48 protein-coding genes (2 of these 48 running past the window's edge) are annotated in these 57,671 nt (G+C 62.7%); 19 read left to right on the plus strand and 29 right to left on the minus strand.

Annotation, left to right across the window (positions count from 1 at the left end; genetic code table 11):
* A protein-coding gene (gene rlmB, locus C1717_RS01200; protein WP_102371433.1) for a 23S rRNA (guanosine(2251)-2'-O)-methyltransferase RlmB crosses the window boundary here: on the minus strand, positions 1-676 show its 5' portion. 263 nt of this gene lie to the left of the window's left edge; the window shows 676 of its 939 coding nt (coding positions 1-676); the start codon lies at positions 674-676; the stop codon falls past the left edge of the window.
* A gap of 156 nt (positions 677-832) precedes the next feature.
* Here rlmB and C1717_RS01205 point away from each other — a divergent pair, with 156 nt between their 5' ends.
* A complete protein-coding gene (locus C1717_RS01205) occupies positions 833-1,375 on the plus strand; it encodes a flavodoxin domain-containing protein (RefSeq protein WP_102371434.1) in 543 nt (180 codons plus the stop codon).
* A 122-nt stretch (positions 1,376-1,497) separates the two neighbouring features.
* On the opposite strand, the gene cysS is transcribed toward C1717_RS01205, so the two are convergent.
* Both cysS and ispF read right to left on the minus strand, forming a co-directional pair.
* Positions 1,498-2,964 carry a cysteine--tRNA ligase gene (gene cysS, locus C1717_RS01210; protein ID WP_102371435.1) on the minus strand — a complete coding sequence of 489 codons (1,467 nt, stop codon included), beginning with the start codon at positions 2,962-2,964 and terminating at the stop codon, positions 1,498-1,500.
* A gap of 273 nt (positions 2,965-3,237) precedes the next feature.
* Positions 3,238-3,714: a 2-C-methyl-D-erythritol 2,4-cyclodiphosphate synthase gene (ispF, locus tag C1717_RS01215; RefSeq protein WP_102371436.1), complete on the minus strand. Its 477-nt coding sequence runs from the start codon at positions 3,712-3,714 to the stop codon at positions 3,238-3,240.
* A gap of 1,058 nt (positions 3,715-4,772) precedes the next feature.
* Here ispF and C1717_RS01225 point away from each other — a divergent pair.
* Complete coding sequence (locus tag C1717_RS01225) at positions 4,773-8,528, plus strand: phosphoribosylformylglycinamidine synthase (protein WP_102371438.1); 3,756 nt, start codon at positions 4,773-4,775, stop codon at positions 8,526-8,528.
* Positions 8,529-8,804: 276 nt separating this feature from the next.
* On the plus strand, positions 8,805-9,785 hold the full coding sequence (locus C1717_RS10775) for an HD domain-containing protein (protein ID WP_245859341.1): 981 nt from the start codon (positions 8,805-8,807) through the stop codon (positions 9,783-9,785).
* A 128-nt stretch (positions 9,786-9,913) separates the two neighbouring features.
* Here the strand turns inward: C1717_RS10775 and C1717_RS01235 are convergent, their stop codons facing one another.
* Both C1717_RS01235 and C1717_RS01240 read right to left on the minus strand, forming a co-directional pair.
* Positions 9,914-11,518 carry a 4Fe-4S dicluster domain-containing protein gene (locus C1717_RS01235; RefSeq protein ID WP_102371439.1) on the minus strand — a complete coding sequence of 535 codons (1,605 nt, stop codon included), beginning with the start codon at positions 11,516-11,518 and terminating at the stop codon, positions 9,914-9,916.
* A gap of 425 nt (positions 11,519-11,943) precedes the next feature.
* Positions 11,944-12,348, minus strand: a complete 405-nt coding sequence (locus tag C1717_RS01240; RefSeq protein WP_102371440.1) for a carbohydrate kinase family protein — start codon at positions 12,346-12,348, stop codon at positions 11,944-11,946.
* Between the two features lie 298 nt (positions 12,349-12,646).
* On the opposite strand from C1717_RS01240, the gene C1717_RS01245 reads away from it, so the two are divergent.
* From C1717_RS01245 to C1717_RS01255, 3 genes are all read left to right on the plus strand, one after another.
* Entirely contained in the window at positions 12,647-13,399 is a 753-nt protein-coding gene (locus tag C1717_RS01245; RefSeq protein ID WP_102371441.1) for a cyclase family protein, read from the plus strand.
* Between the two features lie 132 nt (positions 13,400-13,531).
* Entirely contained in the window at positions 13,532-14,344 is an 813-nt protein-coding gene (locus C1717_RS01250; protein ID WP_102371442.1) for an AzlC family ABC transporter permease, read from the plus strand.
* On the plus strand, positions 14,341-14,670 hold the full coding sequence (locus C1717_RS01255) for a branched-chain amino acid transporter permease (protein ID WP_180965788.1): 330 nt from the start codon (positions 14,341-14,343) through the stop codon (positions 14,668-14,670). The genes C1717_RS01250 and C1717_RS01255 overlap by 4 nt, the downstream gene beginning before the upstream one ends.
* 159 nt (positions 14,671-14,829) lie before the next feature.
* Here C1717_RS01255 and C1717_RS01260 read toward each other — a convergent pair whose 3' ends face one another.
* Genes C1717_RS01260 through C1717_RS01270 form a run of 3 tightly spaced genes read right to left on the minus strand, consistent with a single transcriptional unit; the run spans position 14,830 to position 18,742 of the window.
* A complete protein-coding gene (locus tag C1717_RS01260) occupies positions 14,830-16,233 on the minus strand; it encodes an electron transfer flavoprotein subunit alpha (RefSeq protein WP_102371443.1) in 1,404 nt (467 codons plus the stop codon).
* Positions 16,230-17,039 carry an electron transfer flavoprotein subunit beta/FixA family protein gene (locus C1717_RS01265; protein WP_102371444.1) on the minus strand — a complete coding sequence of 270 codons (810 nt, stop codon included), beginning with the start codon at positions 17,037-17,039 and terminating at the stop codon, positions 16,230-16,232. The genes C1717_RS01260 and C1717_RS01265 overlap by 4 nt, the downstream gene beginning before the upstream one ends.
* Positions 17,036-18,742 (minus strand): FAD-binding oxidoreductase, encoded by a 1,707-nt coding sequence (locus tag C1717_RS01270; RefSeq protein ID WP_102371445.1) that lies wholly within the window; start codon positions 18,740-18,742, stop codon positions 17,036-17,038. The genes C1717_RS01265 and C1717_RS01270 overlap by 4 nt, the downstream gene beginning before the upstream one ends.
* A gap of 379 nt (positions 18,743-19,121) precedes the next feature.
* Here C1717_RS01270 and C1717_RS01275 point away from each other — a divergent pair, with 379 nt between their 5' ends.
* From C1717_RS01275 to C1717_RS01300, 6 genes are all read left to right on the plus strand, one after another.
* The gene (locus C1717_RS01275; protein ID WP_102371446.1) at positions 19,122-19,463 is read left to right on the plus strand and encodes a hypothetical protein; all 342 of its coding nucleotides are present in this window, start codon (positions 19,122-19,124) and stop codon (positions 19,461-19,463) included.
* Between the two features lie 189 nt (positions 19,464-19,652).
* Positions 19,653-20,366 (plus strand): DUF554 domain-containing protein, encoded by a 714-nt coding sequence (locus C1717_RS01280; protein WP_180965789.1) that lies wholly within the window; start codon positions 19,653-19,655, stop codon positions 20,364-20,366.
* A 314-nt stretch (positions 20,367-20,680) separates the two neighbouring features.
* Complete coding sequence (locus tag C1717_RS10780) at positions 20,681-22,768, plus strand: TerB N-terminal domain-containing protein (RefSeq protein ID WP_102371448.1); 2,088 nt, start codon at positions 20,681-20,683, stop codon at positions 22,766-22,768.
* Complete coding sequence (locus C1717_RS01290; protein WP_425430934.1) at positions 22,765-24,309, plus strand: ATP-binding protein; 1,545 nt, start codon at positions 22,765-22,767, stop codon at positions 24,307-24,309. Before C1717_RS10780 ends, C1717_RS01290 begins: the two co-directional genes overlap by 4 nt.
* A 75-nt stretch (positions 24,310-24,384) precedes the next feature.
* Positions 24,385-26,880 (plus strand): DEAD/DEAH box helicase, encoded by a 2,496-nt coding sequence (locus C1717_RS01295; RefSeq protein ID WP_102371449.1) that lies wholly within the window; start codon positions 24,385-24,387, stop codon positions 26,878-26,880.
* 162 nt (positions 26,881-27,042) lie between these two features.
* Complete coding sequence (locus tag C1717_RS01300) at positions 27,043-27,312, plus strand: hypothetical protein (RefSeq protein WP_102371450.1); 270 nt, start codon at positions 27,043-27,045, stop codon at positions 27,310-27,312.
* A 24-nt stretch (positions 27,313-27,336) separates the two neighbouring features.
* Here C1717_RS01300 and C1717_RS01305 read toward each other — a convergent pair whose 3' ends face one another.
* The 9 genes from C1717_RS01305 to C1717_RS01345 form a co-directional block, all read right to left on the minus strand.
* On the minus strand, positions 27,337-27,663 hold the full coding sequence (locus C1717_RS01305; RefSeq protein WP_146003639.1) for a hypothetical protein: 327 nt from the start codon (positions 27,661-27,663) through the stop codon (positions 27,337-27,339).
* Between the two features lie 358 nt (positions 27,664-28,021).
* A complete protein-coding gene (locus tag C1717_RS01310) occupies positions 28,022-30,118 on the minus strand; it encodes a TonB-dependent receptor (RefSeq protein WP_180965790.1) in 2,097 nt (698 codons plus the stop codon).
* Positions 30,119-30,123: 5 nt separating this feature from the next.
* A complete protein-coding gene (locus tag C1717_RS01315) occupies positions 30,124-32,628 on the minus strand; it encodes an Hsp70 family protein (RefSeq protein ID WP_102371453.1) in 2,505 nt (834 codons plus the stop codon).
* 2 nt (positions 32,629-32,630) lie between these two features.
* A complete protein-coding gene (locus C1717_RS01320) occupies positions 32,631-33,497 on the minus strand; it encodes a LysM peptidoglycan-binding domain-containing protein (protein WP_102371454.1) in 867 nt (288 codons plus the stop codon).
* A gap of 144 nt (positions 33,498-33,641) precedes the next feature.
* Positions 33,642-34,235, minus strand: coding sequence for a hypothetical protein (locus C1717_RS01325; protein ID WP_102371455.1), 594 nt, complete (start codon positions 34,233-34,235; stop codon positions 33,642-33,644).
* Between the two features lie 170 nt (positions 34,236-34,405).
* A complete protein-coding gene (locus tag C1717_RS01330) occupies positions 34,406-35,116 on the minus strand; it encodes a hypothetical protein (protein ID WP_102371456.1) in 711 nt (236 codons plus the stop codon).
* Between the two features lie 67 nt (positions 35,117-35,183).
* Entirely contained in the window at positions 35,184-36,176 is a 993-nt protein-coding gene (locus tag C1717_RS01335) for an IS30 family transposase (protein ID WP_102371457.1), read from the minus strand.
* 94 nt (positions 36,177-36,270) lie between these two features.
* The gene (locus C1717_RS01340; protein ID WP_102371458.1) at positions 36,271-36,561 is read right to left on the minus strand and encodes a hypothetical protein; all 291 of its coding nucleotides are present in this window, start codon (positions 36,559-36,561) and stop codon (positions 36,271-36,273) included.
* A gap of 11 nt (positions 36,562-36,572) precedes the next feature.
* Positions 36,573-37,334 (minus strand): hypothetical protein, encoded by a 762-nt coding sequence (locus C1717_RS01345; protein ID WP_102371459.1) that lies wholly within the window; start codon positions 37,332-37,334, stop codon positions 36,573-36,575.
* Positions 37,335-37,606: 272 nt separating this feature from the next.
* Between C1717_RS01345 and C1717_RS01350 the strand changes: the two genes are divergently transcribed.
* Complete coding sequence (locus C1717_RS01350; protein ID WP_102371460.1) at positions 37,607-37,804, plus strand: hypothetical protein; 198 nt, start codon at positions 37,607-37,609, stop codon at positions 37,802-37,804.
* An 84-nt stretch (positions 37,805-37,888) separates the two neighbouring features.
* Complete coding sequence (locus C1717_RS01355; RefSeq protein WP_102371461.1) at positions 37,889-38,458, plus strand: leucine-rich repeat domain-containing protein; 570 nt, start codon at positions 37,889-37,891, stop codon at positions 38,456-38,458.
* 51 nt (positions 38,459-38,509) lie between these two features.
* Here C1717_RS01355 and C1717_RS01360 read toward each other — a convergent pair whose 3' ends face one another.
* The 8 genes from C1717_RS01360 to C1717_RS01390 form a co-directional block, all read right to left on the minus strand.
* Positions 38,510-38,743 carry a hypothetical protein gene (locus C1717_RS01360; RefSeq protein ID WP_102371462.1) on the minus strand — a complete coding sequence of 78 codons (234 nt, stop codon included), beginning with the start codon at positions 38,741-38,743 and terminating at the stop codon, positions 38,510-38,512.
* 50 nt (positions 38,744-38,793) lie between these two features.
* The gene (locus C1717_RS10785) at positions 38,794-39,075 is read right to left on the minus strand and encodes a HigA family addiction module antitoxin (RefSeq protein ID WP_245859343.1); all 282 of its coding nucleotides are present in this window, start codon (positions 39,073-39,075) and stop codon (positions 38,794-38,796) included.
* The gene (locus C1717_RS10790) at positions 39,062-39,340 is read right to left on the minus strand and encodes a type II toxin-antitoxin system RelE/ParE family toxin (RefSeq protein WP_245859344.1); all 279 of its coding nucleotides are present in this window, start codon (positions 39,338-39,340) and stop codon (positions 39,062-39,064) included. The genes C1717_RS10785 and C1717_RS10790 overlap by 14 nt, the downstream gene beginning before the upstream one ends.
* 115 nt (positions 39,341-39,455) lie before the next feature.
* On the minus strand, positions 39,456-39,920 hold the full coding sequence (locus C1717_RS01370) for a hypothetical protein (protein WP_102371464.1): 465 nt from the start codon (positions 39,918-39,920) through the stop codon (positions 39,456-39,458).
* A 63-nt stretch (positions 39,921-39,983) separates the two neighbouring features.
* Positions 39,984-40,883: a zinc ribbon domain-containing protein gene (locus C1717_RS01375; protein ID WP_102371465.1), complete on the minus strand. Its 900-nt coding sequence runs from the start codon at positions 40,881-40,883 to the stop codon at positions 39,984-39,986.
* Between the two features lie 5 nt (positions 40,884-40,888).
* The gene (locus C1717_RS01380; RefSeq protein WP_102371466.1) at positions 40,889-41,776 is read right to left on the minus strand and encodes a hypothetical protein; all 888 of its coding nucleotides are present in this window, start codon (positions 41,774-41,776) and stop codon (positions 40,889-40,891) included.
* Entirely contained in the window at positions 41,766-42,428 is a 663-nt protein-coding gene (locus C1717_RS01385) for a hypothetical protein (RefSeq protein ID WP_102371467.1), read from the minus strand. Before C1717_RS01385 ends, C1717_RS01380 begins: the two co-directional genes overlap by 11 nt.
* A gap of 57 nt (positions 42,429-42,485) precedes the next feature.
* Complete coding sequence (locus C1717_RS01390) at positions 42,486-42,953, minus strand: zinc ribbon domain-containing protein (protein WP_102371468.1); 468 nt, start codon at positions 42,951-42,953, stop codon at positions 42,486-42,488.
* A gap of 271 nt (positions 42,954-43,224) precedes the next feature.
* Between C1717_RS01390 and C1717_RS01395 the strand changes: the two genes are divergently transcribed.
* The gene (locus tag C1717_RS01395) at positions 43,225-44,757 is read left to right on the plus strand and encodes an FHA domain-containing protein (protein ID WP_102371469.1); all 1,533 of its coding nucleotides are present in this window, start codon (positions 43,225-43,227) and stop codon (positions 44,755-44,757) included.
* 57 nt (positions 44,758-44,814) lie between these two features.
* Here C1717_RS01395 and C1717_RS01400 read toward each other — a convergent pair whose 3' ends face one another.
* Complete coding sequence (locus C1717_RS01400; protein WP_219722245.1) at positions 44,815-48,036, minus strand: outer membrane protein assembly factor BamB family protein; 3,222 nt, start codon at positions 48,034-48,036, stop codon at positions 44,815-44,817.
* A 93-nt stretch (positions 48,037-48,129) separates the two neighbouring features.
* Between C1717_RS01400 and C1717_RS10440 the strand changes: the two genes are divergently transcribed.
* Together C1717_RS10440 and C1717_RS01405 are read left to right on the plus strand one after the other, a co-directional pair.
* The gene (locus tag C1717_RS10440) at positions 48,130-49,698 is read left to right on the plus strand and encodes an FHA domain-containing protein (protein WP_146003640.1); all 1,569 of its coding nucleotides are present in this window, start codon (positions 48,130-48,132) and stop codon (positions 49,696-49,698) included.
* A 10-nt stretch (positions 49,699-49,708) separates the two neighbouring features.
* The gene (locus C1717_RS01405; protein WP_102371471.1) at positions 49,709-51,301 is read left to right on the plus strand and encodes a RyR domain-containing protein; all 1,593 of its coding nucleotides are present in this window, start codon (positions 49,709-49,711) and stop codon (positions 51,299-51,301) included.
* A 30-nt stretch (positions 51,302-51,331) separates the two neighbouring features.
* On the opposite strand, the gene C1717_RS01410 is transcribed toward C1717_RS01405, so the two are convergent.
* Complete coding sequence (locus C1717_RS01410; protein WP_102371472.1) at positions 51,332-52,558, minus strand: spermidine synthase; 1,227 nt, start codon at positions 52,556-52,558, stop codon at positions 51,332-51,334.
* Positions 52,559-52,567: 9 nt separating this feature from the next.
* Positions 52,568-54,583, minus strand: coding sequence for an elongator complex protein 3 (locus C1717_RS01415; RefSeq protein ID WP_102371473.1), 2,016 nt, complete (start codon positions 54,581-54,583; stop codon positions 52,568-52,570).
* A 490-nt stretch (positions 54,584-55,073) separates the two neighbouring features.
* Between C1717_RS01415 and C1717_RS01420 the strand changes: the two genes are divergently transcribed.
* A complete protein-coding gene (locus C1717_RS01420) occupies positions 55,074-56,096 on the plus strand; it encodes an IS1595 family transposase (RefSeq protein WP_219722246.1) in 1,023 nt (340 codons plus the stop codon).
* 88 nt (positions 56,097-56,184) lie between these two features.
* Here C1717_RS01420 and C1717_RS01425 read toward each other — a convergent pair whose 3' ends face one another.
* On the minus strand, positions 56,185-57,405 hold the full coding sequence (locus tag C1717_RS01425; RefSeq protein ID WP_180965794.1) for an MFS transporter: 1,221 nt from the start codon (positions 57,403-57,405) through the stop codon (positions 56,185-56,187).
* 168 nt (positions 57,406-57,573) lie between these two features.
* Between C1717_RS01425 and C1717_RS01430 the strand changes: the two genes are divergently transcribed.
* Positions 57,574-57,671: the start of a class I SAM-dependent methyltransferase gene (locus C1717_RS01430; protein WP_102371475.1), read on the plus strand. Its footprint extends 715 nt past the window's final position; the window shows 98 of its 813 coding nt (coding positions 1-98); its start codon is at positions 57,574-57,576; its stop codon lies off the right edge, out of view.

The raw sequence follows: 57,671 nt of genomic DNA on the forward strand, positions 1-57,671 counted from the left end.
CGATGTTGGGCACCCGGGCGATCGGCAGATGCATCACGGCGCCAGCGCTTGTCTTGTACGTCGCGACCGTAACCTCTGCTGCGCGCTTGCTGGCGATGACCACGCCCGCCGCGCCCACCACCTCGGCGGACCGCACGATCGCGCCGAAGTTGCCCGCGTCGGTCACGTGGTCGAGCACCACCACGAGGGCGGGACCCTCCCCAGCGTTCGCGATCACGTCGGCCAGCTCGGCATACGGGAAGGCGCCCACCTCGAGCGCGATGCCCTGATGCGCGCCGTGGCTCGACAGCCCGTCGAGCTCCGCACGCGGCACGCGAAGCACCGGGATGCCCGCAGCGTGCACGTCGGTCACGAGCTTGGAGAGCACCGCGTCTCGATCCTCGCCCTCCGCCACGAGCGCGCGCTTGACCGGAAATCCTGTGCGCAGCGCTTCTGCGGCGGCACGACGACCTTCGATGTACATGCCAGCAGGCCGGCCGCCAGCTGGGCGTCCGCCAGCCGCGTTCCCGGCTTTAGAGCGCGCTCCGGCGGAACGCGGGGCTCTACCCTGCCCGGCCGCGGCCTTCTTGCCATATTCAGCGCGCGGAGCACCGCCTCTCCGAGTGCCCGCAGACTGCTGCCGCCCCTCGCCTGAGCCGCCGCGTCCCCGGTGACCACCTTGCTGTCTGCTTCCCATAAGCTACCTTTCGCAGGTTCCTTCCGATACGAAAGTATACGAAACGCTCCGCGAACGGTGTAGGATGTCAGCGCTTGGTAAGGCATTCTCCACGGCAATACCGAGCGCAACCTCCCAGGGAATAGTAGTACGGAGTACGCGTCTCAGGGAGGTCCAATGAAATCCGCCGTCGTTTTCCGCTCCCAAACCGGGTCTGCCAAGACATATGCCAACTGGATGGCAGAAGAGGTAGGCTGCATACCCGAGCCGCTAGAGAACATCGAGTCTGCGGCTGCGGACGCCGAGCTCGTTGTTTTCGTGAGCTGGTTCCATGCGGCGAGCATCAAGGGTTCCAAGCGCTTCCAAGCCTTTATGGCAGAGCACCCCGAGAAGCGCTACGCCGTAGTCGCCGTGGGCGCAACGCCCATGCCGTGCGATCTTTGGCCTGCCAGCGAGCACGAGGAGGCGTTCCGCCGCTCCTTCCCCGCGGAGAGCTATCCCGACCTGCCATGGGTCTACTGCCGCGGGGGCTTTCACTTCGAGCGCCTCGGAGCGCTAGACAAGATCGCCATGCGCATCTACTTCAAGATGCTCGAAGGCGAGATCGCGCGCGGCAACAAGCGCGAGCAGATCGCCCTCGACGGCATGCGCGAAGGTTTCGACGACTGCAATCGCTCGTACCTGGAACCGCTGCTCGAACAGCTCGGATTGCGCAGGTAAGGACCCCAGCTAGCCAGCAGCCGATGCAGAGTGCGAATTTGCCGTGACCGTCCAAGAACACGAAGCCGCTCCCCCTTTCGGAGAAGCGGCCCGCATTGCTCATTGGCGGACTGGCACGGCTGCTACGCCCGCTTGATGCGGCTGCCAGCAGCGGTGTCCTCGATCACGAGGCCCATATCGCGCAGTTGGTCGCGAATGGCGTCGGCACGGGTCCAGTCCTTCGCAGCGCGCGCCTCGGCTCGAGCAGCAAGGATCTTCTCGGCAGCCTCGTCGACGTCGTCACCCGTGTAAGCGCACAGGCCTGCAGCGACCCCGAGCAGCCCAACAGGCAGCGGCTCCTCGATAACCGGCAGCTCCACGCCCAGCTGGGTAATGGCGCCGGCGATGACCGCACCGCACACGCGCGCCGCCTCGGGATCGACAGCGCCCGCCGCGCGATCAAGGTACGTGTTTGCCTCGGTCACGAGCTGGAAGTATGCGGCGACGGCGCCCGCGGTGTTGAAATCGTCGTCCATGCATGCCTCGTACTCGGCTGCCGCGCGCTCCATATCAGCCGTAAGACCGGCAGCAAGCTCGGCATCCGGCTCGCCCTCGGCGTGATTCGCCGCCCACTTGAGGTTGCGCACCGTACCGGCGATACGGGCGAGCGAGTTCTCCGCACCCTCGAGGCGCTCCCAGCTGAAATCGAGTGGCGAGCGATAGTGGGTCTGCAGCATGAGCAAACGCAGCGCCGCCGCGGAGTGCTTCTCGAGCACCTCCTCCAACGTGAAGAAGTTGCCGAGCGATTTGCTCATCTTCTCGCCGTCAACGAGCAGCATGCCCGTGTGCATCCAGGTGTTGGCGAAACCCTCATGCCAAGCGCACGTGGCCTGCGCGCACTCGTTCTCGTGGTGCGGGAAGGCCAAGTCGGAGCCGCCGCCATGGATGTCGATCGGCGTGCCCAGGTAGCGGTGGACCATGGCGGCGCACTCGGTGTGCCAGCCAGGGCGGCCCTCGCCCCATGGGCTCGGCCAGCTGGGCTCGCCGGGTTTAGCGGCCTTCCAGAGCGCAAAGTCCAGCGGGTCGCGCTTCTGCTCACCGGCCGCGATGCGCGCACCCACCATGAGGTCATCGATGTTGCGACCGGACACCTCGCCGTACGACGGGTCGCTGCGCACGGCAAAGTAGACGTCTCCGTTATCGGCGGCATAGGCGTGCCCCTGCTCGATCAAGCTCTTGATCATGCCGATCATAGGCCCGATCTCCTTCGTGGCGCGGGGACGCACGTCGGGGTCCAGCACGTTGGCGCGGCGCATCACGTCGATGAACTTCTTCGAGAACTCCTCGGCGACCTCAGCCGCAGTCCTCCCCTGCTCGTTGGCGCGGTTGATAATCTTGTCGTCCACGTCGGTGAGGTTCTGCGCGAACGTGACCTCGTAGCCGCTCGCGATGAGCCAGCGGCGGATCACGTCGAAGCTGATGAACGTGCGCGCGTTACCGATATGGATGTTGTCGTACACCGTGGGGCCGCACACGTACATGCGGACCTTACCTGCCTCGATGGGCTGGAACTCTTCCTTTTTGTGCGTGGCGCTGTTGTAGATCTTCACGAGTAGCTCCTTATAGGCTCATCCCGGTATGCTCGGCTCGAACCGCCCCGTCCGCATCCATACGGCAGCCCGCATGGCAATCGAAGGGGTGCGTCTGGCATTCGCTGTCCATGGTACCCCAGCGCCGCTCATCATACCGGATGGGTTCAAGCTTAGCTTCCAGGCCGCAGAATTAACGGGGATTCTCAGACGTGCGGCTTCGAGCGCCGCCGCGAAAAGGAGGAGCCCCCAACGAGAGCCCCAACCCACGCGACAGGCGCCAGCGCTGCTGGACTAGCGCTGCTCCAGCAGGCACACGGCCCAAGCGCCGATGCCCTCGCCTTTGCCCTCCCAGCCGAGCTTCTCGGTCGTGGTGGCCTTGACGCCCACGCTCTCAACAGGCACTCCCAGCGCACGGCTCAGGTTCTCCCGCATCCGATCCCGATAAGGGCTGATTTTGGGCTCTTGGCACGCGAGGGTGCAATCCGCGTCCACGAACTCGTAACCCTCGCGGCGCGCATAGGCCATGACCTCGGCAAGGAGCTTGAGCGAGTCGGCACCCTCGTAGGCGGGATCGGTGTCGGGAAAGAGCTTGCCTATGTCGCCGCCGCGCATCGCGCCCAAGATAGCATCGGCCAGCGCGTGCGCGAGCACGTCAGCGTCCGAATGCCCGAGCAGACCTTTGTTGTGCGGAATGTCAACGCCGCCGATGATGCAGCGGCGCCCCTCGACGAGGCGGTGGACATCGTAACCGTGACCGATGCGCAGCATATGAGCCCTTTCTCTCTGCTTTCGCCTCACATCATAACGTGAGCCGACACTAGAATGCGAACGCCATCCATGTAAAACCGGCAACTCCAAGCGAATCATCTCAATGTATTCCCCTACAAGGAGCGCATCCCGCTCGAGTTGAATCGAATGGAGATCTCGAAGAGCTCTAAAATAGAGCAGACCCTTGGGAATGGAGCCCGTATGCATCCACCGCAGAATCCAATGGCACCGCAGCCAGCTACCATGTCGCCTGTCGCGCACCCGTCCCGCGGCCAAAACGGCAAGCGGACGGCGGCGGTCATCTTGTATGCCGTCTCCGCCTTTTGCTTGACCGTCTCCTTAGCATGCTGGATTATCCTCTGCCACATGAACGGGCAGTACGCCGCAGATGGGCCGGGAACGGGTTGGTACATCATACTTACGATCCCGTTTTATATCATCTTCCTCGTATTATTCGTCTCGCTTCCGTTCTTCGCCCTTATCTTCGCAGCAGCTGGCATCGTTTTATATTTACTAATTCATCGCAACGAACTCCGCGCAGCGGAGGCCTGCACTCAATCTGGACCCATCTCCAGTGGGAAGCGTCTTTCAGCACGGCGAGGAAGCAGCGACTTCGACGTACCTAATGGACCGATTAGCCATTAGCGCACGCCGGTCCGATGGAAGTCGGCTGCATTACGCGCCTTTTGCTTGCCTTTTCGACCCCTATCACCGCCAGAAGAACCGTTATTCCAAGTTCGCGCGTCTTGGCGGTGGTCACAATCGGATTTCCAGAGTAGATCCCTCCTAGAAGACAAAGAATCAACAGGTAGGAGTGTTGCGGGCAAGCCCTTTACTCGCCGTCACTAGATAAAACCACCGCCAAGACGCACGAATGCTTTGCAGCCGGCAGTCCTGCCAGAATATGCGTGGTTTTCCCCTCGCGGAGGGCTCAAACCACGACGAGAGCGCCCGGCTGCCGCAGAAACCTCGTGAACCTCGCGGGGCGGGGCCTGCGCGCACGCGCCCTGTCGTATCATGGAGACGGTATGCAACCACCCTAGGGAAGGGCAGGATCCATGGTCTCGCGCATCTACGTGGAGAAGAAACCGGGCTTCGACGTTGAGGCCCAGCAGCTCAAGAGCGAGCTCACGAGCATTCTTGGTATCGAGGGCATCGAAAGTCTCCGCCTCATCAACCGCTACGATGTCGAGGGGATCGACGAAGAGCTCTTCCTCTCCTGCGTGCCAACGGTCTTCAGCGAGCCGCAAGTCGATGTCACCTACGAGGAGCTCCCGCACGTCGAGGGAGCTTCGATGTTCGCCGTCGAGTTCCTGCCCGGCCAGTTCGACCAGCGAGCCGACTCCGCAAGCGAGTGCATCCAGCTCATCTCCCAGGGCGAGCGTCCCACCGTGCGCTCCGCTAAGGTCTACCTCATCGCAGGCGCGCTGGACAACGCTTCCATCGATGCCATCAAGCATTATGTGGTGAACCCCGTCGAGGCGCGCCTCGCTTCGCTGGAGAAGCCCGCGGCCCTCGCAACCGAGATCCCCGACCCCGAACCCGTCGAGATTCTCGCAGGCTTCCGCGAGCTCGACGAGGCCGGCCTCTCCGCGTTCATCGCCGAGCGCGGCCTGGCCATGGACCTCGCGGACATCCGCTTCTGCCAGGAATACTTCACCGAGGAAGACCGCGACCCCTCCATCACCGAGATCCGCGTCATCGACACCTACTGGTCCGACCACTGCCGTCACACCACGTTCGGCACCGTGCTCGATGAGGTCTCCATCGACGACGCCGTGGTGCAGAAAGCCTTCGACCGCTACCTCGCCATGCGCCACGAGCTTGGCCGTGACGAGAAGCCTGTCTGCCTCATGGACATGGGCACCATCGGCGCCAAGTACCTCAAGAGCACGGGCCAGCTCACCGGCCTCGACGAGTCTGAGGAAATCAACGCCTGCACGGTGAAGGTCACGGTCGACGTCGACGGCAAGGATGAGGACTGGCTCTTCCTCTTCAAGAACGAGACCCACAACCACCCCACTGAGATCGAGCCCTTCGGCGGCGCGGCCACCTGCATCGGCGGCGCCATCCGCGACCCGCTCTCCGGCCGCAGCTACGTCTATCAGGCCATGCGCGTGACCGGCGCGGCCGACCCCACGGTGCCGGTCGCCGAGACGCTCGCCGGCAAGCTGCCGCAGCGCAAGCTCGTGACCACCGCGGCGGCGGGCTACTCGAGCTACGGCAACCAGATCGGCCTCGCCACGGGCCAGGTCTCCGAGCTCTACCACCCCGGCTACGTCGCCAAGCGCATGGAGGTCGGCGCCGTGGTGGGCGCCACCCCCGCGAGCCACGTGCGCCGCGAGGAGCCCGCACCCGGCGACAAGATCATCCTGCTCGGCGGCCGCACCGGCCGCGACGGCATCGGCGGCGCCACGGGCAGCTCCAAGGCGCACAACGTCGAGTCCATCGAGAAGGACGGGGCCGAGGTCCAGAAGGGCAACGCCCCCATGGAGCGCAAGCTCCAGCGCCTCTTCCGCCGCGAGGATGCCTGCCGCCTCATCAAGCGCTGCAACGACTTCGGCGCGGGCGGCGTGAGCGTTGCCGTGGGCGAGCTCGCCGACGGCCTCTACATCGACCTTGACCAGGTCACCAAAAAGTACGAGGGCCTCGACGGCACCGAGCTCGCCATCAGCGAATCACAGGAGCGCATGGCGGTTGCCGTGGCAGAAGACGACGTCGACGAGTTCATGGCATACGCCGAGGAGGAAAACCTCGAGGCAACCGTCATCGCCGAGGTCACGTACGAGAAGCGCGTACGCATGGCTTGGAACGGCGACGTGATCGTGGACCTTTCGCGCGAGTTCCTCGCCAGCAACGGCGCTCCAAAGCACCAGGTCGTGCACATCGGGCCGCGCTCCGTATGGCAACCGGCATGGGAGGGTGCCACGCTCGCCGAGCGCATGGAAGCTCTGGTGCGCGACCTCAACGTCTGCTCCAACAAGGGCCTCGCCGAGCGCTTCGACTCCACCATCGGAGCCGCCACGGTGCTCATGCCCTTCGGCGGCAAAACCCAGCTCACGCCTGCGCAGGCAATGGTCGCGAAGTTCCCGGTGGACGGCGAGACCACCACGGTCTCCGGCATGGCCTGGGGCTTCAACCCCTACCTCATGAGCGCCGACCAGTTCGCCGGCGCCTACCTCTCCGTGGTGGAGAGCGTGAGCCGCCTGGTTGCCACGGGCTTTGCGCATGAGCGCGCCTACCTCTCGTTCCAGGAGTACTTCGAGCGCCTGCGCGACGTGCCCGAGCGCTGGGGCAAGCCGGCGGCGGCCGTGCTCGGCGCGTTGATGGCGCAGGTCGACCTCGGCATCGGCGCCATCGGCGGCAAAGACTCCATGTCCGGCTCCTTCGAGGATTTGGACGTGCCGCCCACGCTCGTCTCGTTCGCTGTTGCCACGGGCAAGCTCGATCGCGTGGTCTCGCCTGAGTTCAAGGACGCAGGGCACCGTGTGGTGCGCATCGCGCCGGCAGCGTACGCCGAGGACTGGCGGCCGAACGCTGTCCAATTGCTCGAGGCGTTCTCCTTGGTAGAGCAGCTCGTCGCCGCGGGCGCGGCGGCAGCCGTCTCCACCCCCGGGTACGGCGGATGCGCTGAGGCGCTCTTCAAGATGAGCGTTGGTAACGGAATTGGCCTCGAGCTCGCCGACGACGTGGATACCGATACGCTCTTCGAGCCGATGTACGGCAGCTTTGTGGTCGAGCTTACCGAAGACGCCGACGCGGTGCTCGAAAGCGCTCCGGACACGCTCGTTATCGAGGCGATCGGCACCACGGTCGAGGGCTATGTGCTCGAGACCGCCGACGAGCAGATCGACCTCGCCGAGCTGCAAGAGGCCTGGGAGTCCAGCATCGAGGGGGTCTTCCCCTATCGCACGCCTGCCGGCGAAGCCGCCAGCCTTCCCGCGGTGGAGCCCGTCACCTATCGGTGCGCCGACACCGGCCGCGTCCGCGCGGTCTACGGTGGCGAGAAGTTCGCCCGCCCGCGCGTGATCATCCCCGTGTTCCCCGGCAACAACTGCGAGTACGACAGCGCCCGCGCCTTCGAGCGCGCCGGCGCCTTGGCAGAGACCTTCGTCATCAACAACCTCACGCCCGAGGCGGTGGCCGAGAGCACCCGCGAGCTCGCGCGCCGCATTCGCGAGAGCCAGATCGTCATGATCCCCGGCGGCTTTTCCGGCGGAGACGAGCCAGACGGCTCTGCCAAGTTCATCACCGCGTTCTTCCGCGCGCCCGAGGTCACCGAAGCCGTACGCGACCTGCTGCAGGCGCGCGATGGCCTGATGCTCGGCATCTGCAACGGCTTCCAGGCGCTCGTGAAGCTAGGCCTCGTGCCCTATGGAGACATCGTGCCCGCCACCGCCGATGCCCCCACGCTCACGTTCAACACCATCGGCCGCCATCAGAGCCGCCTGGTGGAGACGCGTGTGGCGAGCGACCTTTCGCCCTGGCTCTCCGCCTGCAAGCCGGGAGACGTCTACACCGTGGCCATCTCCCACGGCGAGGGCCGCTTCGTGGCGTCGGACGAGGTGCTCGGCCAGCTGCGCGACGGAGGCCAGATCGCCACGCAGTACGTGGACGCCGCCGGCATGCCCAGCATGGACCTCTCAGTGAACCCCAACGGCAGCGTTTGCGCCATTGAGGGCATCACCAGCCCGGATGGTCGCGTCTTCGGCAAGATGGGCCACGTGGAGCGCAGCGGCGAGGGCCTCTATCAAAACGTCCCCGGCAACAAGTACATGCCCATCTTCGAGGGGGGCGTCGCATACTTCGCGTAAGGCCCGGTATCAGCAGGCTCTTCTAGCGGAAGGCCCCTCGCGCCAGTTCTCGTCACCATGCTGCTGCGGAACCGCGCGAGGGGCCTTCTCCTTACGCGCCCTGCCTCTCGTGGGTGCCCGCTCTAGAAGGGGCGGACCTATGGGGCCGGCAGCAGAACCTTGCAGGGCCGGCTGGACCTTGCACGGTTGGCATCGCTCAGACCAGCCGGCGCGACCTAGTATCAGCCGTCTAACTCACTGCCAGGGAGCAGTACCGAGTCATAAGGAGGAACCCAAGTGGCAAGCGCCGCCTCTTCTATCGACCATTTGCGGGCACGAGCGGCCTTCGACGCCTACGTGGCGCCTTACGACACGGCGAACCCGCGCATCGCACTCAAGGTCGAGCACACCCTGCGCGTGGCTGAGCTTAGCGAGCGCATCGCGCGCGAAGCGGGCTTCACGCCCGCTGGGATAGACCTTGCCTGGCTGTGCGGGCTTCTCCATGATATTGGACGCTTCGAGCAGCTGCGCCGGTGGGACACGTTCAGCGATGCGGCCTCTACCAGCCATGCCGCACTTGGCGTTGAGGTGCTGTTCGGCACGCGCGGCAACGCGGGTGCGGGCGACCCCGGTGCGGGCACGGGCAACGCCGGTGCGGGCGCGAGCAACGCCGGCGCGCACACGAGCGACGGAGCGGATGCCGATGACCGTGACGATGCAGGCGCCAGCGCCAACGACGATGCCAGCACAGGCATCAGCGACTGCTCCAGCGCCGGCATCATCCATCGCTTCATCGATCCGAACGACGAACTCGAGTCCATCGTCTACGCGGCGGTCGCCTACCACAGCGATTTCCGTTTGCCCAACAACCTCGACGTGCGCACCCGCGCGATCTGCGACGTGGTGCGCGACGCCGACAAGATCGACATCCTGCGCGTGACCTGCAGCGACTCGGTGGAGACGGTACTCGGCGTTTCCGAGGATGAGCTCCTTGCAAGCACCGTCTCGCCAGCTGTGGAGGACGCGTTCTTCGAGCATCGCACCGTGCGGCGCGACGAGCGCGCCACCCCGGCGGATTTTCTCGTCTCGCTCGCCTGCTTCAGCTACGAGCTGGTCTATCCTGCAAGCCTAGGGATCGCGGAGGAGCAAGGCTTCATGTTCCTGCCCTTTGAGCAGCCCTTCGGGATCGGGAACACGTTCACCGATCCCGCGACCCGCATGCTAATGAGCCGCATGGACGGCCATCTCCGCGCCTGGGTGGAAGAGCAGGACCGGTAGCCGCAGGGTCGACAAACCCATCGCGGCCACCGGAGCGACTTGAGCCGCCGGAGCGACTTCGTGTACCAAACGGACGCAAGACGGCCGAACTGCCGTGGAACCGCCAACGCGCCGCAAGCAGCAAGCTCTTACTCGGAGGCGTCCACCCGCTGCGCCTCGAACGTCTCGGCAACCGCATCCTCCTCGCGGACGCCGTCGTTCGCACGCTCAAGCGCGCTCAGGTACTCGTTGTACATGTTCTCCGTCGCGAGCTTGTGAGGCGACTTCTTCGCGTAGGCGCGCACCTGCGCCGCGGATTTATTAACCGCCTGGATGGTCCCGGGCCCGGCGACGCACCCGCCCGGGCACGCCATGCCCTCGAGCAGGTAGCCGTTGTACTTGCCCTTCACGGCGTCCTTCATCATCTTGCGGCAGTTCTCGAGGCCCTGGGCGGACTCCACCTTGACCTCGAGATCGGGGTGGTCCTTGTGGATGGCGTCGACCACGGCTTGGGCCACGCCGCCCGCTACGGCGAAACCGCGACCGGAAGCGCTCGCCACATCGAAATCAGATGCACCGTCGCCCGCGAGCTTGGTGTATTCGATATCCTTAGCCTCCATCATGCCCGCCATCTCCTCGAAGGTGAGCACGAAGTCGACCTCGCTCTTAACACTGCGCCGCATGGCCTCGAGTTTCTTTGCCGCGCACGGCCCCACAAAGACGATCTTGGCGTTGGGATGCTGTTCGCGAATCAGGCGCGCCGTGAGCACCATGGGCGTGAGCGCCATCGAGATGCAGTCCGCATGCTCGGGGAATTCCTTCTTAGCCATGACCGACCACGCCGGGCAGCAGCTCGTGCCCATGAACGGGATCTTCTCGGGCACCTCGTCTAGGAAGTAGCCAGCTTCTTGCACCGTGCAAAGGTCGGCGCCGATGGCGACCTCCTCCATGCCCGCGAACCCGAGCGTCTTGAAGGCCTCGCGCAGCTTGTCAACGTTGCCGCGGCCGCCAAACTGACCCACGAACGAAGGCGCCACCGCGGCGATGACCTCTTCACCGGCACGGATCGCCTGGATGATCTGGAAGATCTGGCTCTTGTCGGCGATAGCGCCAAACGGGCAGTTCACGAGGCACTGACCGCAGGACACGCACTTGTCGTAATCAATGACGGCGCGGCCCTGCTCGTCGGAGCCAATCGCATTCATGCCGCATGCGGCCGCGCACGGGCGCTCGCGGTGGATGATCGCCGTGTACGGGCACACCTGCAAGCAGCGGCCGCACTTGATGCACTTCTCTTGGTCGATGTACGCCTTCTTATCCTTGAACGTGATGGCACCCTTAGGGCAGACCTCGCGGCAGGGATGCGCAAGGCACCCCTGGCAGAGGTTCGACACCACGTAGGACTCCTCGGCGCAGGCGTTGCAGGCGAAGTTGATGATGTTGATGAGCGGCGGCTCGTAGTAGGTCTCGGGCTTAGCTGCCTCCTCGGCACCCTCCGAGATCATCGGCGGGCGATCACCGCCCTGCAAGGGTAGGCCCATGGCGAGGCGAATGCGTTCACCAACCACGGCGCGCTCGAGGAACACGCTCTCGCGATACGTCGCGACGTCGCCAGAGATGATCTCATACGGCAGGTCGTCGAGCTCGTCGAGAATGCCATCGTCATCCTCGTAGGCAATGCGAGCGACCTCGCGAAATACGGTACGGCGAATCTTTGCGAGGTTGGTGTAGACCCCGCGCATAGCCTCTGCCATGTTTTCTCCCCTCGCTGGGACGGTCCGGGCATACAGCCGGCGCGCTGCATGCCCGGACCCACCTCGAATTTGCACTTAAAGTATAAAGGGCGTTTGGCGCTCAGCGGACGATACAACGACCGGAATTTCGCTCATGGGCTGTTCTGCTGCTGTTCTCCGTACCAATGGCAGGCTGGGTCTGCGCAATTGATGGGTGCCGCGTTCGAGAATCATCGGCTGGAACCCCGGGAAGACGGCATTGCCAAACTCGTGGCAGATACCTTTTTCCGGAAGTGAGTGACTATATTGGAATCGTGGAAGTAGATCGACATTTTCATTTATAAAGACGCAGGTCATGGCTTCGAGATATTCCGGCTACTCGGACGATCCGGGAAAAACCACTCACAACTGGAATTTTTGTTACGGCATATGCTCCAAAAGCCCCTCTACTGCAGGCCGCGTAGCGAGCTCCATGGAGAACGCGCTCGCAGACCCCGAGCAGACGCCCATGCGAAAGCCTGCTCGTAGCAGCCGTCGCTCTCCATAAACCCTGCCATGAAGCCAACCGCTGCACTCATAGACATCACCGGGAAGCTCACTCGGCACGCTATCGGAAATGATAAGGGTGTCCCCGCCTTGAGAGCATCGAGCCGCTGGTAGAGCGCCTCGACATCCGTAGCAGTGATCGCAGGGCCCATGCCGTCGACCTCGGTCTCCACCCCGTCTGCGTTAATCTTGAAGTTGATGCAACTCATGCCCCCGGCAACATGGATGAAATCGACGGTAACGCCCACGGCCTGCAGGCGCCGCGCGATATCGTCACCGGTAAAGCCGGCCAGAAATCCGAGCACTCAGGTCTAATTCCCCAGGTTGCTGAGCACGATGGAAAGAGAGCACGGCACTGTCAACTCTCGGCGATTCCGCCACAATCATCCAGAATCGTTCGCCATCGGTCAGATGTAGAATACGACCGATTGGAATACGACCGATATCGCTTATTATCATCCAGCAGTGTGTTTCCGGAGGCAAACGGCAGGCGCAGCCGCCCCAGCAGCACGCGCCCTCTTGGTATGATGAAACGAATATGCGGGCGGCGTCTGCGAGAGCCATCGGAATAGTCCCCGCACCAGCACGGACAAGGAGGTCACCATGAGCCTGTGGAACGAACTCGAGCACCTGAAGAACTGCACGTGGGTCGAACTCTCCCATCCCCTCACCAACGAGAGCCCTTACTGGGCAGGCATTCCCGCCGGCTCGGTCGACCTATGCCGCACCGTGTTCGACTACGACGAGGAGATGCTCTCCTGCCGCATCCACACCTATAAGTTCCCCGGGCAGTTCGGCACGCACGTCGACTTCCCCAACCACTTCACGCCGGGCAAGGTCGGCGCCGAAGCGTATGGCACCGATTACATGGCCATGCCGCTCTGCGTGATCGACCTCACGCCCAAAATCGCCGCAGAGGGCCCCGACACCGCCATCACAGTGGCCGATATCGAGGCTTGGGAGGCCGAAAACGGTCGCATTCCCGAGGGAGCTTTCGTGGCGCTGCGTACCGACTGGTCGCACCGCTGGCCCGATAACGACGCCCTCAACAACTTCGATGAAGAAGGCGGGGAGCACTGCCCCGGCTGGTCGATGGAAGCCGTTCAATTCCTTTACGAGCAGCGCGGCATCAAGATGAACGGCCACGAGACCTTCGACACCGACGCGTCCTTCCTTGCCGCCGAAGCCGATGACCTCGCATGCGAACGCTGGATCTTGGACCACGGCCACCTGCAGGTAGAAGTCATGGCCAACCTCGACAAGGTGCCGGCAACCGGTGCCATCATCTTCGTGAGCTGGCCTCGCATCGAAGGCGCAACGGGTCTTCCCGCGCGCGTCGTCGCCGTGTTCGAATAGGGGTGCATCGTCCTGACCGACCAGTCGTCCGCACAAGCCCCAGATAGCACCGCCGAACACGCGCCGGCGGGTGCGCCCGCGCAGCCAGCCCCCGGTAGCTCCGCGGCGCCCACCGCCGGCGTCCACGCCTCGATCAGCACGTCGGCTGGTACGCGCCTCACCGCCCTCAAAGCAGCGTTCCCCCTCACCATACCCATTCTCGCAGGGTTCCTGTTCTTGGGCATCACCTGTGGAATCTACGCCACCACACTTGGCCTCCCTTGGTGGATACCCCCGCTTATGGCGTGCCTGATCTTCGCCGGCTCGGCGGAGTTCGTCGTCGCATCCATGCTTACGGCCCCCTTCAACCCCGTGCAGGTGTTCCTCACGGTCTTCATCATCAACGCCCGGCACCTCTTCTACGGCCTCTCCATGCTTGAGCGCTTCCGAGACCAAGGGCGAAAGCGCCCGTACCTCATCTTTGCCATGTGCGACGAGTCGTTCTCGATCAATTTCTCCGCACAGGCCCCCTCCGGCGTGGATGAGGGCTGGTTCATGACCTTCGTGAGCTTGCTCAACCAGTTGTACTGGGTAGTCGGGTGCACCCTGGGAAGCCTCTTCGGCAGCGCGCTCGCGCTCCAGGTAGAGGGGGTATCCTTCGCCATGACAGCGCTCTTCACCGTTATCCTCCTTGATCAATGGCTCAAGGAACCCGTTCCAGCGAGCGAGATCATCGGCATCGTTGCGGCATTCGCAGCGCTTCTGCTGTTTGGACCCGACATGTTCATGATCCCTGCAATGCTGCTCATCCTCGCAGCGGTCACCCTCGTGCGCAGTCGGCTCGAACCCGTGCTCGACGCTGCCGATGATGCCGGAGGCGAGCACGAAGATGCATGTGCTGGCACCGCGAACCCCGCCAACTACGGAAACGATACCGAAGCGCATGCGGGGGGCGATGCTCAATGACGACGCTCCAGATGATCGTAACCATAGCCGTCGCCGCCGCTGCGACCGTGCTCACCCGCGCGCTGCCGTTTTTCGCCTTTCCCGCCGGTCGCGAGGCTCCGCGCTACATACGCTACCTTGGACGAGCGCTGCCCGGCGCGGCCTTTGGACTGCTTGTGATCTATTGCCTAAGGGATGTGAGCCTCTTCAGCGGGTCGCACGCGGTGCCTGAGCTCGTGAGCATCATCGTGACCGGCGCGCTCTACCTATGGCGCCGCAACATGCTGCTCTCGATCTTCGCAGGTACGGGCATCTACATGGTCTTGGTGAATTTCATCTTCATCTAAGGCAGGCGCCTGCTGCCAGCGGAACCTGCGGTCAGCGAACCAACCGGTATACAGAGCCGTTTCTCCGCTTGCACTCACTTTCGCACGTACCTTTAGCATTTCCGCAGGATTCCAGAAATAAAAATGTCGAAAGTGAGTGCAAAACCTGCGTTGCCCCGTTTATAAACGCCCCGCGGCCAAGGTAAGCGACGCCCGCCCTGCTGGAGCTAGCCCTGCTTGTCGATCTTGGGCTTGTACCCGCCCCCCCGAACGAGGGCGACCCCACCCCTTACGCCCAAGCTGGCGAACCAGCTCGCACGCGAACGCAACGCAGTCGGCAACCACGCGGTACTGCGCCACACCGAAGATCGGGGCAGCCGGATCGTCGTTCACGGCTATGATAGTTTGAGCACCGCCGATCCCCGCGACATGCTGGATTGCGCCGGAAACGCCAAGGCTGAGCAGGAACTCGGGCGCCACCGAGGCACCCGTCTGCCCCACCTGATGCGCATAGTCGAGCCAACCGGCCTCCACAAGCGGGCGCGTGCAGCCAAGTTCGGCCCCAAGGAGCTCGGCCAAGCGCTCAGCAAGCGCGAGGTTCTTTTTGCCACCGATGCCGCGACCAACCACAACAAGGCGCTTGGCCTGTGTGATCGAAGATCCAGCAGCGGCTTTCTCGCGCTCGATAACCCGCACGCGAGGCACGATGTCGAAAGCGAGCATGACGTCCTCGATCATGCCTTCGCGCGCGTTGCAACCAGCTGCCGAAGCGCTGCCTGCGCTCGAAGCGCCCTGCTGGGCAAGCCCGGCGAACACCCCCGGGCGCACCGTTGCCATCTGAGGGCGATGCGCGGGGCACTCGATCGTTGCCATGAGATTGCCGCCAAAAGCAGGACGCGTCTGTTGGAGAAGGCCGGTCGCCGGGTCGAGGGCAAGCTCGGTACAGTCTGCCGTGAGACCCGTCTGAAGCCGCACCGCCACGCGGGGAGCGACCTCGCGTCCAAGCGCCGTCGCGCCCATGAGCACCACCTCTGGCAAGCGCTCGCGCGCGAGGGCCGCGAGCCATGCAGCCATGACCTCGGGGTCTTGGGCGGCAAGACGCTCGTCGCGGCATCTGAGCACCGCGTCCGCCCCGGCTGCAAGGAGTGTGTCGGCAGGGGTGGGAGCGGGCTGCAGCGCGGAGGAGAGGCCGGGCGTCGCAACGGGTTCGGAAGCCCCCTCGGCAAGCACGGCAACGACATCGCAACCGCGCTCGCAGGCAAGCTCGCGGGCCTTCGCGACGAGCTCGAGCGTAACTGGCAGCACGCGGCCGAAGGCATCGCGCTGCGCTACGACCCAGATATCGCGATAGGCGGAGAGCCCTTCCGCTCCAAGCGCATCCTCTCGTGCGCCGTTCCCGGTCACTTCCGGCCTTTCGATGGCGAGCGCCCCTACCGGGCAGGCATCCACGCAAGATCCGCAGAGCGTGCAAGCTTCGGTTGGATGCGCAAGCCGGTCGCGCACCTCGATTCCACCAAACGCGCAGGCACGTATGCAGCGTTTGCAGCCTATGCAGCGCTCGGCATCGATCACGAGGCCGCTCATGCGCACGCACCTCCCATCAGCTCGCGCACGCGGGCGGCCTGTGCCGCCACGTCACCCAAGACGTCCTCGCCTGCGGCTTCGCGTTCGGGCACGAAGGAACGCACCACCTGCGTGGGAGATCCCGCTAGGCCGATTCGCGCAGAATCCGCCCCGACGCCGTGCGCTCCGAGCACGCGGACCTCGGCATCGCGCGCCGCGAAGACGCCGGCGATGCTCGGCATGCGGGGTTGTACGGCGTCCTTTGCGATGGTGAGAACCGCCGGCAACGGCAGCTCAACGCGCTCGATGCCCTGGTCGGTCGCACGCCGCACGACGACGCCGCCGGGCGATGGCACCTCGACCGAGCGCACGTCGGTCGCGCACGCCATGTCCAGAAGCCCCGCGAGCTCCGGACCTATCTGGGCGGTGTCACCGTCAACCGCCATCTTGCCGCAGAGCACGAGGTCGGGCGCGGTGCCATCGCAAAGCGCGTGCATCCCGCACGAGAGCGCATAGCTCGTGGCGAGCGTATCCGCTCCAGCGAAGGCACGATCAGAGAGCAGCAGGGCGTCGTCTGCGCCCCGCGCAATGCAGTCGCGCAACAGCGACTCGGTCGCAGGAATACCCATGGAAAGCGTGCTTACCCGCGTAGGCCTTCCCATGTTCGCCCGCGCGTCCTTGATGCGCAGCGCCACCTCGAGCGCCGTCGCGTCGAAGGGGTTCACTACCGCGGCGCCACCGTCGCGGATGATGGTATGGGTCACGGGGTCCATTCGCACCTCGGTGCTCCCCGGTACTGCCTTCACGCACACCACGATGTGCATCATGCGCTCACCCCCTCGCAACCGGGCCGCTCAAATCCCGCAGCGCCCGAGGTGCCAGCGGCGAAATCTGCCGCAGCGTCGGGCCCCGCGCCCGTCGAAGCCTCCTCTGTAGCGGCAAGCAATTCCTCCGGGAACAGATTCCCGCGTCCCAGCTGGCCGTACGGGTCGAACGCGCCCTTCACCCGCGCCATCTCGCGCAGGTGCTCGTCCCCGTACATGATCGCGAGGAAGTCGCGTTTGAGCTTGCCGACGCCGTGCTCGGCCGAGACGGCGCCGCCCATGGCCGTAACCTCGTGTGCCCAGCGCTCGAACAGCCGCTTGCCGCGTAGGAACTCGTCGTGCGAGCGCGGCAGCACGTTCACATGGAGGTGGTTGTCGCCGATATGCCCCCACGCGGCAGCCTGGAGGCCCTCCTTGGCGAGCGTCGCGCGGTAGAGAGCGACCACGTCGTGCAGGCGCTCGTTGGGAACGGACATGTCGCTCCCCAGCTTGGTGATGGAGGCATCGGTGCGCCGCCGCTCGTCGATGAGCATGTTGACGCTCTCGGGCACGGCATGGCGGAAGAACGTGAGCGCCTCGCGGTCGACCGCGGTACGCGCGACCCAGGCGCGCTGCGCGTCGCCACCGGTTTTGCCGAGAATCTCGGCAAGCAGACCCAGATCGGCCATGGCCTGGTCTTCGTCCGCGCAATGCAGTTCGACGTAAAGGCAGCAGAGCGCTCCATCGTGCTCGGCGGGGAGGTCGGGCAAGGAGGCGAACGCAGTACCGGAGGCCTTGGCGCGCCGCAGGATATCCAGGGCTGCCGGATCGAAATACTCGAGCGCCGCCACGTGCGAAAGCCCCGCCCGCACCGAGACGGTCGCGTCAAGCGCGGCCTGCTCGTCCGTAAAAAAGCAGCTCGCAGCCCATATAACCGCCGGTGCGGGCATAAGCGCTAGCTCCAGCTCGGTAATGACGCCGAGCGTGCCATCCGAGCCGATAACCAGGTCGATGGCGTCCATGTCGTCTTCGATGTAGTAACCCGACGCGTTCTTGGCGTGCGGCATGGTGTAGGTAGGCAGATCTGCCACAATCCGACGGCCGCCCTCGGTCGTGAGCGCGAGCTTGCGACCACAGGCGCTAACAGCACCGCGACGAAGGGCGAGCACATCGCCATCCGCCAGAACCATGCGCAGGGCCTGGACGTGCGGACGCATGGGACCATAGCGGTAGCTCCGCGCACCGGACGCGTTGCACGCCGCCATACCGCCCAGGCAGGCGGTGGACTCGGTGGGGTCGGTGGGGAACATCTGCTCGGGAGCCTCGGCAAGCGCCTGCGCAGCGGCCTTCGAGGACTCGTCCCACCCGTTGAGGGGGAAGCGTTTTGCGCTCAGGTATTTGCGCAGCTCAGAGAGGACGACGCCGGGCTGCACGCGCACGCTGAACGTCCCCGCGTCATCGTGCGCGAGGCCGAGCACGCGGTTCATGCGAGAAAGGTTGAGGACGTGGCCGCCGTGGGGCACCGCGCCTGCGGCAAGACCCGTTCGGGCGCCCTGGACGGTCACGGGGATGCGACGCTCATGCAGCTCGCGCAGGATCGCACGGACCTCGTCCTCGCTTTGCGGGAACGAGATGGACTCCGCGAATCCCGTGCTGCGCGACTCATCGTGCAGATAGTCCTCATGCTCGGAACCGCATGCTTCAATCTGAACCTGCGTAACCCCCATGTCGCCCCCTCCCCCTCCATGATGCGGCGACGCGATGCGATTGCCCGGCGCAATGCCACCGTCCTTGCACGCCGCGAATCATCATGGACCGCGGCGCAAGCCGCAGCGATCGCCAGCTCGACGTGCAGCCATTGTATCTTGCGGCCGCGTGCGGTGCGGATGGCCCCGCTCCCCGGTTGCGATATGGAAACAAAGGCCCCTCCCCGGTACGCAACCGTTTTGCGCACCGCGCATCCACGACTTTCACACATTCGATTTTCCACGACCCTGAAGCTGCTGCGGTAAGGACCCGGTAAGAAGCGGTGCATGATCCGTAAGATTCGCCTGCTAGGCTGCTAGCCACCAGCAATCGCCTTCGGGCGCAGGGATTGGAGGAGCTATGGCCGTTTACCTACCGGATGCGAAGGTGGCAATCGAGATCGTCGATGACCCTTTGAGCCTCCCCGCCGACCTCGACGCGTTTCCCGGGTACACCGTGGTGACCATGACCTGCGCGGAAGTGTGCGACCCCATCGCGTTCCGCCGCGTGGCCGAGCGCGTTGGGGCCGCCGCAGGAATCGAGGTACCGCCCGACACGCCCGAGACGATCGCCGCGCGCAAGCGCCTCATGCGCCGCCTGGACAAGGACCTCCATCTCGCAGAGTACGCTCGCGCCATGGGGATCTCGCTCACTCCGACGGATCCGGCACCCTCCGATGACGGCGCGAAGCCGGCAGCCTAGTTGATGGCCGCGGCTAACGCCGCACCGCAATCAGCTCCATCTGCTACGATGCGTAAGGCCGAAGGATTTCCGCCGCCCTGCTCCACGCGAATGCATATCGTCGGGACGGCGCCGACACGGTCTCTTCGGCTTGACCATAAACCCCGGCCCGGTCGCGACGCGGCAGGGCCACGCAGTGCGGGAGGCATCGTGGTCGGACTCGGGACGATCATCAATGTGGCACTCATCGTTGCGGGCGGCATCGTAGGCCTCGCAGGCGGCAGGCTTTTCACGCCCAAGGTCCAAGACACCCTCATGAAAGCAGCTGGCGTCAGCGTGCTTTTTGTCGGACTCGCCGGCGCCATGAGCGGCATGCTCTCAATGCAAGACGGCAAGCTGGTGAGCGGCGGCAGCATGATGATGGTCGCGTCGTTTGCCATCGGGTCGCTCTTTGGCGAACTCATCGATATCGACCGCCATTTCGTCACCCTCGGCGAATGGCTCAAACGCAAGGTAGGCGGCGAAGGCGACCGCGATTTCGTCAACGCCTTCGTCACCGCCTCGCTCACGGTGTGCATCGGGGCGATGGCAATCGTGGGCTCGATCCAGGACGGCATCCTGGGCGACTGGTCGACCCTCGCGCTCAAGGGTGCGCTCGACGCCCTCATCGTGTGCACGATGGCGGCGTCGCTCGGCCGCGGCGCGCTGTTCTCCGCACTGCCCGTCGCCGTCTTCCAAGGCAGCATCACCCTGCTCGCCCGCCTTATCCAGCCCATCATGACCGAGGCAGCGCTCGCCAACCTCTCGCTCGTGGGCTCCATTCTCATCTTCTGCGTAGGCGTGAACCTCATTTGGGAGAAGACCTTCAAGCCGGCAAACATGCTTCCCGCCGTGATCGTCGCGGTCGCACTCGCCTTCGCGTAACCCGTCAGGGCGCTCCGCATCGAGTGCGCATGTCCTGCCCCAATCGCGAACGGGCCCCGCTGGATGCCGCAGCACACCGCGAGGGCGAACGTCGCGCCGTGGGACGCGCGTCGCGCCTTGCAGTATTCAACTATGCGGAAGAAACCCGCGACTCCATCTCTTACCGTATTCATACGAACAGATGTTTGTACCTGTAGTACAATAGAGGGTCACTCGTAGCGGATTTCGCGGCCCATAGCGGATTCCGCATGCGGCGGATCTGTGGCTCGGACGGGCGACTCACAGCAAAGCGTCACGGCAAAGGAGGCGATCACATGAGCTTCGGCATAGATGGCGTGCATGACGTGCGCGAGCTTATCGAGCGCATCAACGCGAGCGAACGCCTGCGCGGCAGCTCTCATTTCTCCAGCGCCGTCTACCGCAACGAGCCCATCATCACCACCGGCCGCCAGATGGCCAGCTACCTGCCAGAACGCTACCGCGAGATGCGCAAGATATCCCGCTGGCAAGAGGGCTCGCCGCGCGGCCGCTGGCTCAGCGATGCCGAGCTGTTCTACCGCCAAGCCCGCTTTATGGAGGACTTCGAGGACGATTGTCCCTATCACGGTGACTTCACGGCGTACTACCCCACCTACACCTCCATGAGCGACCGTCAGCTGCGCGGCTACTTCACATGGCGCGCGGCCGTGCGGCGCGGCGACGTCCAAAAGGCACCCCTCTCCTTCGCATACGTATACCTTTACGAGCTCATAAACGGCATCGGCACGAAGGACGCACTCGACGGTTTCCACAAGCTCGAGGGCTTCTGGCAGACGTACCGCGCATTCGCGCCAGGCATCGACCGCTACGTGCGCACCTGGCTGCGCGACTACGTCGTCTACCACGGACTCGACCCGGCCCTTTTGGCCGACAGTGCCGACATCGCCTTCGACCAGGCGCTGCTCGGGCTTGTCACCCAAAGCGCCCCCTTCGATCCCGAAATCTTAGAGAGCATCGATATCATCGCCGTGAGCGAAGACGATGTGGCGGAGGAGATCTCGACGGAAGCTCCCTGGGCGGGGATAGCGAGCGCCGCGCCGTCGAACACCGCGGGGAGCCCCTTAGACGCATCCGTGCGGCAGCCGGGTGCAGCCGAGCACACCGGGCGCACGCGCGGCCGACGCGATCGCGCCTCCGCACTCCCCCTCCCGCCCGATATCGCGCATGAAACCGAGCTGCTCGCAGCCATCGACATGCTCTCGTCGTATCGCGTGCGCCTCTCTCGCCTCTACAAGGATGAACCGGACGCGTTGCGGCACGTCGCATGCGCGGTCTATGTCCGCCTGCTCGCGTACTATAGGCACCATCGCAAAAACGGCTTCGTCGAGACCTTGTTCGGGGAGGAGCTGAACATGTCCTACACCATGTTCGCGAACGCGATCTTCTTCGAGCCGCAGCCGCACCAGCCCACGGACTATCAGCTCGATCCCATCCATTGGTACCGCTGCCGTAACAGCCAGTGGCGGTGCTTGCGTGTTTGCGGAACGCGCGAGAAGAGCCCCGTCCTGGGCAAGATCATGCGCGCCGTCGACCGCAAGCTCCGCGATGCACTCGATTACCCGCACAAGCTCAAGGACCAGCAACTCCCCAAGTACCTGGACTCCATGATCGAGAAGGAAATCTCAGCCTGGACCACTTGGGCTGCAGAGCATGCCGCCCGCAAGGTGGAGATCGACCTGTCGCAGCTCGCGGGCATCCGCAGCGCCGCCGCATGGGCTCGCGATGCGCTACTTACAGAGGAGGAGCGCGAGGACGCGGACGAAACGGTGATGCCCGAGGCGCCTCTGGCTGCAGTGCCCGCCGCTCCCGTTGCACCGCCCGCCGCTCCCGTTGCACCGCCCGCTGCTCCCGTTGCGCCCAAATCTGCGGGCAGAAAAAAGCAAGAGCGGGGTGTTCAGGAGGCGGTTTCTTGCTATATTCCGCCCGCAGATGATGTGGAGGTCTCAGCGGACGGTGCAGGAAGCGCCAACGGACCCGCTGCGGGGCTCGATGCCAGTGCCCACGCCGGCATCGACGCCGGGCTCGTTGCCGTGCCAGTCATCGAACCTATTACCGGACCAGTTTCCTGGACAGTTTCCGAGCCCGATGTCGAGCCCTTCCCCGGCCCCGTTGCCGCGTCCGCTGCCGAACCCGGCGCTGAACCCGCTGCAGTGCTCACCGCTCCCGAGCATGCCTACTTGGAGGCGCTGCTCGCAGGCTGCCCGGGCACGGTCCCGGCAGGCGTGAGCGAGGATATGCTCGTCGACAAGATCAACGAGAGGCTCTTCGACTTGATCGGCGACACCGTGATCGAGTTCGGCGCGGACGGCCCGCGTATCATCGAGGACTATGAAGACGACGTACGAGAGGTGCTAGCCGTATGACCAGAAACGCCCCCACCGCTATGAGCCAAGCCGCGGCCGGTGCGCCTCGCGTGCCCAAGCGCGTGGCTGCCGTGATTCTGAACTCCCTCAAGGGCGGCGTGGTGCCGCGCATCGGCTTGCCCTACATCACCGTGGGCCGCGAGGCCGAGATTCGCGCGCTGCTGACGGACCTGTCGCTCATCGCAGACGGCGGTGCGAGCTTCCGCTTCCTCGTGGGCCGCTACGGCAGCGGCAAGAGCTTCCTGCTCCAAACGATTCGCACACACGCCATGGGCGAGGGCTTCGTAGTCGCGGATGCGGACCTCTCGCCGGAGCGCCGCCTGCAGGGCGGGCAGGGTCAGGGCCTCGCCACCTACCGCGAGCTCATCCGCAACCTCTCCACCAAGACTCGTCCCGAGGGCGGGGCGCTCGGCCTCGTGCTCGATCGATGGGTCGCCGCCACGCTACCCTCCGCGTCAGCCGACAACGGGTTATCCGGCGCGCCCGCCGGTGCTGCACCGTATGCAACCTCCTCCGGCGCAAACGCTCCCGCGCCCGGCAAAGCGGCAACCGATGCCGAGCAAGCCGCACACGACCGCGCGGCGGACGAAGCGGCGACAAATGCCGAGCAAACCGAACGCAACCGCATAGCGGACGAAGCGCTCAATCAGGTCCTCGCGCCGCTCGAGGAACTCGTCCACGGCTTCGACTTCACACGGATGCTGCGCGCCTATCGCACCGCGAGCATCGAGGGGGACGACGAGCGAAAGTCGTACGTGCTCAAATGGCTTCGCGGTGAGTACCGCACCAAGACCGAGGCCAGGGCGGAGCTGGGCTGCTCGACCATCATCGGCGACGACGATTGGTACGACTACGTGAAGCTCTTCGCGGCGTTCCTCACCGGTGCCGGCTACAAAGGGCTTCTCGTCCTCATCGACGAGCTGGTAAACCTGTTCAAGATCCCCAACAGCATCACGCGCCAGTACAACTACGAGAAGATCCTCACCATGTACAACGATACGCTGCAGGGCAAGGCGCGCCACCTGGGGATCATCATGGGCGGCACGCCGCAGTCCATCGAGGACCGCCGGCGCGGCGTCTTTTCCTACGAGGCGCTGCGCTCGCGCCTCACGCAGGGCCGCTTCGCCGCGGAGGGCATGCGCGACATGCTCGCGCCCATCATCCATCTGCATCCGCTTACCTACGAGGAGCTGCTCGTGCTCATCGAGAAGCTGCAGCAGATCCACGCCGGCTACTTTGGCTACGAAGCGCGCCTGAACGAGGGCGACCTGGTGCAGTTCCTGCAGATCGAGTTCGGCCGCGTGGGCGCGGACACGCACCTCACGCCGCGCGAGGTCATTCGCGACTTCATCGAGCTCTTGGACATCGCATTCCAGAACCCGGACACGCCCGTGGCGAGCATCCTCGGAAGCGTGGGCGACAGCGGGAGCAGCGGGCTCGCGGAACATTCCGGCGGCACGCAACCGTCGGGCGGTTCAGCCCTCGTCACTCCCGCCGATCCTGGCCGCGATGCCTCTGAGTTCGCGGAGTTCAAAATCTAGCGGCGGGGCACGCTGCGAAAACCGAGGAGGTATATCGCAGGTCATCCTTTGAGACCAGATTCCGAGGAAAAGGTTATGGGCATCTTCGACAGATACGCGCCGTTCGTACAGGACTTCATCTACGACCATGCATGGGAGGACCTGCGCTCCATCCAGGTGGCCGCCGGTGACGCGATTTTCAACACCGATGAAAACGTGCTGCTTACGGCATCGACTGCCTCGGGCAAGACGGAGGCGGCGTTCTTCCCCATCCTCACGATGTTCTACGAGGACCCGCCCACCTCGATCGGCGCGCTCTACGTGGGGCCGCTCAAGGCGCTCATCAACGACCAGTTCCTGCGCCTGAACGACCTGTGCGAGGAGGCCGAGATCCCCGTCTGGCACTGGCACGGCGACGTCTCTGCTACGCACAAGCGAAAGCTGCTCGAGCATCCGAGCGGTATCCTGCAGATCACGCCCGAGTCGCTCGAGGCGCTGCTCATGCACAAGCACATGGCCGTGCCGCGGCTCTTCCACGACCTGCGGTTCGTGGTCATCGACGAGGTTCACTCGCTCCTGCGCGGCGACCGCGGCGGGCAGACGCTCTGCCTCATCGAGCGCCTCTCACGCATGGCGGGCGTGAACCCCAGGCGCATCGGGCTTTCCGCCACCATCGGCGATCCCGTGCGCACGGGCGCGTTTTTGGCGAGCGGCACTGGGCGCGGCTGCGTGATCCCGCGCTTCGATGAGCCCGGGCGCGTGTGGCGCCTCTCGATGGAGCACTTCTACACCACCGGCCCACAGGCAACGGAACGCGCTGCCGAGGGAGCCGGTACGGGCGTGGAGCGCGCTGACGGCACGATCGAGGCCGATGTCCTTGCTGTTGAGCGTGTCGAGCCGCAGGCCGCGCCCGATCAGGCGCTCGCGCCCCGCGCCCTTGCGGCGGCGAGCACCGCCCCCGTATCCGCGGGCAGAAAACAGCAAGAGGAGGCCTCTCACGGGCCCCTCTCTTGCCAAAACCCGCCCGCAGATTTCGATGCAGGCGAGGACGCCGGTTGGGGGCCAAGCGAACCATCCGTCGACTCCGAGCTCGGCGATCAGGCGCTTCTCTCGCCCACCGATACAGCGCCAGAGAACGCCGATCCCGGCATCGGTTATATCTTCGAGCGCACGCGCGGGCGCAAGTGCCTCGTCTTCGTGAACTCGCGCGAGGAGGCCGAGGCCGTCTGCACCATGCTTCGCAGCTACTGCGAGGCCAACCACGAGCCGGACCGCTTTCTCATCCACCACGGGAACCTCTCGGCAAGCATCCGCGAGAGCGCCGAGGACATCATGCGCGACGACGAACGGCTCGATACGACCGTGACCACCGCGACGCTGGAGCTCGGCATCGATATCGGCCGGCTCGAGCGCGCATTCCAGATCGACGCGCCGTTCACCGTCTCGAGCTTCCTGCAGCGCATGGGGCGCACCGGCCGGCGCGACCTGCCGCCCGAGATGCACTTCGTCATGCGCGAGGAACAGCCCGAGCCGCGTACGACCATGCCCGAGACCATCCCCTGGAAACTGTTGCAGGGCATCGCGCTCGTTCAGCTCTACCACGAGGAGCGCTGGGTGGAACCGCCGCGGCTCGACCGGCTGCCGTACAGCCTGCTCTACCACCAGACCATGGCCACGCTTGCCAGCACAGGCGAGCTTTCCCCCGCCGAGCTCGCCCAGCGCGTGCTCACCCTCTCCTACTTCCACCGCGTGAGCGCCGATGACTTCCGCGTGCTGCTGCGCCACCTTATCGAGACTGAGCAGATCCAGGTGACGGAGGGCGGCGGACTCATCGTGGGTCTCGCGGGCGAGCGGCTCACCAACTCATTCAAGTTCTACGCCGTCTTTCAGGAGAACGAGGAGTTCACGGTGCGCTGCGAGAGCGCGGAGCTCGGCACCATCGTGAACCCGCCGCCGCCCGGTGAGCGCATCGCCATCGCGGGACATTGCTGGCTGGTAGAGGAGGTCGACTGGAAGCGGCATCTGGTGTATTGCACGCAGGTGAAGGGCCGCGTGCCGGCGTACTTTGGCGATTGCGCGGGCGACATCGACACGCACGTGCTCGAGCGCATGCGGCGCGTGCTTGCGGAGCACAAGCCGTATCCATATTTGCTGGCGAATGCGCGGGCGCGCCTGAGGCAGGCGAGGTGGACGGCCGAGCAGAGCGGCGCCGCCACGCGGTCCCTCATCAACCTGGGTGGTGACACCTGGGTGCTCTTCCCGTGGCTCGGAAGCTATGCGTTTTTGGCACTGGAGCGCCTGCTCAAGATCAAATGCGCCGGCGAGCTGGGCCTCAAGGGCCTCGACCCCGCGCGTCCGTACTACATGCAGTTCAGGATGCGCGCGGACGAGGACACGTTCTGGAGCGTGCTGGCGGCAGAGGCCGAGGCGGACTTCGATCCCATCGAGCTTGTGTATCCCAGCGAGGTGCCGTACTTCAACAAGTACGACGAGCTGCTGCCCGCCAAGCTGGTGCGCAAGGGCTTCGCCGAAGGCGTGCTGGACATCGAGGGCATGCGTGAGCGCGTGCGCGAGTGGTGCGCGGGGCGGTAGCTGGAGGTACGACCTCGAGACCTCGCTGCTTACCCTTGAGTTTGCATAGCCTCTGAGTCAACAGCTCGCAGGACACGGCGCGCTCCGCATCATTGGGAAACCGGTCTTCCGCGGGAGCTTTACTATGTTCCCGGTCCAACCACCAGGCGAAAGGAAGCCCCCATGGATACCAACGAACCACAGGAGAAGCGCAGCTACGGCATGGCGGTCGGGCTGTTCTTCGCCTTGTTCATCGGCCAGAATCTCATCGGACTGCTGCTCTTCGGCGCGTACGCGACGGGCATCCTCCCCCTGATCGAATGCGGCGTCCTCGCGGCGCTCTGGCAATCGCATAAGCTGAACATCGGGATCATCGTCACGATCGCGATCGCATGCAGCATCATTTTCCCGATGGTCGGCATTTGGGCATACCAGACGAGGTATGGGATATAACACGGACGTAGAGGGCGTAGCCGACTACATGCGATTCAGGCTGCGCCCAGAACGAATTACGAGCTGAATGTCGCCGGCGGTTCCTATCGCCGGCATAAGCGTCCAGCCATGATGCCTCAAGAAGTAAGCCGTAGGGGCGTTTCCCCAGCCTCCCTGCTGAGATATCGCGGCGAGCCGCGCAACAAGAGCGGCGACCTCAGGCGGGTCGTTGCGCCAAAGAATCCCTTGCAGTTGGTCAACCAAATCGCCTGGGCACTCAAGCTTGTTGAACAACGTCGTCTTCTCGTTGCAGCCGATTACCATCAATCCGTCGGAAACTTCCTTGAGTAGAAAACTGCTTTCAACCGACATGATCGACCATCCAATCCAAACCAGACGTCAGCCACACATCATCCTCGCGCTTACTCCTGATCATGCTTAACCAGGTAGACGACGAATATGTAGCGGGCAACGATGACTACGATTCCGGCAACTATGAGAGCTGCCGAGCAGCCTCCAACCCATGGCGCCGAGCACGATGAGGATTGGTCCGACCACGCCGACGAGGTTCTTAACAGCCGGTATGAAATATGAAACGGCTTCGATAACCAAGGCAGTAACGATGATGATGGGTAGAGCCTCAAATAACATTGTTATGCCTCCCTATCCAACCGACCTGATGACCAAGAAGAGGTTCAGCGACAAGCCTCAACGGTTTTCCGTAGGATGTCTACCAGCGAGATCGACCCTGGAATGCCGTTTCAATCAATTCGACCTTCAAAGCGATCTGGTCTCTCGTCTGGCAAAGTTTCATGCGCTCATCCCAGTCGTCCTCCAGACTGATGGCTTTATTAATTGTATTGAGCGCCTCGTGGAACTTCCCATTGCTCATCTGCCTTTCAAAATCTTTAGCGAGCACCCCTTTCCGGGCAACGATGATAAGCTGATCGATCTGATTAATCTCTTGCAGAGATCGCGCCATGCTCCGCACCCTCTCAAATTGAGATAAAGCAGTCGAGAACTCTTCCCGCTGCAATGCGGCAATAGCTATCTCGAGACACTTATCACGCTCTTTGACATATCGCATATCATCAGCCAGCTGATCAAGATCGGCTTGGTCGTTCCTTATCCGGTGCTGAAGCGCAACGGAATTTGCGTAATTCTCTGCAGCTTTTAGCAATGATCTCGAGAGGCTTACTGCGGATTCGTCAACGTCATCACATGCAGTTATTACTGCAACCGCAGCATTACGAATGCTTTGAGCGAATTCGTTAACGGCCTCGGACAGGGGGCCAAACCTTTCGGGAATCCGAGCATTTGATTGCGCATCTTTGACGCACAATTCTCCGCGGCCAATTGCCGGTTTTAGTTTACTTATGCATTTCGGCCTTGTCGACTGATGCGCCGTGGCATCCTCAACCGCCTTAACAGCCTCATCAACCTTCTTTGATGCATCTTGCACTGTTTTTATTACCGGAGCGATGCAAGCGTCATAATAGCGATTTGTGTATTTCCCTGTAGCCTTGCAAAAAACCGACGCAATGTCCCAATCAGTTTTGCGCTCAGCGATATCAGACAGCAGCGTGACGATTTTCTCTGCAACGTAATCTATATCTAGCCCAAATCGTTCAAACAGAGAAGCGTTGGTACTAAGAACAACCCATCGTTCTGTAACTGCCTCCGCGGCGGCTCGCGTCTCTTCTTGCTCTAAAGCAAGCAGAGAGACGAGAAAGCTAAGACGACACCTATTACCTCTGGTCTTCCGCATCTCATAACATGCCGCATGAAGCTGCTTATTCGCCAGTCTATCTGCGGTCCTTTTTTCAAGAGAGTTCTTCTCATCGAAACCAATCCAGAAAAAGTCTGCTTCCCGAGCCTTCTTTGGATTGCCGAGAATCTCCGCAGCCTCCTTAACCGCCATTGAGTCATACCGAACCTGGCAGTAGGGATTTGCATTTTCAAATTCAGCATCGATTCCAATCTGGCTTAAGCGCTCAATCTCCTTAGCCCTCTTTTGCATCGCTTTTGTTTGTGGCCTATTTGAAAAGCCGAGGAGGCCAATGGGGTTAAGTGTGACCAGCGAGTATGAACTGACATCCTGCGCTGGCTCAGTAATTTCCTCATATAGTCGTGGGGGAATCTGCCTTGCTGCAGTCTGCCACCAAATGACTCCATCCCGTTTCCTAATGCCTTTGAGAGAAAAACCGTAACTATCAAACCCGCCGCGATCGTATCCATGTATATCGAATCCCCTGCGGTCAAAGCCTTCGATATCGTAACCCTTTCGGTCATAGCCGTCGTAATCGTAGCCGTCGCGGTCGTAGCCGTCCCGTCCGTAGCCTTTGAAATCGAAGCCGGCGCGATTGAAGCCATCGCGACCGTAGCCGCTCCGGTTGAAACCGTCGGCGTCGTAACCATCCCGGTCAAAGCCCGCAGGGTCGAAGCCCTTGCGATCGAAGCCATCTCGGTCGTAACCATCCCGATTGAAGCCATCACGGCCGTAGCCTCCACGGTCGAAGCCGTCACCGTCGTAGCCGCTCTGATCGTATCCGTCGCAATCGTAGCCGTCTCGGTCGTAGCCGTTTTGGTCGTAGCCGTCCCGGTCGTAACCTTCCCGGTCGTATCCGTACCGGTTGAATCCAAATGCATCATATCCTTGAACATCAAACCCGCTGCGATCATATGGCGTGCCGTTGCGATGCGTACCTTCGCGATTGAATCCCTGGCGGTTGAATCCGTTTTTGTCATAGCCCTCTTCATCAAACGCCCTGAAGAAGTTGAGGAAATCATCGAGCGCCGACATAATCCGATCATTCATATCAGACACTGATCCTACTTCGTGATTCCGGCGATACCGGCCGGAAGCTTTGAGCGCTCTTCAACTGGAACGAGCCTCATCAGTCCTACAACTGCTTGTTTGAGTCCCTGCAAATCGTTCCGCTGCAGCGCCGCATACCCATCATTGATTAACCGCTGCTTCTCCCACTCATCTGTCACTGAGAACGATCCGTTCTCAAACTCCTGTAGAAGTCGGAGCCACCATGCAGGATGAGATGCCAGAATCTGAATCGTCAGTTGGCCAAGCTCGACTATCGAACTCTCCGCAGTCTTTGAGTCATATCTCTCAATTGCAGACTTTCCCTGTGCCTGCAGTTGATTAATCTGAGAATTAAAATCTTGCCGTTGGCCCCAGTCATCGAGAATCTCCAACGCTTGACGAGCTCTGCTGACCTCTCCATCCAACTCACTGGAAAGTCGATCCCACTCTGACTGCTTGTCGAGCTCACATGCAGCCGCCTTGATATCTCGAAGATCACGAATCGCCTTTTGCTTGGAATCGGTGCCTGCATTTGCCCGAAGAGATGCCTTGGTCGCATTCAAATCATTTCTCAGGCGCTGAACCTCACCTGGATCCGCATGGAGCGCCAAAGCATCAATTGCCCTCTCTTGCTTATCCAGTTCATCCTCAATGGATGAAGTCTCCGCAATCTGGTAAGTCATGTCGACACGGGCGTTCAGCTGGAGGTCGATATCGGGAATGTAAGCCTCAACGGCCAGGCCACGAGACTCATCAACCTGAATCGTGATGTCGATGTCTGTCCCCTCTTGAAGATCAAACGGCAACTCCGAACCAGAAATCTCCAATCGGGTAAGGATAAGGTTCAAATCCGGGTTATCCGAATCTCCCTCGTATACCTTAACGGGCAGTGCATTGCTCTCGTTTCGTCTCAACGTTCGTGCGGTTCGAAACGAGCGCGTTTCAGCCAACGGGGGGATTCTGCTTCGATCGAAATACAGATCACATGCCTCGTGAGGTTCGCCCGTTTCATCGAACTCTGTGTACACTACACCGATACCGTGCGAAATCGGGGCACCGCCAACCGAAAGTCCATGCGTGATTGAAAATGAAGAGGGCTGCGTTGCAAGCAAATTCCCACAGCTGTCGAAAAGCTGAATGTCGTATTGAGTCGTTTTGCCGCGCTGCACATCAACCGTGCACCAAAAGGCTCCGTTTTTTAGCGGCACCCTCCCACTCGAGAAGAAGCCGTCCTCAGAGGCAATCTGCACGAAATAGCCCTCTGGCTTTGGAATCTCAACCGAACCAGTAATGAGCTGATCGTCATCCGAAGTCATGGGATCGTAATTAAGCTCAAGAGAAATCGCGGAATTGTTCGCTATGTCCATATGAGACTTAACGATTTCGGTGGAAACTCGCTCCCCCAACGCGTAAATTGCTGCACCGCGAGCGACGATAGTCAAGGGGTTGACCGAGGCGTCAACCGCAACCCCTATCGTTTCTTCTACACGCTTGCGAACGTACGGGATCAGCGTTGTTCCACCAACCATAATTGTTCGATTGATCGCGGATTTCTCAATCCCCGCATCTCGGATCGTCTTCTCAACGGCTTCAATCGTTTTGTCCACAATTGGTGCTATGCACCTCTCGAACTCATCCCGAGAGAGACTGAACGACATGGAGACTTCTCTGCCATCGAGATCTTTCAAACCGAGTCCATCAATATCCACAGAGACGGTCTCGAAGGACGAGAGCTCGATCTTGGCATTCTCGGCAATGGCCTTTAGTTTTGCGAAAGCAGTGAAGTAGTGCTCTCGGTCAAAACTGCTCAGATTAAACTCTCGCAATAGGCGCGGCTTGATGATGCTCTCGATGATCGTCTCGTCGATATCTTTGCCGCCACTGAAGTTGTCGCCATAATGGCCCAAAACTTGGAGCAGACAATCTTCAGAAGAGATGATTGCAGAGTCAAATGTACCGCCGCCAAAATCGTATACAAGCCAGGTTTCATCTACATGATTTTCGAATCCATAGGCAATCGCGGCAGCGATGGGCTCTTGAAGCAAAATGACTTTCTCGAATCCCGCAAGGGCACCGGCGCGCTTCGTGGCCTCGTTCTGCATTGTCTCGAACATTGCGGGAACTGTAATCACCGCGGCAAACAGCGGGAGATCCGGATACTTTCTCTGCACATCCGCCTTGAGGGACTTTAAGATCTCAGCGGAAACTTCTTCCGGACTGAACGAACGATCCAAGCGCTCGACCCGAACTTTATCCGCTGTTCCCATGAGACGCTTGATTTCGCCGATATAGTTTTCGCTCTCATCTTTACTTGAGCTGTTATAAAGCCGCTCGTAAGCCTTTTTGCCCACTACAACATTTCCGACTTTGTCCGCACCAAACACCGATGGAGTCGATTCATCACCGAAAACGTTACGAATGACCTCGATATCCGAGCCATCATTGAGCGCGATGCTCGAGTTCGTAGTGCCAAGGTCAATACCGATACGGATAATCGATGCGTCATTGGTGGACAACATGTTTACTCCTCACTGGCTACTGGAAGAATCAGTATTTCACCTGCAGTAATCGAATCAGGACTCGCAAGATCGTTCAGCCTGCATATCAACCGCGCATAACTGCCGTAGTCGATTTCCTGCGATTCGCATATTTCCAACAGCGTATCTCCGGGCTTAACCTCATACTCAATCAAGGAGAGCCCCCTGCGATAAGCCTGTTCTCCATCATCGACATCAGCGATAGAGGTTTCTTCCTGAACGGGAAGGTCATCATCTACGCTCTGAATAGCGAGATCGATTCGATCAAATCGCTCGAGCAAAATCGGCCAAAGACAAAGCAGGGCAATCAGACACGCCGCGCAGAGCGCTACAGAAGCACTCGCAAGAATAAGAGGCAAATTGGGGACGCGTTTCTCCTGCGGAATGTGCGCTCCATCTTCATACTTGCCCGCCACGGCATCATCCCGTTCAGAGATGGCCTCTTCTCCTCTCGGGCCATCGATGGAAGGGCTACAGATCGGTCGTCCGTCATGTCCCTCATCCTCGTTCTCAACGGATAGTTTCGGACCGGGCTTGTGCACGACAACGCGGGACCTCTGCACCACTTCACCCTTGTAAACGATCTCTGGAGAAATCGTCTCGAATATCGTCTCGCTTTCCACTGTGGGATCTGGCTCGATGGCAACGGCCTCTACATTTAGATTTCCATAAGGTCGTCCGGTATAATCACAGACCTTAACACCAAGCTTCTCGACACATCTACCGAGCCGATCTATCTCTCGGCCCAGTCGATTCATGTCTTGCTTATCGTCAGCTTGAGTAGCCCGCAGCTTATTCTGGCGCCACCAAGCCAGGGCAATTTCCCGGTATTCCCGCGGGAGCGCTTCCACGATGCATCAAACTCCATTCACTGCCGGTAATGCGAGCAGCAAACGCCGCTCCATGAGCAAGCGAGAGCTTCATTTACTTAATCACAGCGCAGTGCGCATCGTTTCCCAATGAAAAGCACCATTGGCGTCTTTGAAAGCCCGATCCTAACGAACGTCTTCCCACCACGTATACTCAACGTAACCATCGCTGATATCAAACTGAAGCCCACCGTTGTACTCGCTCAAATAGCCCGTTACCGACAGCCATGCGCCGCCGTCATCGACTGCGTTGATCATCCGCTCGAAGTCGTAATATGCATCTGCCCAAACCACAAGCGTGACGCAATTCGAGCTGGGATATTGCTCACCGATACTGATAAAAATAGGCATGCCGGCAGAATCTCGCGCCTGATAAACATTCACTACGGGCCCCGCAACGGTGCAAGTGGTCCATACGTGATTCCACGCGTTGTAATAGCGATTTTCCTCTGGAATGGCAAGTAATTCGGAATTCCTTGTTGGCCAACGTGGGTCGACATACATCGACTCCTGCTGCGCGGGTTGAGGCGCATCGCCCCTAAAGGACCGTGCCGATATGTCGTCCGCACTCTCGACGCCGGTTTCCCCACACGACGCCTGCCCCTCGCCCTCTTGTTTCGCAGAGCTCGGGGAATATGTTCCACAGCCGGAAATCGCGATAGCCAGGCATAAGAAAAGCACCAGAGCGCACCGAAACCGCAATGCCACCTTAAAACTCATACCACACCCCCGGATTCATTCGGTACCTGATAAAGCCCACCCTGTGCTCATTCTTTCCTACTAGACGTCTCCGCATTTCCCAATGGCGAAACTCTGTTGATAGCGCAGCTGAATGGCTAAGGTCTCAAATTCCCTTATGAGCGAATCCACGCCTAACACTGCTCACGGCATTACTTTTTCGGAAACTCAAATCTCACGTTAGATTCGATCCCGAAATACCTCTTTACAGGAAATATGTCTATAAGACCATAAAAGATGGCATTCACGCTTCCAGGCGGAACAGTGACAATCGGGACCGGTTGAAGCAGCTCTGCAAGTTTCAACGCCCCGTATAACGATTCGTTAACCTCGCGGGCATTCTCGATACCGTCTTCGCAAATGTTCCAATACCGCTTCGACTGATCAAAGGGGTCGTTCACCGCCCCACATCGAACCAACTCGTCGTACATCCAGTTAAACGGTGCGAACGTAATGAGATCGTTCATCGAGTCCCGCACTTCGTAAAGCCTTTCGCTTCTTACGAAATGAACGAATGCCGCAATGCAATATGCGAGACCGTACATCGTTAACCAAAGATCAGAGTTGTTCCATAAAAAGTTGCCGTAATGGAACGCATCCATATAGTCATTGAGAGAATCGATGCGTTCCGGCCCAAAACCGTTCGGTTCGCGCGGAGGAGCGAGATTCTCATATATGCCGAGCCTCCCGTATACTTGCGCCGCAGATCCCACCGTAGCGAACGAGGCAATATCAAGCACGAGATATGCTGGTATCGAAAGGATCGCAAGTGCACCGGGATTGAAAACCGCGGTTACCGTCGTAGGGCTTAGCGAAACGGGCCGATTTCGGTACGCCGTCTGCACCGTCACATACTGAGGCATCGTGAGATCACCTTGCGCACGTGTTGAGCAAAAGAAATCATGCTTAGCCTGAATGAGCCTTAGTTTTTCACAGCAAGTGCAACGAGGCCGATCGGTAGACCTCGTACGGCGTCAGATACCCCAGGCGCTTGCGAGGCCTGCGGTTCAGCTCATCGTACACCCTCTCGACCTCCTCGTCGCTCACGGCGTCCAGGTCGCAGCCCTTTGGGAAGTACTGCCTCAGCAGCCCGTTGGTGTTCTCGTTGGTCCCGCGGTCCCACGGGTGGTGCGGCGGGCAGAAGTAGCACTCGGCCCCGACGGCCTCGGTGAACAGGGCGTGCTCGGCGAACTCCTTGCCCCGGTCCAGGGTGACGGTCTCCACGGCGTGGCCGCGCATCGACTCGACCATCGCCCCCCTCACGTCGCCCTTCCTCTTCGAGGGCGACTTGCGGCCGGCCAGGTAGCCGCTCATGCGGTCGACCATGGTGACGAGGCACGCGCCGCCGGCGCGCCCGGCGACCGTGTCGCCCTCCCAGTCGCCGACCCGCGAGCGGGCGCCCGCCTCGGCGGGCCGCTCGGAGAGCTCGTGCGACACCTTGATCTTCCCGCGCAGCTCGGAGCCGTCCCGGCGCTTCCGCCGCCTGCCGCCGCGCCTCAGCCTCGCCGACGCCCTTCGGCCGCCCACGCAGCGGTCGAGCGCGCCGGAGCCGATCGCGCGGTAGATCGTCGTGTCGCTGACGGCGAGGTCGGGGCGCTCGAGGCGGATGCGCCCCTCCAGCTGCTCGGGCGACCAGCGCCCCTCGAGCACGTGCTCCCTGACGAGCTCGAGCCTCTCGGGGTCGTCGAGCAGCCGCGGCCTGCGGCACGCCTCCCTGCGCGCCTCGTAGCGCCGCTGGGCGGTCGAGGCCCGGTACCAGGGGCGCGCGGTCGACGCGGCGCAGGAGTTGCGCGCGAGCTCCCTGGACACGGTGGACTTGTCCCTGTGGATCTCGCGGGCGATCTCGGAGACGCCCTTCCCCTGCCTGCGCAGGCACATGACGTCCTCGCGCTCCTCGATGGTAAGATGGCTGTACCGGCCCATGGCTGCCTCCTGATGATGTTGTCGTCGCAAGCACCATCGTATCAGGGCGCCATGGGCCGTCCCCATCGGGCGTTGTTGCACTTGGAATGAAAAACTAAGGCTCAACAACCTCAGATTCTTTGAAGTCTCCTAAGGAGTATGAAACGCCCGTGCGCATCAAACTAAAGAGAACGTCTGGACTTTCTGCATTTAAGTTCAGATTGTCGAGCAGAAGGTCTCCAAGTCCTCCGCCAGAAACATAGCGACGAGCATAATCCTTCAGATTTACAGTGGTGGGGTAGGCTCTTGCTTGCTGGAATTGGTAGCCATTCCCCATCTGCACCGCTCGTAGAATATTGAAGTTTCCGAACATGTCCAAATATGTCATGCCGTCAGGTATGCCCATAAGACCATCCCCTAAAACCCGGGCTCAATGCCACCGAACTTGATGGCGCCCTCGTTCGCAATGATGTCAGGCAGATTCTTATAGAAAAGCTCACGAAAACTCGCCATATCGATGTCCAGCAGTGTTGTCACCGCATCATGCACCCGGCGATATTCTGATCCCGCAAAATAGGTCATGAGATAGAAAATAGATCTGAACATAAGCTGCTTATCGCCTGTCTTTCGGGCGCGGCAGATGTCTTGCTCAAGAGAACGGAAACTTTGCTTTCTACCGGCAGGAATGAAAGCCATTCGATCGTAACCGAGGTATGAGCCAGGATTCTGCTCGCCGATCCCATGATAGACAAGCGTTGTAATGAAGTGTCTGACCGCCATCTCAAAGGTAAGACCGGGATTAGCATCCGAGATCTTCTCAAGCCTATCGATCTCAATAGAGATGTACTTGTAAAAATAAACGTTGAAGTAATACACGAACAAGCTGTGCTTCGCGCTTCTAATCAAACGCTGATTACAATGCTCCCTGACACAAGACTCTACCGACCTCTCCGCCGGCCAGACCCCAAAAGGATCACAGTAGATGTAGAGCAGGAAATCGATATTTGGCTTGCAAGCCTTTTTCCAAGCATTCATCTCTCCCGACATACGGCCCTGAATGGCATCAGGAAGCGTTGAATACGTTGATTCGAGCAACGCGTCGTACAACTCTCCGACCGTATGATTCGACCAATCTTCAGAGCGAGCAAGATCCATTGCTACCGGGGTAAGATAAGCCATCGTGATCCCTCCACATTTCGTTTGCAGCTTAGAGGGCTGCCCCACTTATAGGGTTCGGCGCCATCATAGAGGTGACTCTCTCGCTTCATTTCCCAATACGTCATGCAGGACTACGGAAATCGTTTTCTCTCTGTATTGATATGGGAATCCAGCACTTGCCGCGCCCGTGAGCATTGGGAATCTATCCATTGGGAAATGGTCGCTGGAAATCCGCCCGACAATCCAATCAACGAAACGGCGTCGACGGGACGCCCGGAGCAAAGGAGGCCATCATGGCGTATCGCGGACATTATTCAAGCGGCAGGAGCAGCTACTCGGGCGGCGGCTTTACGAACCGCCGCACCGGGGCATACGTATCGGCGGCTCGCGCCCACCAGCATGTGGGCCAGAGCTTCGGCGGGTTCACTAAAACGCGAAGCAGCACCTCGGGCAACTTCTACATGAAGGGCAGCTCTTCGAACCGCAAGTAACCACCCACGTTTACGGCGTGGCCGCGACGGGAATCGCGGCCACGCCGGCTATCTAGTCTCTTAGCTAACGAAAAGGAGCCAATCATGGGATTCGTATCAGCCAAATGCCCCGCATGCGCCAAGAGCATTGAGATTCCGGCGGAGGAAACCGAGTTCTTCTGCCCCTACTGCGGCAGCAAGTTTCTGCGCGACGCAGCCTACGCGTTCGCCGCGATGCCCGAGATAGCCACAGGCGACGCCGATCTATCCGACTTCATTATCGTTGGAACCACGCTCGCGGCATACAGGGGCACAAAGTCGCACGTAATCATCCCCTCAAACGTAACTGTTATTGCAGACGAGGCGTTCTTGGGAAACAAACTCATATCAAGTGTCACCATCCCTGATAGCGTGACCTCGATTGGACAAGATTGCTTTAACGGCTGCACCTCGTTGGCGACGGTCATTATGTCTGAGCGAATCACCACAATAGGCCGTCAGGCATTTCGAGGATGCTCCTCATTGACGAAAATCGATCTTCCGCAATCTTTGGAAAAACTCGGAACTTACTCCTTCAGATACTGCACATCTCTCACTCTCGCGCTTGTTCCTTCGAATTGTGAATTCGGCATATGCCCATTCGAGGGCTGTCCGGTCAACGTAATAACGCGGTAGCTCGGTCAACCGATCCCATCGCATTTCTCAGGTCGTAGGCCTATCTGCAGCTCATGCCCTTGCGAGATGGTCCCTCAACATTGCACGCGCCTCGCTGACTTTAAACGTCATTTCACCCTTGAGCCTGCGCTCCTCCGCCTCGAGGACCGCCGTGCGTTGTTCCAAGTCGCAGGATTGCCCCTTAAGCGTATCGACGCGGATATGCGCGAGGCTGTCAGCTTCGCGTTCAGCTGCAGATGTCCTGTTGCAATCGATCTGAGGAGTCGCTGTGGGCTTGGTTGCCATGAAGAATCCTCCCGTGGTGCACGTTTTGTTCTAGAGCAAATCCATCGTTCCTACGCCAGAAGAGCAACTTTGGGCATGTTCGATGAGTCAAATGTCTTGATTTGGTATGTCGACTCGAGGTTCATCCAGAACTCCGGGGTGGTTCCCAGCGCACGGGAAAGCAGCCAGGCCATCTCGACGGTGATGGAGCGCTTCCCGTTCACGATCTCCGAAATCGCCGACTCGGGCTTGCCGATTGCCTTCGCAAGACGGTATTGGCTGATACCCATAGGCTCGAGGAACTCTTCTTTCAAGATCTCGCCCGGCGTTGAAATGTACTCAATGGTAATCACAGAACTCAACCTCCCTCGCCTCGCCGTTTTCCCAGATAAAGCAGAGTCTCCACTGTTGATTAACTCTAATGCTGTATTTGCCAGACCGATTCCCAGATAGCTTTTCAAGCCTGTTGCCTGGCGGGACGCGCAAATCAACAAGCGAATGGGCAGCATCGAGCATCTGCAGTCGCCTAAACAGCGTTTTCCTGCACTGAGCCGGAACTCTTTTCGGAAGAGCGACGCCGTTCCAAAACGCCTCAATATCTGCGTCTTTAAAGTGCATCGCCCCCTCCTTACTTCTGTTTTGCGAAAGTATACCCGATTATCTTGACAACAATCTGTCTGAGATCGCATCCAGCATTTCGACATGGGGATATTACGTCGAATAACCAAACGGCTTACGACGCCATGTTGTACGCAAGCAGCGATCCATCCGACTGGATATCGACGATCCGCAAGTCGGTCTTGGCGCTCTGGAAGGGAATGAGCCAATCCAGAATCATACCGGTCAGCACGTTGCCATCCACATAGTAGGAAACCTGAACCGTCTGGTCGGGGTTCGCATAGAGACCATCCGACGAGCTGTAGCCGATGCGCACGCGCTGCCCCGTATAGGCATCATCGGGGATATATCCCTGGAGCACGAGAAACGTGTTCGTCTCGATCATGTTGTTCGACGCTGTCATGGTGTAGAGCCTCACTGCGATGGCATCATCGTTGCGCTCGACGATCGTACCCTCGCTCACCAAACGCCCGCTCACGATGTCCGTGTCCCAATGGCTGTAGGGAATGAAAAGACAGGCGACAAGAGCTACAACGATGCCGATTGCGATGAGAGGTCGTTTATCTTGAGCGTTTTCCATACTTGTCCTCCGGTTTGTACCAACACACACATCCAGCGACGGTAGGTGATGATGCTGTTGCGACTAATCAAATGGCTGGAAATCACCCAGCACATCCGCTGTCGTTTGCCGCCAGCTCGAAACGTCACCGGCTTGGAAAAAGAGCCGTATCTCGTAAACGCGATTGAGCGTACCTTCCACATGCGCTACCACAATCGCATCGTAATATCCGCTTTCGTCAGCAAATGACGCAACCACGGCATAGCCGCCCGCCCCTGTGGAGACATCGCCTGCATACGAGATATCGTCCGTTTGAATCCAACCGAAATCCTCGTACCAATCGCCCATCTGATCGGGGCCAAAGCCTATCTCTCCCTCGGCTGGCTCGAAGATGATGATTTCGGTCGTGCCTCGCGAAGTGTCGTAATACGTTGTGCCTTCATCGTTCACTTCGCGCTGCATCGTCGCAGTCGTCCGAAAGACAAAGTGCTCAAACGGCGCAACATAGAGGAAACCATTCGAGAAGCCCAAGATAAACGTGAGCAGAACACTCGCAACAGAAAGACCTATGAGCACCTTACGCGCAACACCAAGTGACGCCCGTTTGAACTCCCTGTTGAGCAGCAAACCGAATAGCCCTCCAAAGAGGCAGTTCAAGAAGGACGCCCATCTTGTCTTCGGAGTATAGTCGCGCCGTTCCCTCTGAGCGAGGCAGAGGTTCGCCTTATGGGTTTCAAGGCTATTCGGCAGGGCGATCGCGAACCAGATGACAGCAAGCATCGTCCAAAACACGAGGAGCAGCGCTCCATCGAGTCCGCGCATCTGGAAATACAGGTTCGTGCATGCCGAGCATACTATACCTAGGATGCTAAACGGAATCGACTGCTTCCAAGGTTCGATCTTGGGCGGAGGGGTTACCTTCTTGCCACAATACCGGCAGAACTTCGCCTCACCGATTTCCTTGCCGCAATACTCGCAGTACATGACGACTACTCATCCTCTTCATCTTCAGGGCATTCACCGAGGAAGCCGAAATAGCAGACGGCGTCGTGTGTTTCACGACCGACGAGACGACGATCCGTTTCCGGCGTGGAGTGAAGGTGGCCCCAGCTTCCCAGCGAAGCCACATAGTATCCGGGCCTATCCTCCGCTTGCATCTCGGAAATCATTTCCGCGTAGCGATTGCACAGCTCCTGGTTCCGTGGACCGGTCCATACCAATCCCGCTCGATAATAAGGAGCATCACCGTCTGCCGTTTCCCAGGAGGTTCTGTTGCGGCTCCCCGTGGCGATCGGCTTCGTACACTCCCTGTTGTATTCCGCTTGATGGGCGGCGATGCAATCGGTCCAATCCTGCCCAACGTAGCAGGGATTTACTTCATCCATGGTGATGATGTAGTAGCCTGTCTCATATGTCTCCCAGTAACCGGGATCGTCAACCTTCTCCCAGTGGTATGCCGTGTCCACGCCATACCACACCACCAAACCGATTGCGCAAAGCAGGGCGGCAGCGATACCGAGGTTGATCGCGATGACGCGGCGCGGCGAGCTCTTCTTGTTTCTCTTGCTCTTCTCGTCATCTTCTTCTCGCTCGGGTTCTTCCGAAGCGGCTTCCTTGTTGTCCTCCTCCTCGTAAAGAAGCACACCGCACTTCGGACAGATGCCGCCCTCGCCCAACTCCGATCCGCACTTGCGGCAGAATCGACGGACCCCATCGGCGTTCTGCTCTGCATCGCTTTGCCCGCCCTCTTCCTCGGAAGCCGAGTCAACGGCAGGCACGTCTTCGGTAACGGTCTCACCGCTTTCGTCCTGAAGCGCCCCGCACTTTCCGCACGTCTTCGCGTCGCCGATCTCTTCCCCGCAGCTCTTACACTTCATTTGAAGCCTCCTCCCCAGAAGATGCCAGTATTTCCGCACCCTGCTCCAGCAGGTCGTACATCAGGCCGTCGCAACGTTCCCCATCGCGAAAGACGCCGGGGACGTATTCGAGGTCGGTAGGAGCATCGTGTTCGATCTGCACGATGTCCTCCAATTCAGATTCGAGGTCGTCACGTACCCAGCGTCGGCCTGAGTACTCGTTTAGCCATGCAACAAGATCCGATTCGTCAAGTACCGTCCACTCGGCCTGCGAGCCGAAAAGCTCAGCCTCGAGTGCGGCATATGCCGCTTTGTCATCCCGGTACAGCTTGAGCATATAAGCCGAGACGAGCTCTTGGGTAGAGAAGACGCCCTCAGCATCTTCAAGGAGCAGGATGCGGCTCGTGTACTCAATCCCTTCTGCATGCGCTCCGAAGTAGAGCTCCGCGCAGTGGGGGCAGGCATAGTTCGTATAGACCACGTATTCTTTTCCAGGATCGATGTCGTAGGGCATCTCCTGGTAGACGAAGTCGCTCTGAACCACGTCCTCATGCCCGCCGCTCGGCACGCCGTAGGCACCGGCAGCAGGGCTCGATACGGCACCATGCCAAAGCGCCATACCTCCCACCGCTGCAATCGCGCACAACAACACGACGAAAAGAGCGAGGTTCATCGTCCGCAGCTTGCGCTCGACATGCGATGTATCTGTTCTGGGCGATGGCAACGTTCATCACGCTTCCGCGTCGCTCGTAGCGCGCTCGTCCAAAGGGGCACCGCAGTATTCGCAGAACTTGCTGTCTAAAGGCAGGTCGTGCCCGCATTTTGGACAAGCAAGCTTCGGCTCGCTTGAGCCTTCGGGCTCAGCGGGAACCGCGACGGGAGAAGCCCCTGCCTCGACAGCCGATGCCACCTCTTGAGGAACGGCTTGGGTGATATAGATGACCTGAGGCTGCACCGTAGCAGCGGGCTCCTTCTTTTTCTTTGCCTCCTGCTCTTCCTTGCGCGTCTTGTCCCAGAAGTAGATTCCCAGACCGGGAACGATGGCCGAAAACGAGAAGACGCAGAACCATCCGAAGAGGGCGACACCGTTATCGCCCCCTCGCTTGGCATAGCGATATGCCGTACCGAAACCGAAGAACACCTGAACCCAGTAGCAGGCTCCCCAAAGGAAAACGATAAACGTGATCATGGCTTCCATATCGGTGCTCCAAGCGAAACGATTCGAATCCGTACTTGGGGCAAGTTAATCACCGGCGATGCGGAATCATTTGCCAATCGACTTTCATTGGCAAAGCTCCTATCCATTGCTCTTCGCTTGCAACCAGAAGCCATAACTATTCCAGCAGCGTAATGAGGTGGTAGCCAACAAATGGGGTGGCTCCCCGACCAGTTTCATTGGGAAACGGTCCAAAACCGTTGGCGGTATCGTTGTCTCGGTCAAGGGGAAGGCGCGCTGTACAGGAAGAAGCATGGAACCCAAAAGCGGGCGTAAGCCCATCAACGTGCTCGCGGAATACCTCACCTCCTGGATTCGAGAGAACTCCGAGGAGGCGCTGCCGTTTGACTCGTTCGAGAGCCTCCGCCCCCACCGCGTCGCCCAGAAGGACGTCGAGCGCTGGATCTTCAACTGCAACTACATCTACAGCCGCGTCGGCGACTTCCTCTATGACGAGAACCTCCTGCCCGATGACGCCGGGAAGCTCAACGACCTCATCGTGAGCATCGAGCGCTCGTTCAAGGCGATCAGCGACAACACCCCGCTCGACCTGCGTTCGAAGCCGCAGCAGTCGGTCGTCTACGAGCTCTCGCGCGACTGGCCGCCCTTCAACCGCCGCAGCCGCAACAGCATGGGGCTCTTCCGCCGGGCGCTCGAGCGCTTCGCGACGGAAAGCCCGGAGTTCTGCGATGAACACCAAGAGGAGCTCGGCGCGCTCGAGGAGCAGCTCGCCGAGGAGGCGGCGTTCTACGCCGAGGTGGGGCGGCAGGCGGGCGCAGGGCCGCGGGCATTCACGACCCGGTGCCGCGAGCTGCTGCCCATCTGGTGCGCCAAGGAGATCAACCCCATTGTCACCCTGCTCATCTGGACCGACGACCAGGCCATCGCGCGCCTCGCCAGCCTGTTGCGCGAGGCGTTCAGCGTTCACGCGACCGACATGGCGGCATCCGAGGACGCGATCGACGCCTGGTACGAGGCGACCCTCCAGGCGCAGGCCGCCTACATCGACACCATCGACGACGACAACGACCTCAGCGCCCTGAGTGTCCGCGAGATCGGCGCGCTGCTTGCCGCCTGCGGCTTCTCGCTCGACCACGGCGGCAGCTCCGCACGGCTCCCCCGCTGGCTTCTGGGCAAGTCGCGCCTTATCTGGAACATCGTGATCTGCGCCGTGCTGGGGCCCGGGGAGGCCATCGGCGGCATCCAGCCCCGGCGCTCCGCCACGGCGGAGACCGGCCGGTGCGCGCCGCTCACCCTGCACCCACGCAACCTCAACGGCGAGGCGCTCCTGCGCCGGCGCTACCGCTCCGGCCGCGTGGAGACCGTGGACCGCCTCGCCCTCGACGGCGTGCGCGCGCCGGGCCTGTGGAAGGTCATCGGCAGCCATTACGACGCGCACGCGCCGCTCCCCAACAGCGCATACCGCTGCCAGTTCGCCCACCTGGGGGCAGCCTACGTGGCGAGTGAGGTCCCGTGCGCCACCGGTACGCCACGCGAGGGGTCCGGCGACTCGCGCTTCCATGTCGAGCTCACGCTCGAGCTCGACCAGGACGCGAACGTCTCAATCGTCCTGCACGACCTCGATTCCAAGAACGGCACCTGCGTGCTGCGCACCGGCGCCGGACGCGCCACATGGTTCGCCTTCCCCGGCAGGCGGCACCTCACCGAAGAGGACTGGGCCGCGCGGCTCGGCATCCCCAAGGGCGACATCCACCTCGTGCGCGAGCTCCCGCTCGAGCGCGGCGACATCATCCAGCTCGCAAGCTCCTGCTTCGAGCTGATCTAGATGAGGGACCGTAACCGGCCTTCAGGCATCCAGCGCTGAGGAGGGCACACCCGCGCCCTACCTGCCCTCATGGGCGGCAAGCGTCTCCTCGGCGAGCTCCACCAGCTCATCAAGGCTGTAGAGCGGCTGCGTGTAGAGCTCCCCTCCCTGCACGAGCACACGGCTGCCTCGCTCCGACACACCCCATGCCTGGGGAATCCGCGCGGCAACCGCGAGCTCACCGTCAGCCGCATCGAGGGCGAGCACCTCGACGTTCCAATGCATCGTATCGGTCGTGCTCAGGTAGATCAGCGTCCCGTCATCGGAGAAGCGAGCATCCGTAATCAGGGCCTCGACGGCATCGGTCTGGGCAATCAACGTACCGTCCTCTACGCCGTAGAACCCGACGGTACCGTTCGTATCCTGCGCGAGCACCATCGCCCCGTCGGGCGAGAACGCGACGAACTCCTTGAATCCCACCTCGAGCGGGACGCTCCACAACAACTCGCCGCTCTCGGCGTCGATAAGCGCCAGACCCTCCTCGGGCGTGACGGTGGCCACGGCCGAGCCATCCGGCGCGATGGCGATCTGCGCCGTGTCGCATTCCAACTCGAAGGTGAGGCCGTCGAGTCCCTCGCCTACGAGGTCCATGCTCGCACGGTCGTAGAGCCCGACGATACCGCTCTCATAGACGAACAGGTAACGGTCGGGGTTCACGAGCACTACGTCCGAGATACCGTAGCCATCGACCGTAAACTCCTCCACGACCTCGAGAGTCTCGGTGTCGAGCAAACCCAGATAGCCGCCTGCAGGGAAGCTCAGGGTTACATACCCGGCACGCTCGCTGGAGCAAACGCAGCCGTCGTATCGGACGCCTTCGACCTCATACGGCCACCTCCACGACGCGAGCATCTCGCCGGTCGCGGCATCGAACTGCCAGGCACGCGGCGGCGTCGTGCCGCCGCCGGGATCACAGACCACCAGCAGGTCGCTGTCGCTATCCGGGAACGTGATGAACGTTTGCCCGTTGTTGGCGAACTCGATCCCTTGAGCGGCAAGGTCGATCGTCGCCGACGGCTCGAAGTTCTCGCCGCTCAAGACCGTGATGGTTCCCGTCCCGTCATAGATCGCCGCGCGGGAGCCGTCCGCACTGACCGAGATGCCTGAGATGGCGTCGATGCCCTCGACTAGCTCAACGCCGGGTTCCTGCGGTATCACCAGGTCATCACGGTAGACGTATATGACCTCGGTTTCCTCGGCAGAGCAGGCGACGGCATAGCGCGAGGGCCCGACCTGGATCTCCTCTGCATGCCAGGTGAACGTGGGAAACCGGTAGCCGGCGACCGTCATGAGCTCCATGCTGCCTTCAGCGACCGCGCCCGCGTAGCGCTTACCGGTGATGTCGGTCGCGCGCAGCACCTCGCCGCCGTCCGAGTTCACGTAGTGGAACTGGACAATCGTCCCCTCGGCCGCCACATCGACGATCACCTCGCCGGTCGTGGCGTCCACGAGCAGCGCATGGGATCCCGCCGTGAACGGCACGACCGTCCGTCCGAGCGCCGCAGAGTCCTCGACGGGATGGATCGAAGCATCACCGTTGAACGGCAACTGACTGAAATCGATCTGGTAGGGCGCCCAGCTGCGCTCGAAGCTCCACGCGAGCGACAGGTCGTCGAGGCGGTACGCGCACGCCGTCATCGCACCCTGCCAGGAATCATCCACCCCATCGCTCGCCAGATCGCTGCTCACGGTATAGATCGCGTCGGCGCTGAGGACGATGCCCGTCACGTCGGGCGCGGCGAGCTCGCCGTAGCGCACGGCACCCGTCGCGAGGTCCCACACCGCCAGCGATCCGCCTGTGGCCACAGCGACCGTGTCGCCGGTAACACCTATGGCAATCGTCTTCGCATCTTTCTCGGACCATTCGAACGTGACTTCCTGCACGACCTCGCCGGTCGAAAGGTCGATTACCGCAGAGAAGTCCTTGCCGCTCGAGGCCCCTGCAACGGCGATCCGCCCATCGCTCAAAGGCTCGATCCACGCAATCCATCCTAGGTCACGCTGCGTCCAGAGCAGCTCGCCCGCAGCCACATCGAAGCAGGCGAGACCTCGGTCATCGAAGGGCGCGAGCAGCAAGCCCTCGGCCCTGTCCATGTACCCGGAGAACGAGCCGCCCCCGCCCTTCCCATCAAGGGTGAGCTCGGTGGGGGCACCGGTCTCAAGGTCGTAGGCCATGATGCAGTCCGGAGAATCAAGCACGGCGAGCCAGCCCCCGCCGCGCGCGCCGCCCGTATCGGAAACGACGAGCGTCGAGGCATCGACCACGCCATCGATTCGGTACTGAGGCACGGTATCAATGATAGGATGGTAGACGCCGAGCGCGCCCGCGAGCGCTGAGGATGCCTGCGCCTCCCTGATGAAATCGTCATTTGAGGGCACCGTCTCGAGCGCATATCCGATGGCGGCCATGCGGTCGCCTGCCGCGTGGGCCTCGTTCGCCTTGGCGGCGGCGTCCTGGGCATGCGCCAGCTCCTCGGTAGCGGCCACCCGCTGCTGCTGGAAGAACGCCACCCCGCCCACGAGCGCCGCGACCGCGCACGCGGCGAGTGCCACCGCGCCGATGCGCCTGCGGACACGCGCGCGCTGCCGCTGTGCGAGCTCGTCATAGGGGCAGCCGATGATAGGTGCCGTGATGCGCAGCAGCTCCGAGCGGCGGCGACGCCGGGACACCCCGGCGCGCAGGTCGGCGGCGATGGGCTCGCCGCCACCGGGCTGGCCCACAAGGGGGACGCCGTTCGCCACGTAACCGCCCGCTGCTCCACCGGATACGAGCTCAGGGACGAACGGCCCCGCATGCGCTACCAGCGCCGGCGGGAACGCCTCCGCAGGCTCGCCGCTCGCGAGCACCGTGAGCACGCGGCCGGCGCCGTGCATCGCCACGAACGCCTCGATCTCGCGCGCGACCCAAGGTGATGCCGCGGCGGCGGGCGAGCACACCACGATGAGCCAGCGCGAGGCCGCAAGCGCCTGTGCCAGCCCCGCATCGAGCGAGGTCCCCGCCGCGAGCTCGTCCTCATCGCGAAAGACCTTCCCCAAGCGGGAGCGGCCCAGGCCCTCACGTAGGCGGGCCGGCACGGGAAACCCTTCGATGAACCGCTGGACCTCGCGCGCGACGCGGGCGTCGTACTCGGTATGGCTATAGCTGATGAACGCCTCGTAGCGGCATGGCTTATCGCCGGCAGGTTCCCCTTTCATGTCGATACGCTCGTCCATGTGCAGCCCTTTCACCGACACGTCCATCCATCCCCTACCATGAAGGGTACGATGGAGGGACGCCCTCCGCAAACGTTTGTAGGCGGACGGCGTCACGACTCGATGGCAGACGGGGGAACCATGAAGGCAGTGAACGAGGCCAAGCCCATCAACGTGCTCGCGCGGTTCATCGCCACGTGGGTTCGCGAGCATGGCGAGAACGGCGCCCCGTTCGACTCGTTCGAGGCGCTGCGCACGGAGCCCATCGAGCAGAAGGACGTCGAGCGCTGGATACTCGGCTGCAACTACGCCTACTATCGCGTAGGCGACGCGCTGCTCGAGGCGGACCTCTTCCCCGATGACGACGCCACGGCGGCGGAGCTGATCGCCTGCCTCGACGCCCAGCTCAAGAACATCCGCGACTCCAACCCGCTGAACCTGCGCTCCAAGCAGCCCGAGGCGATCGCGGCCGAGCTCGGCAAGGACTGGCCGCCGTTTTGCAAGAAGAGCCGGAGCGACATCCGCAAAAGCGCGTCGGGGCTCAAGGAGCTCTCGCACCGCTTCGCGCAGCGGGTCCCCGGTCTCACCGATGTGCTGCGCGACGTCGCAACCGAGCTCGCCGACGAGGCCCGCTGGTACCGCGCACTCGCCGGGCGGCACCCCGGCGCGGAAGGCATCGCCGAACGTGGGCGCGTGCTCGTGCCTCTCTGGTGCATCAAAGGGGTGAACCCGCTCTTCACGCTCCTCATGTGGCAGGACGAGGACGCGATCGACGAGCTCGCCCGCCAGCTTTCCGCGGCGTTTTCGGCCAACGGCTATCCCTCGTTCGACGGCGGGAGCCGCCATGAGGCCTACCGCGGCGTGGTGCGCGCCTCCCAGCGGCTGTACCTCGACGGGCTCGCCGGCGACGGGGCGGCGCGCGGCGGCGATGGGCTCACGCAGCTCCCCCTCACGGAGCTTGCCGACCTGCTCGACCGCGAGTTCTTCGACTTGGGCCACCCCGCGCCCTCCCGCGTGCTGCCGCCCTGGCTCGCCGGCAAGGCGCTCCTCGTCTGGAACATCGTCGCCTGCGCCGCGCTCGGCCCGCGCGAGGCCATCCGCCCGAGCGGCCCCAACAGGACCGCGACGACGCTCGTACCCGGCGACGCGGTAACCGCCGCCAAGCGCGCGCTGCGCGGCGAGGTGCTCCTCAGGCGCTGCCTCAAGAACGGCGAGCGCGAGGTCGCCGGCATGCTGCAGCTCGATGGGGCGGAGCCCGCGGGCACGGTCGCGCTCGACGACGGTGCAAGCCGCCTCTGGTACGTGCTGGGCAGCGCCTACGACGAGCAGGCGCGCGTGCCCGAGGCGCTCGCCCCCGTGGCGGACGCGCTCGCCGCGCACTTCCTGCCCACGATGCGCTTCGATGAGCGCGGGAATCAGACCGAGGGCACCGGGGACTCGCGCTACCACGCCGCCCTCACGCTCGCGAAAAGCGTCGACGGCTGGCAGCTCGCGCTCGAGGACCTGGGATCCAAGAACGGGACCTGCGTGGTGCGCAGGGAGGGCGCGGGCATGCGCTACCTGGTGCTCGCCGCACGGACGCAGCCCGATCCCTCAGCCTGGGCGCAGGCGCGCGGCATCGACCCGGCAAGCGTCACGGTAGAAGACCAGGTCCTGCTGGAGCGCGGCGACGCCATCCAGCTCTGCGGCTCGCGCTTCGAATTGCTCTAGGTGGGATGCCATGGACGGCTACGAGCACACGCCGGCAATCACCGGCAACGATGTCGAATTCCCCGCGCCCGGCACGGCACCCTCCCGACCCGGAATGCTCCGCACGGAAACCGCAACCGCGGACGAGGCACCCTTTGCGCCCGAAGGCACTGCGGGCGCACCGCGCTTCGCCACGGTGGCGGGCGTCTTCGACGCGAGCTCGCCGCACCCCATGGTCTCCTCTACCCGCAAGCATGTCTACCGTGGGATACTCACCCGTCCGGACGGCGTGCACCTGCAGGCGGTCGCGGTGCTCTTCCAGCCGGGAGACGTGTCGTTCTACGCTGCGGAGGTCGCATCGCTCGCGCGCAACCGGCTCCTCTGCGTGGGGCCCGAGGTGCACGACCTCGTGGCGACGGTCGAGGTCGCCGGCCGTACCGTGCCCTGCATCCTTGAGGAGGACGCAGGAGTGAACCTCGAGCAGGCCATCTTCTCCGGCGCTCCCCTGAGTGACGCCCGGGGTGCCACCGCGGCGCCCTTGAACCCGGTGGGCTCACCCGAGCGCGCAGCCGAGAACGCCAAGATCCTCTACGACATCCTCGACCAGGTCGAACGCCTGCATGCGCACGGGCTCTACCACCGCGACGTGCGCGCGGCGAACATCTGCGTGCGGCGCTTCGGCCCCGCACCCGCGGATATCCACGCCTCGCTCATCGACCACGAACTCGTGACGGACTACGCAGGCAGCGACATCCCCGCCTCCGCCGAGCGCTACAGTCGCACGCTCTTCCAGGACATCCCGCGCGCGATCGAACCCGGCGCCCGCCCATGCCGACCCACCTCGCTCATGCGCGACCTCGGCTACCTGGCCGCCCTGCGCTTCGAGCTTGAGCACGGCCGGGGCGTTGAGGAGGCCTCGGCCGCAGAGCTCACCTTTGGGCGCCGTCCGTTCTTCCAATACACGGAAGCGGGCGCGCCCGTCATCAGGCGGCTCGACCGCGCGGAGGACCTGGACCCGCTCGCCCGATCCCTCGGCCTCACGCCGCTCGACGCCGACCATTTCTTCGATGCGCGGCTCGTGGGCTACGCGCTCGAGCGCGTGGCACCCGGCGGCTTCATCGACGCGCGCGGGCGCGCCATCCTGGCACGCGACGTCAGCTTCCTCGACGAGGCGCCCATCGACGCCATCGCCCGCGACGCCACCTACCAGGCCTGGCTCGAGGAATGCCGCCGCGCCGGACGCACGCCCGAGTACGCGAGCTTCGATGAGCAGCCGGAGACGCTCAAAGCCTCCAACGTCGACCAGGTGCGCGACATCCCCGCCAAGGTGCACGCGCTCGGCTACCGCATCGTCCGCGCCGACGATCCTGCGGCCGCCGCGCGCATCCGCGCCTTCTCGCCCGAGGAAATCGAGTCCCTCGCCTTCTTGGAGCACCGCCGCTGGTGCGCAGAGCGCCTGCGCAACGGCTGGGTCGCCGGCTCCCCGCGTGACGACGAGCGCCGCATCCACCCGGACCTCGTGCCGTACGACCTGCTCAGCGAGCAGAGCCGCGAGTACGACCGCGTGGCCGCGCGCACGGTCCTCGCCATCTTGGAGCACGCCGGGTTCGCCGTGGTGCGCTAAGCGGCGAACTCAAGAGCGCCGGGAAGAGAGTTAAGCAGGCTCCTCGTCGTGCATCGGCGTGCCCAGGAAGTCCTCGTCGTAGGGGATGGTGCCGTCGAACACGGTTTGCGCGTCCGTGGCGAGCACGATGTAGTTGTCCTCGCCCGCCCAGACCGTCTCATCCACGGGAAGCACGTGCACGTGCGCGAAGACCTCGGCGAGCGTGGCGACCTCGTCGCGCAGGAAGGTGAGGTCCTGGCCGTCGTCGCGCGAGACCACGTTCATGGCGTAGACGCCACCGGGCACGAGGCAATCCCTCACCGCGCGGGCGGCCTCGACCGTCGCGAGCGCGCGGACCGGCTCGTCTCCGGTGAAGGTGTCGTTCACGATGGCGTCGAAGCGGCGCGTGCGGCGGGGCCGGGCGCTCCTGCCCCGGTGCGGCGCGCGCTTGACGATGCCGGTGGATGCGCTTTCGGCCGGGGCACCCTCCACGGATTCCGTCGCGTCGGGCTCCCCCGCTTCGGGGGCGCTCTCGTCGCGCGGCCCCTCGGCAGACGCTCCCGCCTCAAGGGCACCCTCGGCGCGCGGCTCCTCGGCACGTGCCTCCCCTGCCGCGTCGCCCTCCGGGAGCAGGTGCTCCGTCTGAGCGATCAGCTCGGCACGCTCCTCCAGATACGCGCGGCCGTCGCCCTCGATGATATGGAGGCGCTTCTTGGCGAGCTTCTTCAGGCGCTCGACGTAGAACCACGCCTCGGCCGTTTCGATGACCTTGGGGTCGAGCTCGACCACGCCCATAATCAGGTCAGGCCGGGCGAGCAACGCGTGCTTGGGCCAGGCGAACCCGCCGCCGCCGAGCGCGAGCACGCGGTGCACGCCGTGGCCGTACATCGAGGTGAGCACGCGGTCGGCCTCGAAGACCGCGTCGAACGCGCGGTGGTAGGCGAAGACCGGCTCCGCCCAGTGGAAGCCCAGGTTGGTGGCCGACTGGTAGACGCCGCCCAGGCGGAACACGCGCACGAGCCGGCCCTCGATGAGCAGCGTGTAGATGAACGCGCGGCCCTGGCCGGTCTTCACGGTATGCGGCCAGAACCGCATGATGATGTAGCCCAGAAAGATGCAGCCGGCGAAGAAGGCCGAGACCTGCCAGGGGTATTTCCAGAGCTCGACCACGATCAAGATGACGAACACGAGCCCGACCGTAGCGAGCGTGTAGATGAACTCGAGGGGGTTGCCCTCGCCCGAGCCGCCCGGGGAGGGCGTGATGCCGCCGTTCGCCATGCCGCCTCCTTAGAGCTCGCGCTGCTGGTAGAGCCCGTGGTCGTGAAAGCCCAGGCGCCGATAGTACTCCCGCGTGCCCACCGCGCTGATCACGTTGATGCGCGCGTAGCCCGCCGCGCGCGTGAGTTCGCAGGCGCGCTCGACGAGCCGGCGGCCGAGCCCCTGGTGCTGCGCGGCGTGGCCCTCCTCGCCCACCGGCACGGCGCTGCCGTACACGTGGACCTCGCGGATCATGGCCTCGCCCGGCGCGATCGGGCTGGTGGGGCCGGGGCCGCTCGTCCCGCCGGCGGCCATCGCGTCGCCGAGGGCGCGCACGGCGTCCTCGTGCGGCAACGAGAGGCGCAGGAAACCGGCGATGCGGCCCGTGGGCGTCACCCACTGCAGGAAGCGCTCACTCGTGGCAGCCGTCTCGTACGGCACGACCTTGAGCTCAAGCTCGGCAGGGTCCACGGCGTCGAGGGCGATCTCGCGGTAGCGGATCTCGTGCACCGGCTCGCCCGTCTCCGCGACGCGCCGCTCCACGAGCTGGCGCAGGTTGGGCTTTTTGTTGCCGGCCATGATGTCCAGCGACGAGAAGTCGCGGATCATGCGGGACACGCGGCAGAACGCAGGCGTGGCGAGCACGTCGGCGGCGAGCACGTCCACGAGCTCGTCCTCCGTGTAGGGCACCCACTCCCCTGCCTCGTAGCGCTCGCGCAGCCGTGAGCTGCCGATGAGCGCGCACGGGTAGAGCTTGACCTCGTCGGGAAGGTAGGCGCGGTCCGTGACGAAGGAGCGGTAGTCGCGCTTGTCCGCCTCGGGCGTGGCGCCGAGGAGGTTCGCCATGAAGTGCGCATGGATCTTGAAGCCGAAGAGCCTGAGCAGGCCGAACGAGCGGGCGATGCGCTCCGTGGTGATGCCGCGGCCGTTCGCGTCAAGGATCTCCTGGTCCACGCTCTGGACGCCCATCTGGATCTTGGTGGCTCCCATGCGGCGGATGAGCGTGAGGGCGGCAGGCATGATGGCGTCCGGGCGGGTCTCCACCACGAGGCCCACGACGCGGTGGCGGGCGGACTCGTTGCGGCGCTGCTCGTGCTCGAGGTCGTCCATGGTGGCGCGCTGCCAGGCCGCCACCTCGCGCCACGCCGGCGCCGCGCGGAAGAGCCGGCCGATCGCCTGGTTGTAGGTCTGCTCGCCGGCATCGACCAGCGGCTGGAGCGCGTCCACCTGAGCGGCGCCCTCCTCCGCGTACCAGCGCTCGATGCCGCAGGCGCGGTAGCGCTCCCGCCGCTCGCGCACGCCTGCGGGGATCGGGTCTGCAGGTGCGGCCGCGGAGGCAGCCCCATTCTCCAGCGCGGCCCCCTCCGCAGGCTCGGCACCCTCCACCAACGCGGAGTCCTCCGTACACCCGGCACACGCCATCGACGCGGACCCCTCCGCCGGGAAGCCGCGCAGCATGGGGTTCGCCGCCACGCCGGCCACCGCGTCGTCGTTGAGCGCCCGGAAGAGCTCGGTCACGAACCACGTTTGATACTCGACTGGATAGCCGCTCCACGTGCCGCCGAGCACGATGAGCTCGATCTTATCGGTCGCGTGCCCCATCTGCTCGAGCGCCGTGAGCCGCGCCGATACCTGCAGGTACGGGTCGAAGTAGTTCTGCTCGGCACGTGCGCAGGCGGGCTCGTCGGCCAGATAACTCTTGGGCATGCGAATGTCATTGGGACAGAATATGCACGAACCGGAGCACGGCCACGGTTTGGTGATGACGGTGATGGTCGCCACGCCCGATGCCGAGCGCCGCGGCTTGATGCGCAACGTCGCTACGAGCCGCTCCTCGAGCTCCGGCGTGATGCCCCAGCGTGCCCAACGTTCGGGATCCTCGCGCTTGACGCGCTGATAGAACGGCAAAAGCCGCCGCTTCGCGAACGCGCGCTTATCCCCGCCGGCGCGCTTGGCCTGCGCATGGATCAGCTTCACGAGCTCGCGCTCGCCCACGGTCTCGCCGCGACGCAACGCCGCGACTATCTGCAGAATGATATCTTCCATGGCAGCTATTCTACCGCGAGGCGCGGCGGCGCCCGTCCAGCCGGCAAAATGGGGAGCCGCCCGGGCGCCTTGAGCGCGCGTGCGGTGCGAACAGACCGGCCACGAAGCCCGGCCGAATCACTTCAGATAAGAATACTGTGCCTTGTTACTGCCAGGCCACCGGAACCCGGAAGATCGGCTTACAAAACCCCAGATAACCACGTAATCAGATACGCGTCTCGGCGGCAGATCTCAAATTACCCACAGTATTCTTAATCGAATGTCGCCAAACCCCTTAACGCTCCCGTGCCTCCCAAATGAGAGACGACACATGAGAATGGCCAAGAGGGCGATTGAAGGGTTCACCCCACCATTTCAAAACGCGATAGGGTTAATTTCTTTTATCTAACAGTCTAGAACTTAGGTGATAGGCGATCCGGCTCTCGGCGGCCGGGCTATACTCTTCCCAGCCAAACAGAGAGTCAGCCCGAGCGCCCACCCGGATCTTTGTTTGGCGACAATCCCTCCGGGTGGGCGTTCGGGCGGATGGGAAGACCCCGCCATGAAGCGCACGAACCCCTACTCGGGGCTCGTCGACGGCCTCGCCGCCGGCGAGCTCGACCTGCTGTCCGCCGCCGTCGCCGAGAGGAGGCTGCGCGAGGAGGCCGGCTTCGGGACCCTCGCCGAGGCCGCCGAGGCGTACCGTCCCGAACCGGCCTGCCCGTCGTGCGGCGGGACCGCCCCCTGGAGGGACGGGTTCGAGCCCTCGGGCGTGCGCAGGTGGCGCTGCCCGCGATGCGGCGCGAGGTTCACCTCGCTCACCGGCACCGTCCTGGAGGGCTGCAAGAAGCCCCTCGCCACCTGGGTCGACTTCATCAGGCTGGCGCTCTTCGCGGTGCCGCTCGACGCCTGCGCGGCGGCCTGCCGCATAAGCCACCAGACCGCCTGGGAGTGGCGCCACCGCCTGTTCGCGGCCGTGGACGGCTACCAGGACCGCGTCGTGCTCCGGGGACGCGTCTGGATCGACGAGACCTACGTCAACGACACGGACCTCTCGAGGGGCTACGGGCAGGCCCGCAAGCGGGGGCTCTCAAGGCAGCAGATCTGCATCGCGGTGGGCATCGACTCCCGAAAGGAGCCCGTCGCCGTGGTCTGCGGGCACGGCAAGCCGTCGTCCGCCCGGATCAGGGGGGCGCTGAAGGCGCACATCGCCGAGGGCTCCGTCCTAGTGCACGACCGCGAGCGGGCGCACGGCGCGCTGGTGCGGGAGAACGGGCTCGTCGACGAGAGCTACAAGGCCGACGTGCGGGACCCGGTCTACCTCGAGGCGATGGCCCTCGTGAACAACCTGTGCTCCTGGATCAAGCGCTACCTGTGGAGGTTCACCGGCATGGATCCGAAGAACCTGCAGTCCTACCTCAACCTCTACGTCTACCTGTTCAGGGTGAAGCGCGACGGCGAGAGATGGCCCGAGATCGCGAGGGTGGTCCGCCATCTTCTCATGACCGACGCGCGCTTCCGCAGCTCAACGTAGGCTCCCTATCACCTAAGTTCTAGACTGTTAGATTCTTTTATATTTAAAAATAACCACTACCTGCGATAACGTCACAACGGAACTCCTTCTACCTCGCCCGCACCGCCTTGCGGCGCATCACGGCATTGAGCTTCTCGCCCGAGGCGACCATGACGAGGAGCAGGGCGCCGAGGTACAGCGGGTACAGCTCGACGGAAAGCGCCTCGGCCAGCGCGCCGAAGAGCGGCGACATGGCGAGCGACCCCACGTAGGCGAAGGCCATCTGCATGCCGGTGAGCGCGAGCGCCACATCGTCGCCGAAGCGCGCGGGCGTCGCATGGATGACCGAAGGGTAGATGGGTGCGCAGCCCACGCCCGTGAGCACGAGGCCAGCCAGGAGCGTCCCGCCGCCAAGCGGCAGCATGATGAGCCCGATGCCCAGGGCGACGAGCACCTGACCCAGGCGGATCATGTTGTGGTCGGACACCTTGAGCGACAGGAAGCCGCTCGCCGCGCGGCCGACCGTGATGCCGATGTAGAACAAAGACGCCCAGCTCGCCGCGGTGTCGGCGGGGACGTCGCGACCGAGCGTGCAGTAGGTCGCCGCCCAGTTGCCGCAGGTGGACTCGAGCGCGCAGTAGCAGAAGAAGCACACGAGCACCGCCACGACGCCGTCGCGCCGCAGCAGCTCGCGTCGCGAGAGGTGGGCGACTGCCGCCGCGGAGGGTGAAGACCCCTCGGGAGAGGCCCCCTCGCCCGCAACGCCCCGCTCCCTGCGCGGGAGCTTGCGGTCGCGCCAAAGCGGCAGCGAGAGCGTGAGCACCACCGCGATCGCGACCTGGATGGCGCCGAGCACGAAGAAGCCGAGCGACCAGCTGCCCGCGCCCAGGCACTGGGCCATGATCATGGGGCCGCCGCTCGCGCCGACGCCCCACATGCAGTGCAGCCAGCTCATGTGCTGCGACTCGTAATGGACGGCGACGAAGGAGTTGAGCGCCGCGTCGACCGCGCCGGCACCGAGGCCGTAGGGGATCGCCCAGAGGCAGAGCTGCCAGAACGCATCGGATGCCGAGAAGCCCACCAGGCCCGCCGCCGTGAGGGCGACGCTCGCCACGGTCACGACGCCCGTGCCGAAACGCTCCACCACACGCACCGACATGAGGCTCGATACGATCGTCCCGACCGAGATAAGCATGGTCACGATACCAACCCACGATATTCCCGCGCCGAGCGCCGGAGCCATGGTCGGCCATGCGGAGCCGAGCGCGGAGTCGGGCAGCCCCAGGCTGATGAACGCAAGGTAGATGATGGGCAGCAGTCCCGCTGGCATGGCGCCCCTCCCTAAGCCCCGTGACCGACGAACCGCGTCCACGATACCCGTGACGCAGCTTGAGTTCAAGATGGAACATGTCGTACGTGCACGCCACAACGCACCGGACGCGCTACCATACGTGAGACCCATCCCGAACCCACGCCGCCAGCACTCGGAAGGAGGCCCGTGGACACCGCGACCGCACGCGCGCTCATCGAGCTCGACACCGCGTTCTATCGCGCGCACGCCGAGAGCTTCTCGGCCACCCGCCAGGCCCCCTGGCA

Source organism: Enorma phocaeensis (genome assembly GCF_900186505.1).
Lineage (GTDB): Bacteria > Actinomycetota > Coriobacteriia > Coriobacteriales > Coriobacteriaceae > Enorma > Enorma phocaeensis.

Excerpts from the sequence above, each read along its gene's own strand:
- C1717_RS01205 (WP_102371434.1), top strand. The coding sequence starts at position 833 with ATGAAATCCGCCGTCGTTTTCCGCTCCCAAACCGGGTCTGCCAAGACA.
- ispF (WP_102371436.1), bottom strand. The coding sequence starts at position 3,714 with ATGCTGCGCATCGGTCACGGTTACGATGTCCACCGCCTCGTCGAGGGG.
- C1717_RS01225 (WP_102371438.1), top strand. The coding sequence starts at position 4,773 with ATGGTCTCGCGCATCTACGTGGAGAAGAAACCGGGCTTCGACGTTGAG.
- C1717_RS01235 (WP_102371439.1), bottom strand. The coding sequence starts at position 11,518 with ATGGCAGAGGCTATGCGCGGGGTCTACACCAACCTCGCAAAGATTCGC.
- C1717_RS01245 (WP_102371441.1), top strand. The coding sequence starts at position 12,647 with ATGAGCCTGTGGAACGAACTCGAGCACCTGAAGAACTGCACGTGGGTC.
- C1717_RS01255 (WP_180965788.1), top strand. The coding sequence starts at position 14,341 with ATGACGACGCTCCAGATGATCGTAACCATAGCCGTCGCCGCCGCTGCG.
- C1717_RS01260 (WP_102371443.1), bottom strand. The coding sequence starts at position 16,233 with ATGAGCGGCCTCGTGATCGATGCCGAGCGCTGCATAGGCTGCAAACGC.
- C1717_RS01265 (WP_102371444.1), bottom strand. The coding sequence starts at position 17,039 with ATGATGCACATCGTGGTGTGCGTGAAGGCAGTACCGGGGAGCACCGAG.
- C1717_RS01270 (WP_102371445.1), bottom strand. The coding sequence starts at position 18,742 with ATGGGGGTTACGCAGGTTCAGATTGAAGCATGCGGTTCCGAGCATGAG.
- C1717_RS01275 (WP_102371446.1), top strand. The coding sequence starts at position 19,122 with ATGGCCGTTTACCTACCGGATGCGAAGGTGGCAATCGAGATCGTCGAT.
- C1717_RS10780 (WP_102371448.1), top strand. The coding sequence starts at position 20,681 with ATGAGCTTCGGCATAGATGGCGTGCATGACGTGCGCGAGCTTATCGAG.
- C1717_RS01290 (WP_425430934.1), top strand. The coding sequence starts at position 22,765 with ATGACCAGAAACGCCCCCACCGCTATGAGCCAAGCCGCGGCCGGTGCG.
- C1717_RS01295 (WP_102371449.1), top strand. The coding sequence starts at position 24,385 with ATGGGCATCTTCGACAGATACGCGCCGTTCGTACAGGACTTCATCTAC.
- C1717_RS01300 (WP_102371450.1), top strand. The coding sequence starts at position 27,043 with ATGGATACCAACGAACCACAGGAGAAGCGCAGCTACGGCATGGCGGTC.
- C1717_RS01305 (WP_146003639.1), bottom strand. The coding sequence starts at position 27,663 with ATGTCGGTTGAAAGCAGTTTTCTACTCAAGGAAGTTTCCGACGGATTG.
- C1717_RS01315 (WP_102371453.1), bottom strand. The coding sequence starts at position 32,628 with ATGTTGTCCACCAATGACGCATCGATTATCCGTATCGGTATTGACCTT.
- C1717_RS01325 (WP_102371455.1), bottom strand. The coding sequence starts at position 34,235 with ATGAGTTTTAAGGTGGCATTGCGGTTTCGGTGCGCTCTGGTGCTTTTC.
- C1717_RS01330 (WP_102371456.1), bottom strand. The coding sequence starts at position 35,116 with ATGCCTCAGTATGTGACGGTGCAGACGGCGTACCGAAATCGGCCCGTT.
- C1717_RS01335 (WP_102371457.1), bottom strand. The coding sequence starts at position 36,176 with ATGGGCCGGTACAGCCATCTTACCATCGAGGAGCGCGAGGACGTCATG.
- C1717_RS01340 (WP_102371458.1), bottom strand. The coding sequence starts at position 36,561 with ATGGGCATACCTGACGGCATGACATATTTGGACATGTTCGGAAACTTC.
- C1717_RS01345 (WP_102371459.1), bottom strand. The coding sequence starts at position 37,334 with ATGGCTTATCTTACCCCGGTAGCAATGGATCTTGCTCGCTCTGAAGAT.
- C1717_RS01350 (WP_102371460.1), top strand. The coding sequence starts at position 37,607 with ATGGCGTATCGCGGACATTATTCAAGCGGCAGGAGCAGCTACTCGGGC.
- C1717_RS01355 (WP_102371461.1), top strand. The coding sequence starts at position 37,889 with ATGGGATTCGTATCAGCCAAATGCCCCGCATGCGCCAAGAGCATTGAG.
- C1717_RS01360 (WP_102371462.1), bottom strand. The coding sequence starts at position 38,743 with ATGGCAACCAAGCCCACAGCGACTCCTCAGATCGATTGCAACAGGACA.
- C1717_RS10790 (WP_245859344.1), bottom strand. The coding sequence starts at position 39,340 with ATGCACTTTAAAGACGCAGATATTGAGGCGTTTTGGAACGGCGTCGCT.
- C1717_RS01370 (WP_102371464.1), bottom strand. The coding sequence starts at position 39,920 with ATGGAAAACGCTCAAGATAAACGACCTCTCATCGCAATCGGCATCGTT.
- C1717_RS01375 (WP_102371465.1), bottom strand. The coding sequence starts at position 40,883 with ATGTACTGCGAGTATTGCGGCAAGGAAATCGGTGAGGCGAAGTTCTGC.
- C1717_RS01380 (WP_102371466.1), bottom strand. The coding sequence starts at position 41,776 with ATGAAGTGTAAGAGCTGCGGGGAAGAGATCGGCGACGCGAAGACGTGC.
- C1717_RS01385 (WP_102371467.1), bottom strand. The coding sequence starts at position 42,428 with ATGAACCTCGCTCTTTTCGTCGTGTTGTTGTGCGCGATTGCAGCGGTG.
- C1717_RS01390 (WP_102371468.1), bottom strand. The coding sequence starts at position 42,953 with ATGGAAGCCATGATCACGTTTATCGTTTTCCTTTGGGGAGCCTGCTAC.
- C1717_RS01395 (WP_102371469.1), top strand. The coding sequence starts at position 43,225 with ATGGAACCCAAAAGCGGGCGTAAGCCCATCAACGTGCTCGCGGAATAC.
- C1717_RS01400 (WP_219722245.1), bottom strand. The coding sequence starts at position 48,036 with ATGGACGTGTCGGTGAAAGGGCTGCACATGGACGAGCGTATCGACATG.
- C1717_RS10440 (WP_146003640.1), top strand. The coding sequence starts at position 48,130 with ATGAAGGCAGTGAACGAGGCCAAGCCCATCAACGTGCTCGCGCGGTTC.
- C1717_RS01405 (WP_102371471.1), top strand. The coding sequence starts at position 49,709 with ATGGACGGCTACGAGCACACGCCGGCAATCACCGGCAACGATGTCGAA.
- C1717_RS01410 (WP_102371472.1), bottom strand. The coding sequence starts at position 52,558 with ATGGCGAACGGCGGCATCACGCCCTCCCCGGGCGGCTCGGGCGAGGGC.
- C1717_RS01415 (WP_102371473.1), bottom strand. The coding sequence starts at position 54,583 with ATGGAAGATATCATTCTGCAGATAGTCGCGGCGTTGCGTCGCGGCGAG.
- C1717_RS01425 (WP_180965794.1), bottom strand. The coding sequence starts at position 57,405 with ATGCCAGCGGGACTGCTGCCCATCATCTACCTTGCGTTCATCAGCCTG.